We start from the raw sequence: 56,306 nt of genomic DNA on the forward strand, positions 1-56,306 counted from the left end.
AGTCCCGCGCGTTTGCGTTGGGTGGACAGCACATGCGGCTGTCCTCGAGGTCGTTGGGCCACGCCGCAGGCTGACCCTGCAGCGCACGGCCGCATGCGCGCGCTAGCTTCACCTCGCTTGGCGTGATCCTGGCCTATCGTGCCGCATCGATTCGGCCAGGAGCCCTCCATGCATCTGCTCATCACCGGCGGCACCGGCTTCATTGGCCAGGCCCTGTGCCCGGCATTGCTGCAGGCCGGCCATCAGGTCAGCGTGCTGACCCGCGACCCGCACCGCGCCAAGCGCATCCTGCCCGGCACGGCCGCCGTGCATACGCTGGATGGAGTGCAGGCCGATGCGGTCATCAACCTGGCTGGCGAGCCGCTGGCCGCCGGCCGCTGGACCGATGCCCGCAAGCAGCGCTTCCGCCAATCGCGCCTGGGCATCACGCGCCAATTGCATGACTGGATTGCGCAGCAGCCGGCCGCACAACGCCCCTCGGTGCTGATTTCCGGCTCGGCCGTGGGCTACTACGGCGAACGTGGCGATACGGCGTTGACCGAGGCCGAGCCCGCCGGCGATGACTTCTCTGCCCTGCTGTGCCGCGACTGGGAAGCCGAAGCCAACACCATCGCCGCACTCGGCCCGCGGGTGAGCTGGGTGCGCACCGGGATCGTGCTGGATCGCGATGGCGGCGCACTGGCCCGCATGCTGCCGGCATTTCGATTCGGCGGCGGTGGGCCGTTCGGCGATGGCCGGCACTGGATGAGCTGGATCCACCGCGCCGATATGGCTGCGCTCCTGCTGTGGCTGCTGCAGCACGGCCAACCCGGCGCCTACAACGCCACCGCGCCCAATCCGGTGACCAATGCCGACTTCGCGCGCACGCTGGCGAAGGTGCTGCACCGCCCCGCCCTGCTGGCGCTGCCGGCCGGCGTGCTGCGGCTGGGCTTCGGCGAGATGGCCGACCTGCTGCTGATCAGCCAGCGCGTGCTGCCGCAACGCGCGCTCGATGCCGGCTTCCGCTTCCAGTACCTGCACCTGGACGCTGCGCTGCGCGCCATTCTGCAGCGCTGAGCGGCGGCCAGGGCCTGACCAGACGGGATCGAACGGCATGCATGGCCTGGCCTGCATGCGGTTTGGCCATGCCCTAATATTTGCCCAAACTTCATCACCGACAGTGCTGCGGATCTCGGACTGGCCCTGCGCACGGCAGAACACCTATGCATCTGCTCCTCGTCGAAGACGACACCATGCTGGCCAGCGCCATCTGCGAGGGTGTGCGTCAGCAGTCATGGACCATCGATCATGTCGGTCATGCCAATGCCGCCAAGACGGTGCTGGTGGACCACCGCTACAGTGCGGTATTGCTGGATATCGGCCTGCCGGGCGAGTCCGGGCTGAGCGTGATCCGTTTCATGCGCAGCCACTACGATGCCACCCCGGTGATCGCGCTGACCGCGCGTGGCCAGCTCACCGACCGCATCCGCGGCCTGGATGCCGGCGCCGACGATTATCTGGTCAAGCCGTTTCAGTTCGACGAGCTGATGGCACGGCTGCGCGCGGTCACCCGGCGCAGCCAGGGCCGCGTGGTGCCCCTGCTCAGCCACGGCGACGTCTGCATGGATCCGGGCAGCCGCAAGGTCACCAAGGACGGTAAATGGGTGGCGCTGAGCGCACACGAATATCGCCTGCTGCTGGCGTTGATGGAACGTGCCGGACGCGTGGTCACCAAGGATCAGCTGGAAGAAGGCGTCTATGGCGGCCCGTCCGAAGGCGGCAGCAACATGATCGCGGTGTATGTGCACCAGTTGCGGCGCAAGCTGGGCGATGCGCTGATCTCCACCGTCTACGGCCAGGGCTACATGGTCGGAAAGACCCCGGAATGAAGTCGCTGCAGGCACGCATGCTGGCGGCGCTGGCCGCGATCGTTCTGCTGAGCTGGTCCACCTCGCTATGGATCCTGGTCGCACTGGTCACCCAGGGTCAGCACAGCGTGTTCGAACAGGAACTCAACCTGCTCGGCGATCGACTGATCGCCACCTTGCCCGACGCGCTCCAGCACCGCTTCGATACGCAGACAGAGGCGCCCGGCGCGGCAGCCACGTCGACCCCGATCGGCAACCCATCCTCGCGCATGAGCGTCAAGCAGACCCTGATTGCCGTGGTACTCAACACCGTGCAATTGGGCATCCTGGGGCTATTGATGTGGTGGGCCGTGCGGACCTCGCTGGGGCCGCTACGCGCCCTGTCCGGCGCCATCGCGCAACGTACCGGCCTGGATACCGAGCCGGTGCCGCTGGCACAGGCGCCCGACGAAGTCCGCCCGTTGATCGCCTCGTTCAACACCTTGCTGGCGCGGGTGGAACAAGCCGTCCAGGCCGAGCGCGATTTCGTCGCCGATGCCGCGCACGAACTGCGCACCCCGCTCTCGGCACTGCATGCCTACGCCGAGGTCGCATTGCGCGCGTCCACACCGGAGGCCAAGGACGCCGCGCTGGGTCAACTGCTGGAAACCGCGCGGCGCAGCAACCGGCTGGCCGAACAATTGCTGGATCTGGCGCGACTGGATGCCGGCATCAGTTCAGCCGCCTATCATCAAGTCGAAATGGGCGAGCTGATCTCGCATGTGCTGGACGAATTCAGCGTGCAGGCCGACGCACGCCAGCTGCAGTTACAGGTTGAGGCATCGCCCTGCCTGCTGCGTTGCGATGTGGATGCAGTGGGCATTCTGATCCGCAACCTGGTCGACAACGCCATCCGCTATGGCCGCCTGCATGGCAAGGTGGAAGTGAGCTGCGGCTATTGTGTGCGCGCTGACGTACTGCACCCGTTCCTGCAGGTCAGCGATGACGGCCCCGGCGTGCCCGAAAGCGCGCAGGCTTCTATTTTCGAGCGGTTTTATCGCGTGCCCGGCAGCGCGGTACAGGGCAGTGGCATCGGATTGTCGCTGGTCGCCGGCATTGCGCGCCTGCACGGAGCAACGATCGAAGCCGGCGACGGCAACGATGGACGCGGCCTCTGCGTGCGCGTGGTGTTTGCCGGCAACCGCCCTGCCGGCGCGGCCTGAAGCCGCCTGCGCTGCAGCGCGAGAGCACTACGATATGCGGCCAACCAAACGACGGCGCAACCACAGGCTGGCGCGGCGAGTGCGCGGTGCGCGATGGACCAGCAGGGGTACGTGAAATGCGCGACTGCGCACGCACACACCCAGCGCCCAGCGCGCAGCGCGAGACGGCCCATCTGACGCGTACATCGCGGCTCCCGAGCGCCGTCCACACCACCTGCTCGCTACATTTTGGTGGTCGCTCTAATGCCGACACCATTGCGTGCTGCAAAGAAATGTCGCGCTTTCGCCAAGCGGTGCGTTCGTCGCGTTGATCCAATAAGTTCCCAAAATCGCTTGCCTACAGTGCACTCACCGCACGCATCAAGGATGCCTGGTGATGCCTCATTCGATCCGTTTCACGCAACACTTCCCCACCGCGCCGTCGCTGCCGGTCGGGCAGTGCGCTGCCAACGACCCCGTCGCTGCGCATCCGCTGCCACGGCCTCTCGCGCCGGAATTTCGCTGCGGCTCTGCCGGCACGCGCAACCGCGACATCTGGTGCGCGTTGCCGGATATCCGCAGCGCGCGCGCTGCCCGCCGCCTGCAGCACCTGGCCAGGCGCGGCGTGTTGTTCACTGCCGCAACGGCCGTTCTGGCCTTGGCCGCTGCCAGCGTTCTACTGCACTGAACATCAGGTCACGCCAGCGCGCTGGAACTGCGCCCACTCGCCTTCTTCCACCAGGTAGTTCTCCATGTCGACTTCTTTCTTCGTTCGATACTGCGCACTCGCCGTCGTCAGCGTCAGCCTGATCGGCTGCGCCAGCACCCGCCCCACGCCCTATCGCCAACTGCCATCTTCGAGCTACCTGCGCCCGCACGATGGCAGCCGCGGCGGCCGCATGCCGTACGCGTATCACGGCCAGGTCGATTGGTCGCGGTATCGCACCGCATTGGTCGAGCCGGTGCGCATTTACCGCGGCGCGGACGCGCAATTCGAAGGGGTACCCGAGCAGGACAAACGCATGCTCGCCGATCTCATGCAACGCGAGTTCGGCGACGCGATTGGCCAGCGCTGGCAGCCCACCACCGCCATCGGGCCCGACACCTTGCGTGTGCGGCTCACCTTGACCGGCGCCAAACCCAGCAAGCGGGTGCTCGGCACCTTCATGAAGGTCGATATCGGAGGCGGCGCCTACAATGCCGTGCAGGCCGCGCGTGGCAAGGAGGGCGCATTCTCCGGCTCGGTCAGCTATGCGGTGGAAATCTTCGACGCGTCAAGCGATCGCCTGCTGGCGGCCTATGTCGAAAAGCAGTACCCCAACGCAATGAACATCAAGGCCAGCCTTGGTGCTTATGACGCGGCCAAGGCAGGGATCGGCCTGGGTGCGCAACAGTTGGTCGATGGCATGCGCTAGGCCCTGCTCCTTTTATTGCATGCGCGATGCCTGTGCGTATCGGAGTGCGCGCACGCGATACGTTCGGGCAATCCTCTCGCGCAGTGCAGGGTTATCAGGGTGTTGGCTGCAGACGGGGAGCGCTGGCCAAAGCCGCTGCAACAAAAACGCCGACGCTGTGGAACAGCGCCGGCGTCTTCACCATTGCCCAGGGTCGGTGACACCTATCGCGTGCGTTGCACGCCTTCCAGGCTACCTGGCGACCCGCACATCGCACCCTGCGCCGCAGCGTGACAACCTCAGCGCGTGACGCGCTTTGCCGCTTTCTTGCCCACTGCCTTGCGCGCGGCGGTGGTCTTTGCCACGGCACGCGTGGCCGGGGTCTTGGTCACCTTGGCGGCTTTCTTCAGCGCGGTCTTGGTCACGGCCTTCTTGAGCGGGGCCTTCTTCACCGCGGCCTGCCTGGTCGCGGTTTGCTTGGCGACCGGCGCCTTCTTTGTTGCAGGCTTGACCAACGTCTTCGTCGCTGCCGCCGGCTTGGCCCCTACCTTCTTCGCTGCCTTCTTCGCCGCCGTGCGTGCGTTCACCGTTGCGACGGCGGTCTTGCGTGCGGCGCTCTTGGCAGCCGTCTTGGCACTCAATGCGGCCGCTTCGGCCTTGGCATTGGCCTTGGCGGTTTCCAGCTTGCGCCTGGTAGTGGCCTTGGTGTCGGTAATCTTCTTCCTGGCCGCGGCACTGGTGCTGCTCAACTTCTGCTTGGCGGCCTGCGTGGTCGAGGTCAACGTTTGCTTGGCCGCGTCCTTGGTGGCGGTGAGCTTCTGCTTGGCGGCTTCCCTGGTGGCGACCAGCTTGTCCTTGGCAGCGTCCTTGGTGGCCGCCAGCGAGCGCTTGGTCTTGGCCACGCTGCGTTTCACTGCGGTGGCCGCAGTGCCGGCGTTCTTGGCCACGTTCTTTTCGACCTTGACCACCGCCTTGCGCGCTTTGGCCACCTGCGTCTTGACCTCTTCCACCGCCGTGCCTGCGGCCTCCTGCACGCTGGCGACCGCCTCGCTGGCGGTGCTGGCGATGGTCTCGGTCAATTCGGTGGCGGTGCTTTTTACGCTATCGACGGCGTCGGACAGGGTTGCCGTTACGCCATTGCCGTTGCTCATAGACCCTCCTTAAGGGCGTCAGTGCGGGAAACTCAGGCGATGCGCGACCGCACGCAACATGCTGAACAGGCATCGGATCAAGCGGACGCTACGCCCGGCCCGTCGGGCTGTCAACGCAATCAGGGCAAGGGATGTGCGGCACTTTCACCGGCAGTTAAATTGCGCGCAGGCACTCTCGTTCAGCTTGATTTACGCAGTCAGACGCCCTATTCCTCATCCACCGCGTAACCCGGAATCCGTTCCATGCGACCGCTGCCTACCCTGCTGACTCTTTCGCTGGCCGCTGCCTTCGGCGGATTTGCCGCCACCGGCATCAACGCCTGGCTGGACAATCGCGCCGAAGCCACGCCCCCCAGCAATGCCGCCTTTACCCTGCCGACGGCCGCCGCGTTGCCGGCTGCGGTGGCCGGCCAGCCAGTGCCATCGCTGGCGCCGATGCTGCAGCAGGCCATGCCCGCGGTGGTGAGCGTGAACACCAAACAAGTGGTGCGCGTCCGCAACCCGTTCTTCAATGACCCGATCCTGCGCCGGCTGTTTCCGCAGGTGCCGCAGGACCGCATCAACGAATCGCTGGGTTCGGGCGTGATCATCGATGCGCAAAAAGGGTACGTACTGACCAATCACCACGTCATCGAAAACGCCGACGACGTGCAGGTGACGCTCGGCGACGGACGCACGGTCAAGGCCGAGTTCATCGGCTCCGATGCCGATACCGATATTGCGCTGATCCGCATCAAGGCCGACAACCTCACCGATATCAAACTGGCCGACAGCAACGCGCTACGCGTGGGCGATTTCGTGGTGGCCATCGGCAACCCGTTCGGCTTCACCCAGACCGTCACCTCCGGCATCGTCTCGGCGGTGGGACGCAGCGGAATTCGCGGCTTGGGCTATCAGAATTTCATCCAGACCGACGCCTCGATCAACCCCGGCAACTCCGGCGGCGCGCTGGTCAACCTGCAAGGCCAGTTGGTGGGCATCAATACCGCCAGCTTCAATCCACAGGGCAGCATGGCCGGCAATATCGGCCTTGGGCTGGCGATTCCGTCCAACCTGGCGCGCAATGTCGTCGAGCAATTGGTGACCAAGGGCGTGGTGGTGCGCGGCACGCTCGGCCTGGAAACCCAGAACCTCACCCAGCAGATGTTGCAGGGCCTGGGCGTGGATTCGTTGCGCGGTGCCTTGGTGACACGGGTGTTGCCGGGCTCCGCAGCGGCGGCGGCAGGCGTGCAACCGGGCGATGTCGTGGTAGCGGCCAACGACCAGCGCGTGGACAGCGCCGAGGCGCTCCACAATTACGAAGGCCTGCAGGCGGTTGGCAGTGCGGTCACCCTGGACATCCGTCGCGATGGCAAGCCGCTCAAGCTCAAGGCCACGCTGAAAGAGCAGGACCGCGCCGTCACCGGCGACATGCTGGACCCGCGCCTGACCGGCGCGACCTTCGTCGATCTCCCCGAATCGCTGCGTCAGTCAGGCATCACCGGGGTGATGGTGAGCGAGGTCAAACGCGGCGGTCGCGCTGCCGCCAACGGCCTGGTCGCCGGCGATGTGATCGTGGCCAGCAGCGTGGGCGAGTTCGCCGACCTTGCCAGCTGGCGGGCCAATTTCCAGCGTAAACCGCAGCAGCTTGTCGTGCGCATCCTGCGTGGCAACGCGCAGTACGACGCGCTGATGCGTTGACGCGATGTGTACCGGGCGTTGCTTCCACTAACGCCTCCTACACCCCCCCGATGCTATTGCTACTGCTCGACCGCACGTGAGTGGCGGCTGCCATCAATGACCGAAGGAGATATCGCATGAGCCCCACCAATACCGATCAGCTGAAGGAAAACCTGAGCGAAGCCGGCACCCACCTGAAGTCGGCAGCGAGCGCCGCTGGCGAAGCAGTCAGGGGCGCCACCAGCGCCGCTGGCGATGAGCTCAAGCTCGGTCGCGCCAACGTCAAGGCCGAGCTGTCCGACACCGCGCTGGCCGGCATGGCCGCTGCCGAGTTCGGCGGTGCCGCTGCCAAGGAGCAGATGGATGTCCTGGTTGCCAAGGGCAACGATCTGCTGGAAAGCGCCACCGATCTGATCCGCGAGCGTCCGCTGGCTGCCTTCGGCGTTGCCTTCGCCGCTGGCTGGGTCATCGCCAAGCTGGCACGCAGCAACGACAACTAAGTCGTGAGCGATCAGGCCTCTCCCGCTGCCGGAACCGACGCGCCAGACGCAAGCGCGCAGACGCCAGGACTGGACGAAAGCGTACGTGCGGTCGGCGCAGCCGGCCGTGCAGCGCTGGGCTCGGCCAAGGACACCAGCCGCGCCTTGCGCCGGCTGGTGTCGGCCGATCTGCAACTGGCACGCAGCGCATTCGGGCGTGGCCTGGCCTGGGCCTGCGTGGCCGTGGTGTTCGGCGCCTCGTCGTGGTTGCTGCTGGCCGGTGCCATCATCGCCCTGCTGCAACGTGCCGGGTTGTCGTGGTTCCAGGCGATGTTTTTCACTGCGTTGGCGAGTCTGTTGGTGACCGGCATCGCGGCATGGCGCGTGTTTTTCTACTTCGACCACACCGGCATGAATGCAACGCGCCGTCAGCTCATCAAACTGGGAATTTTCGACGACCCGAGCAAGGACGATGACGCGGCAACCTCTGCCAGTGGAGCACGCCCATGAAGTTTGGAACCTTGCGTCAACGCGTCGAACGTGCCGAGTTTCTGGTCGAAGGACGCGCGCAAGAAACGCGCCTGCACTGGAGCGAACTCCGCCGGACCTGGCGTGCCGGGTGGTCGCCTCTGCGGATCGTGACGGTGGGCTTCGGGCTCGGCTTTGTCACCGGCCGCAACGAACCGCAGGCGGCATTGGGCAGCATCGCCAGCAAGCTTGGCGGTATTCCCAAGCTTCTGCAGATGATCAGTACCATCTCTGCGCTGTTCACTGCGCACCGTGCGCAGGAGGCCTCCGAGCAGGCCGAACGTGCGGCAGACAATGCCGAGGAAGTTGCAGCCGACCCGCCAGTGACCGTGGTGCAGGTCCCGGCCGATCGCGCCGCCTGAGCGCGGACGGTATTCACGGCGGCTAGCGCTTTGCCAGGCCGCCGTCGAGAGTAGCGGATTGCCTGTGCAAGGCATCGACATACCAGTGCCGCTTTGAAGAGGTGCGACCGCCGCGTGGTCCTGGCGCTGCATTCTGATCCCGGCGCTGCATGCAGTCCGCGCGTGCTGTGCTGGGTGACTGCTGGAAAGACCGCTGCACGACGGGCCCGCAATGCTGGCATCCGCGCTGTCTATTTCCGCTGGATAACTGCTCGCTGCGAAGGCTGACGGATATCAGCGCTGAAATGCGGGAATCGTGCGACGAATGGTCCTTTCCTCGCCCAGAGCGCTGACGCCTGACCACCAATTCCGCACGGCATGCGTGCTGTCGCAGTCAGTAGCATGCGGCAGGATCCTGCGGTCACTGGCAATCCCACTTCGACAACCGACTCTACGCCCCGCGACCTGCACAGGGGCGCTGCTGCCGAGTCCGCCAGACTAGCGTTGGTTCGCTGACATCCTGCCCACAGGCTCTGTGCGCGCCGTTGACGCATTGCGCCGATAATGGCGCACCGCTGGCAGCACGCCAGTCTGCTGCCAGGGCGCGCATGTCTCTTCCCGTCGACTCACCGGATGCCGTTACCGCGGCAGATTCGCTTCCGCCCGCACCGGCGCCCCGCCCGCGCGCGCCGGCCTCGCTGGTGGTGCTGGCCACGCTCGCCGTTGGTTACACCCTCTGGGCAGCGCAGACGATCATCCTGCCGATCATGCTGGCCGCGTTTTTCGCGCTGATCGGCAACCCCATCCTGCGGGGTCTGCGCAAGCTGTACATCCCGCGGTTTCTCGGCGCCTTGCTCATCCTGTGCCTAGGCCTGGCCGGCACCGTCACGTTGGCCACGCAATTGGCCGGCCCTGCCGCCGAATGGGTGCAACAGGCACCACGGCAGATGCGCCAGATTGCGCGCGATGTGCGCGATCTCACCAAGCCGGTGATGCAAGCCAACCAGGCAGCGGAAAACTTTGCACGCGCGGCCGGTGGCGAAGGCCAGCGCGGCGTGCAGATCGTTCGCACGCAGATGGACGACCCTTACAAGGCGCTGGTCCGCACGCCCAAGCTGGCGGCTTCGGTGCTGGCGGTGGTGCTGCTGACGTTCTTCTTCATGGTGTATGGCGAAAGCCTGCAACGGCATGCGATCGCCTTGCTACCGAACCGGCAGCAGCAACGGTTCACCACCGAGATCATGCTGGACATCGAGCGCGAGGTCTCGCGCTACGTGCTCACCATCAGCGTGATCAACACCCTGGTCGGGCTGGTATTTGCCGGCATTTTGTCTGTGCTGCAGATTCCGCTGCCCGAAGCGATCCTGTGGGGAACGGTGGTCGCATTGCTGAATTTCGCACCGTATGTCGGCCCGTTGATCGGCGTGATGCTGATGCTGCTGATGGGTTTTGTGGAATTTCGCACCACCTTGTCCTCGCTGCTGCCGGCGATCCTGTACCTGGCCCTGCACACGATCGAAGGCCAGGTGGTGACGCCGATCGTGCTGGGCCGACGCATGGCGATCTCGCCGCTGATGCTGATCCTGGCGCTGATGCTGTTCGGCTGGCTGTGGGGCATGGTCGGCCTGCTGCTGGCGGTGCCGTTGCTGGTCTGCATCAAGATGGTGCTGAGCCGGGTGGACGGGATGCAGCGCTGGGCGCGGTTGCTTGAGTAGCCGCGAATGGGGAATCGGGAGTTGGGAATCGCAAGCGCAGAGGCGCTGCTCTACCCATTCTCGATTCCCGACTCTCCATTCCCGGCATTACAATCGTGCGATGAGCTTCCACATCCGCGCCATCACCCTCGACCTCGACGATACGTTGTGGCCCTTTGCGCCGATCGGGGCGCGGATCGATCAGGTGCTGTACGACTGGATGCGCGAGCACAGCCCGGTGACTGCCGAGCGCTTTCCGGTGGAGGCGATGCGCCAGTTGCGTGAGCGCAGCTTTGCCGACAACCCGCACCTGCATCACGACCTCAGCGCGCTGCGCCGATTGACGTTGGAAATGGCGTTGCGCGAGAGCGGCGGCGATCTGGCGTTGCTGGAGCCGGCCTACGAGGTGTTCTATGCGGCGCGTAACCAGGTGGAATGCTACCCGGATGCGCTCGACGCGCTGGCGCGCATTGCCGCCCATGTGCCGGTGGCCGCGCTCAGCAACGGCAATGCCGATTTGCAGCGCATCGGGCTGATGCACCACTTTGCGTTTCAACTGGGCTCGCGCGAACACGGCAGCGCAAAGCCCGACCCGAGCATCTTCCTGGCCGCCTGTGCCCGGCTCGAGGTGCCGCCTTCGGAAGTGCTGCATGTGGGTGACCACGTGCGCATGGACGTGCTGGGCGCGCTGGATGCCGGCCTGCGCGCCTGCTGGATCAATCGCGAGGGCGCGGTGTGGTCGCATCCCACCCAGCAGCCGGATCTGGAATTCGACAGCATGACCGGGCTGGCCGATTGGCTGGACGCGCAGCAGCCGCACCCAGGCCCGATGAACGCCGGCATCACCCTTCCCGCCTGAGCCACTCTGCGCGGCGCACGGCGCTGCACTCGAGGATTTCCATGTCGCACCTCACCGGTTTCACCGATCCCCATGCCGCAGCCTTGCCGCTGTATGTGCTCGACCGCGAGAACTTTACGCGCTGGTGCGCGGAGCAGCCCACCGGTGTGCTGTCGTGGGCGCAGGCACAGCGTTTCGATGCCGCGCCGGGCAGCGTGCTGTTGTTGCCGGGCGACAACGGGCTGGCCGGCGCGGTCCTGGGGATCGGCGACCGGGCCGATGCCTACGCCTACGCGCATGCGCCGATGGCCCTACCGCCGGCCAGCCGCTGGACGCTGGCCAACCCGCTGAGCGATGCCGAGCAGGCATTGCTGCATCTGGGCTGGGGATTGGGCGCTTATCGCTTTTCACGTTATCGCAAGGTGCCGCGCGCGCCGGCCGAACTGGCTGCAACGCCCTCGGCACAGACGCATGCACTGATCGAGGCGTGCCTGCGCGTGCGCGACTGGGTCAACACGCCCACCGAAGACATGGGCCCGCAGCATCTGGAAGAGGCCACACGCACGCTCGGACAGGCGCATGGCGCACAGGTCGATGCGATCGTCGGCGACGCGTTGCTGGCGCAGAACTTCCCCACCATCCATGCCGTGGGGCGCGCCTCGCATCGCGCGCCGCGACTGATCCAGTTGCAGTGGGGTGACACGGCGCATCCGCATCTGGTGCTGGTCGGCAAAGGTGTGTGCTTTGACACCGGCGGGCTGGATCTGAAGCCGGCCGATGGCATGCGCAACATGAAAAAGGACATGGGCGGCGCGGCGCATGCGTTGGCGCTGGCCGGTCTGGTAATGGCGCAGCAGTTGCCGGTGCGGCTGACGCTGCTGATTGCGGCAGTGGAGAACGCGGTGGGCCCGGATGCATTCCGCCCTGGTGAAGTGATCACCACCCGCGCCGGCGTGACGGTGGAAGTGGACAACACCGATGCCGAAGGCCGCCTGGTGCTGTGCGATGCGCTGAGCTATGCCACCGAGCAGCACCCGGATCTGATCCTGGATTTCGCCACGCTTACCGGCGCGGCACGCATCGCGCTGGGCCCGGACCTGCCGGCGCTCTTTGCCAACGACGATGCGCTGGCGCAGGCCTGGATCAGTGCCGGCGAACAGACCCGCGACCCGGTGTGGCGCATGCCGCTATGGCGCCCATACCTGCGTTATCTCAACAGCCATGTGGCCGACATGGCCAACGCCGGCTCGCGCATGGCCGGCGCCGTCACCGCCGCGCTGTATCTGGAACGCTTCGTGGCACCCGGCCGGCCGTGGGCGCATCTGGACGTCTACGCCTGGAATGACAGCGACCGTCCCGGCCGCCCCGCCGGCGGCGAAGCGCTGGCGCTGCGCTCGGCGTTCGCGATGCTGCAGCAACGCTACGGCGGCTGAGCGCGGGCAGCGCTGCAATCAGGCTGAGGCCGGCACAACACTGGCGCTGCGCTGGTCAGCCCTGGCGACGCAACAATGGCGCGATCGTGCGCATGCGTGTCTGCGTCGCGGGGCCGACCAGCGCGAATGCGGTGTCGCCTTCGGCCCAGTACTGCGCCAACAGCCGGCCATCGCGGCGCTCGCCGGTCGGCATCGGGCCGCTGCGTGGACGCAGATACAGGCCAATGCGTGCGCCGTCGGCATCGCTGTAGACCAGCATTGCGGCCGCGCCTTCCGGTGTGGACAGCAATTGCCCACCGCGCAACGTATACCCCTGCGCACGCAGATCCGGCACCACGCCTGCGTTGCCGAAATGCGTGCGCAACCACGGTTCCAACTCGGCGCGGCGCTGCACGTCCAACCCAACGCCCCGATGCGCGTCGGCATCGGCGAACAGGCGGTAGGCGGCCACTGCATCGGCCATCGGCACGCGTTGGCTGGCGATCCGGCTCGCATGCAGCTGCCAGCCCAGCCCGGTACCCAGGCCAAGTGCCAGCACGCAACTGGCGGCCACGGCAAACGCGGCACGACGGCGCTGTTGCAGGCCACGGCGAATCGCCGCAGGCGTGAAGGCTACGGCGCCAGTCTCCGCCATCAGGCCGGCGTGTGCGGCACGCAGCGCTTCGGCATCGCGCTTCCAGCCCGCCACGCGCGCGGCCTGGGCGGGATGTGCCTGCAGCCAGGCTGCCACTGCTGCATGTTGCTCCGGCGTCAGGCGGCCATCGACGTAGGCGTGCAGCGCGTGTTCGTCGGGCGGTATGGTGGTCATTTCAGGATCCTCAATGCAGGTGCGTGATTCACCTGGCCTTCGTTCACGGCACGCAGGCGTTCGCGCGCACGCGACAGGCGCGACATCACGGTGCCGATCGGGATGCCGAGGGTATCGGCCACTTCGCGATAACTGAAACCGTCCACGCTGACCAAGAGCAACAACGCGCGTTGTTCGGCCGGCAATGATGCAAGGCTGGCCAGCATGGCACGGCCGTCGTGCACCTGCTCAGCGGACGCGGATTGGCTGGGCTGCTGCGGCGCGAACAGGCCCACGACCCGCTGCCAGCGCGCGGCACGCCGCTGCCCATCCAGAAACTGCCGGTACAGGATGGCGAACAGCCAGGGCTGCAGGGCTTCGGCGGTATGCCGGGTGTGCCACCGCCGCAGCGCGCGCTCCAGTGTGGCTTGCACCAGATCGTCGGCGCTGGCGGGCTCGCCGCTCAGCGAGCGCGCAAAGCGGCGCAGTGCCGGCAGCACGGCGCGCAGTTGGTCATCGTCCAGAGCATCCATTGGCGGGCGTGGTGGTGGCATCACACGGTAGACGCACTGGAGCGTGGATTATTCCCCCGATCGGTGCGTGCCACCGTCGTTGGTGGACGAGGGAATAACGCGGCTCGCATGTCGTCTCACTCGTATCAACCACTCACAGTATCGACCACCGGAGCCAGCCATGACGTTGCCACCTCCCTCGCCCCCGCGCGCGCGCCGTCCCGTGCTGCCATTGTTGGGGATTGCCGCCATTGCCGGCGGCGTTGCGCTTGCGTTTGCCTGGACAGCCGGCTGGATCGGTGGCGACCGGCTCACTGCCGCGCGCATGACCGACACCATCGAATCCAGCGGGCCGCCGCATCCGGGCTTTCGCCGCGCGCATACCAAGGGGGTGTGCGTGAGCGGGCAATTCCAGTCCAGCGGCAAGGCCACCTGGCTGTCGTCGGCACGCATCTTCAGCCAGCCCAGCACGCCGGTGCTGGGGCGCATGTCCATCGGCGGCGGCGACCCGCACGGGCCGGACGGGCAGGCGCGCGTACGCAGCATGGCGCTGCTGTTGCGCAGCGACGATGGGCAGGAATGGCGCACGGCGATGAACAGCTTCCCGTTCTTCGTGGTCGCCACGCCGGCCGGCTTTCAGGCGCTCAACGTGGCCTCCAAGCCAGACCCGGCCACCGGCAAGCCGGACCCCGAAAAACTGGCGGCGTTCGGCAAGCAGTATCCGGAAGCGGCCAAGTTCCAGCAGTGGGCCAAGACTGCGCCGTGGTCGGACAGCTGGGCCAATACGCAATACAACGGCGTCAATGCGTTCCGCGCGATTGCCGCCGACGGACGCGAACGCTACATCCGCTGGTCGATGCGCCCGCATACGCCATTCAAGGAACTGAGCGCCGCGCAACGCAAGCAGGCCGATGGCGATTTTCTCGCCACCGACCTGGACGCGCGGCTGGCGCACGGGCCGCTGCGTTGGGACATGGTGCTGACCATCGCCGAGCCCGGCGATGCGGTGGACGACCCGTCGCAACCGTGGCCGGAACGCCGCAAGCAGATCGTGGCCGGCACGCTCTCGATCGAGCGTGCGCAGCCGCAGGCCACCGGCCCGTGTCGCGATCTCAATTACGACCCGTTGATTTTGCCCAAGGGCCTTGCCGCATCGAATGACCCGATTCTGGCAGCGCGCTCGTCGGTGTATTCGCAATCGTTCAACCGCCGCGAGCGCGAGATCGCCAACGGCACGGGCAGCGCCGCCACCGGCCAGGGAGCACGCCAATGAGCCGCCGTACCCACTTCAATCTGCCAGCGCGCGTGCTGCACTGGCTGATGGCCGCGATGATCCTGACCATGCTGTTCGTCGGCGTGGGCATGGTGGCCTCGGTGACGCAGCGGCCGTGGTTGATCGATCTGCATCGCCCGCTGGGCATCGCGATCCTGATCCTGGCGGTGCTGCGCCTGATCAACCGCCTGCGCCATCGCCCGCCGCCGCTGCCGGCTGATCTGCCGGCATGGCAAAGGGCTGCCGCGATTGCCTCGCATTGGCTGCTGTATGCATTGATGCTGGGCATGCCGTTGATCGGCTGGGCGATGCTGTCGGCCGGCGCCTACCCGATCGTGCTGTGGCCAGGCGCGAACCTGCCGGCGATCGCACCGCACGATCCTGCACTGTATGCCTGGCTGCGCAGCGCGCATGGCTGGCTGGCGTATCTGTTATTTGCCACCGTGCTGGGGCATCTGAGCGCGGCGTTGTTTCACGCCTGGATACGCCGCGACGGGGTGTTTTCCAGCATGGCGCGTGGAGAGCGGTCTGCGCGGTGATGGGGTCGCGGTTGATGGTGGGCTGACGCGGCTCGGCAGATGATCGGCACACAGTGGCAGCATGCAGTTCCTTCTCCCTGGGACATCGTCTGCCCTTCATGGGGAAGGAGGTGCCCCGCAGGGGCGGACGAGAATGCGGGTGCAGCCGATTGAAGTAGGCCCACGCGGCTGGCCTCGCCCGTCGCCTTACCCACCCCTCTCCCGCCGGGAAGAGGGGCTGGTGCCTAACGCTGGCGTTTTGTTTTGGCCGCTGGCGCCGATGATTCGATGCCCTTGCCGGTGGCCGCCCAATAGATCCCACCGTACAAGTGTTCCAGATAGCGTGGGTCGTTGTAGGCTTCGGCCAGATGGCCCAGCGCAGTGGCGAACACGCGGCCACCTTCGAAGTGGTGGTACCACGCCACCGGGTGCTGTTGGCCCATGCCCTTGGCGACCTGCCCTGGCCAGATCAAGGTGGGGTCATAACTGCGTTCGTCGACGGTAAGTAGCGTGACCAAGTCGTCGCTGTAGGGCGGATCGTATTCGTACCATTCGTCGCTCCATACCCAGCGCTTGGGCAGGCCGGCAGTGGCCGGGAAATTGGCGTCGGCCACATCCACCATCGCCGTTTGCATGTACGGATGGGTGCGGAACGAGCGGCCGATCATGTGGTCGTACCACTCCCATTCACCGCGCTTGATCGCAAAGGCCTTGTGCACCGCGACCACGCCGCCGCCGTTACGCACGTATTTTTGGAAGTTGGCCCGCTGCGCCGGGTCGAGATCGGTGGCCGGCGTATTGAGCAACACGATGGCCGCGTATTGCGACAGGTCGCCATCGAACGCCTTGGCATTCCACGCCCACACCATCTGGACATAATGCTTGCGCGCCATCGCTTCGAATTGCGGCTTGGCCACGGGGATATAGTCGTGGTGATACTGGTTGGGAATGGCAGCCACCAATATCTTGAATTGCTCGGCGGACGCATTGAAGGCGCATATCCATAGCAGGCCCGACAGCCACAGAGATTTCATGCATCGCTCGCCGTGTTTTTCGATGCTGTGCAGTGTACCTGGGTGCAAATCGCATGCCTTCGCACGCGTTTGGAATAGCTGCGGATTGGCGGATGAAGCAACCGATGCACCGTCGTCGATGGCGGCTTTGTAGTGCGTTCGCGTCGATTAGGCGCGGCGCACCTGCATGCAATCCCGCACCCCGAAAACGTCAGCTTCCCGCGCAAACCATCGACTGGCTGCACTACAACCAGCCCTTCTGCCGCGCCAGGCGGTAGGCTTCGATGCGATTGGCCACGCCCAGTTTGCCGATGCATTCGGACAGGTAATTGCGCACCGTGCCGTGCGAGAGCTGCAACTGCTGGGCGATCTCGCTGGCGGAGCGGCCTTCGCCGGCCAGCCGCAGCACAGTCCGTTCGCGTTCGCTCAAGGGGTCTGCTTCCACCCACGCATCGAGGGCCAGCTGCGGGTCGATCACCCGCCCGCCGCGGTGCACCTGCCGCAACGCATCGACCAGCTGTTCGGCCGGCGCATCCTTGAGCAGATACCCGGCCACGCCGGCATCCAGGGCACGGCGCAAAAATCCCGGACGCGCGAACGTGGTGACGATCATGACCCGTACCGGCAACGCCTGGCGCTGGATCCGCTGCGCCAGTTCCAGCCCGGTCAGGCCAGGCATCTCGATATCGGTGACCAGCACGTCCGGCTGCAGGCGCTGCAGTTCGCGCCACGCGCTTTCGCCATCGCCGGCGCTGCCGACCACCGCAATATCGTCCTCCAGTCCGAGCAAGGCCACCAGCGCGCCACGCAGCAAGGCTTGGTCTTCCGCCAACAACACCCGGATCATCGGTCGCGCTCGCATGCATGCAACGGTTGCGCACGATAACAGCGCCGACGCATGCCGTGCACTTGGCAGCGCAACCAGGGCGCGTTAGAGCGGCTGCGGCATCACCGGCGGCGTTGCGGGGACAACCGCAGGCCGCGGCAACGGCACACTGGCGCGCAATCGCATGCCGCGCGGCAAGGCCTGCACATCCAGCGCGCCACCCAGGCCGTGCAGGCGTGCGCGCATGCCGTCCAGGCCGTTGCCCGGCACGATCACGCCGCCGCGGCCGTCGTCGGTGATCTCCAGCACGGCCTGATCGCCGTGCGCGCGCAGTTGCACACGCACGCGTCTTGCCTGCGCGTGGCGCTGCACATTGGTGGCCGCCTCGCGCACCACCAGCGCAAGCGCGGTTTCGTGCTCGGGCGGCAAGGCCAGCGGCTCCAGCTGTTGCTCCAGCGCAATGCCGTCCAGGTCCAGCAGCACCCGCGCCGATGCCAGTTCGGCAACCAGGCCGGCAGCACGGATGCCGGTGACCGCGCGCCGTACCTGCGCCAACGCATCGCGCGAGACCTGCGCCACCGCGTCGATCTCGTTGCGTGCGGCCTGCGGGTCGCGCTCGATCAGGCGCGCAGCCAGATCGGATTTGAGCGCCACCAGCGACAAGGTATGGCCAAGCAGATCGTGCAGGTCGCGGCCGATGCGCTCGCGTTCGGCAGTGGCCGCCAGACGACGAACTTCGTCCTGCGACAAGCGCAGCAACGCGTCCTTGCGTTCGTTGATGCTGTACACCGCGCCCACGGCGGCCATGCCCAGTACCGTCACCGGCATCCACACCAGCGCCTGCATGCTCAACCCGAGCCAGTGCGCCCAGCTCAGGTACAACGCGTTCATCAGCAGCAACATCGCAAAGTGCCGCCACAACCCAGGCCGCGTGGAGGGACGCAAGCTCAGGCAGGCAAAGATGAAGTAGCTGATGCCCGACGAATACACCGGCAACAAGGCAGCACTCATCACCGCCATCGCCCAGGCGTAGCGATACAAGGTGCCGCGTGGCGCCAGCAACATGCGTGCGTACAGCAGCAGGAAAACCGGATACGAAAGCAGCGTGCACAACAGCCAGGTCCTGTCGTAGCCCCGCGCAGAAAACACCGGCACCACGAATACCCAGGCCGACCACAGCAAGTGCACGCTGTCCATCCACGGCGATTGGCCCTGCGCGAGCCGCGCGGCAACCTGCGAACTGGCGGCGGGGCGAAGCCATGCGGGAAACCGGAGGCGCATCAGCAAAGGTCCGTGTGGATGAGCGGATTCTGCCACTGCCGGGCCCGCCTGCGTGCGGCTGCGTGCGGCTGCGTGCAGGACGATACGGGTGAGCGGCCTCATGCATGCTCCCGGTGCTTGCTGCGATGCGATCGCCCACCGGGGTTGCGATTGGCCTGCGCAAGCGCAAGCCAGATACGTGCAGTCTGCAAATGCGAAGGAAAGCATGCCGTTAGCGGATTGCCGGAGGAGCCGCCAGCATGGCCTGCCGCAGCGCTGGTGCACCAGTTGCCGGTGTCATGGCGTGCAGATGACAGCTGTCACTGGTGAGCGCGCCGTGCTGACTGCATGCTGCGCACCAGCTGGCGGTGGCATCGGCGCATCGACCGTTTGTCGCCGCACCGCAGTTGGTGACTTCCGGCAGCTTGCGGCATCGCCTGTAGACCGTCACATTTCGCGCAGCCTTCCGTCCTGGTCATCGATGAACACTTCCGCCGATCTGCTCAAGCAACTCCGCATCGACCGCCAGCGCCCTGCCACGCCGCCGCCCGCCCGCCGTACCGGCTGGATCCTCGCCGCAGTGATCCTCGTCATCGTGCTGGCCGCCGCCGCGTGGTGGTTCACGCGCCGCCCGGTGGTGCAGGTGCAGACCGCGCCGGTGGTGGCGATCAGCGCCGGCAGCAGCAGCGCATCGGTGCTGGACGCCTCCGGCTATGTGGTGGCACGACGCATGGCCACGGTGTCGGCGCAAGTCACCGGCAAGGTGCGCGAGGTGATGATCGAAGAAGGCATGCGCGTCGAACAGGGCCAGGTGATGGCCACACTCGACCCGCTCGATGCCGATGCGCAGCGCAGCTTGTCGGCCTCGCAGTTGTCGGCCGCACGCAGCCAGGTCGACAACATGCAGGCGCAACTGGCAGTAGCCAACGCCGACGCCACGCGCCTGCAGTCGTTGGTGGGTGCGCAGCTGGTGTCGCGCTCGCAATACGACCAGGCCATTGCGCAGCGCGATGCCTTGCGCGCCCAGCTGCAGAACGCGCAGCGCAATGTGCAGGTCGCCTCCGACCAACTGGCCATTGCCGGTATCCGCTCTGACTTCAACGTGGTGCGCGCGCCGTTTGCCGGCGTGGTGACGGCCAAGGCAGCGCAGCCGGGCGAAATCGTCTCGCCGTTGTCGGCCGGCGGCGGATTCACCCGTACCGGTATCGGCACCATCGTGGACATGGAATCGCTGGAAATCGAGGTGGAAGTGGGCGAGTCCTACATCGGCCGCGTGCAACCCAAGATGCCGGTGGAAGCAGTGCTCAACGCCTACCCGGAATGGAAGATTCCAGGCGAGGTCATCGCCATCATCCCCACCGCCGACCGCGGCAAGGCCACGGTGAAAGTGCGCGTGGCGCTCAAGGTCAAGGACCCGCGCATCGTGCCGGAGATGGGTGTCCGGGTCAGCTTTCTGGAGCAGGCCAAACCGCAGCAAGCAGCCAAGCCGCAGGGCGTGCGCGTCCCGGCCGCCGCACTGGTGGAGCGCGACACGCGCACGGTCGCGTTCGTGGTCGGCGAGCACAACACCGTCAGCGCGCATGCCGTCGCCACCGGCATGGTGATGGGCGAAGACAGGCAGGTGCTCTCCGGCCTGGCCGCAGGCGACAGTGTGGTACTGAATCCGCCGCAAACCTTGAAGGATGGCGACAAGGTGACCGAAGCAGCGCCGGACGCTGCCGAATAACGCACAACCAACACAGCGCAGGCGGTCACCACTCAGGGGAATACGGAAAGCGCGTTTGATGGAAACGGCAGCGACGTAAGCGCCTGCGTCGCGCTGCGAGGGAACGCCGGTGAAATCCAGTAACGCGGTATCGGCTGTGCTTGCGCATCTGCAGTTGCGATGTTCGTCGATATCTCAGCCGCTGTCGTCGCAGGCACGTTTCAGGCATCGGCAGCGTGCGCCGCACAGGTGTCGCCACAGCAACCGATGCCTTTGCCTGCACTCGCCCCATCGCTTCATCGCATTTCAGCTCATCGTGTTACTGCAGTGCCGCACCACATCCGCAGTCGCTCTGCGCACTGCTGTCACCTCTTCCATCGCACCGCCAGGAGTTGCCATGTCCGCTCTCGTCAGTTTGCGCAACATCACCAAGACCTACCAACGCGGCCCCGAGCAGGTGCAGGTGCTGCACGGCATCGATCTGGACATTGCCAGCGGCGACTTCGTCGCACTGATGGGGCCGTCTGGCTCCGGCAAGACCACCTTGCTGAACCTGATCGGCGGGCTGGACAGCCCCAGCGGCGGCGAGATCGAGATCGAAGGCGAGCGCATCGATCGCATGAGCGGCGAGCAGCTGGCGACCTGGCGCAGTCACCACGTCGGTTTCGTGTTCCAGTTCTACAACCTGATGCCGATGCTCACCGCGCAGAAGAACGTGGAGCTGCCGTTGCTGCTCACCTCGCTCAATGCCGCCCAACGCAAGCGCAATGCCGAGATCGCATTGACCCTGGTCGGCCTGCAGGAGCGTCGCAACCACAAGCCCAGCGAATTGTCCGGCGGCCAGCAGCAACGCGTGGCGATCGCGCGCGCGATCGTCTCCGATCCCACCTTCCTGATTTGCGACGAACCCACCGGCGATCTGGACCGCCACAATGCCGAAGAAATCCTGCGCCTGCTGCAGGAGCTCAATCGCGAACACGGCAAGACCATCGTGATGGTCACCCACGACCCCAAGGCCGCCGAATATGCCACCCACACCATCCATCTGGACAAGGGCGAGCTGGCCGATGCGCCGCTTGCACTGTAAGGGAGCGCTGCCATGAAGTATCTCTCGCTGGTATGGGCGCAGTTGTTCCGCAGCAAGACCCGCACCTTGCTGACCTTGCTCTCGGTGGTCGCGGCGTTTTTATTGTTCGGCATGCTCGATTCGGTGCGCGTGGCCTTTACCTCCGGCGGCAGCGTCAGCGGCGTGGACCGGCTGGTGGTGGCATCGCGCTTGTCGATCACCCAATCGCTGCCGATCAATCTGGAAAACCAGATCCGCAGCGTGCCGGGCGTGCGCGATGTGACCTCGGCAATGTGGTTCGGCGGCATCTACCGCGACCCGAAGAACTTTTTCCCGAATTTTTCGGTGGCGCCCAATTTCTTCGATGTGTACAGCGAATACCAGTTGCCCAAGGACCAGCTCAAGGCGTTCCAGACCACACGCACCGGCGCGATCGTTGGCGAAAGCCTGGCCAAGGAAAATGGCTGGAAGATCGGCGACACCATTCCGCTGCAGGCCACCATCTTTCCGCGCGGCGGCAGCAACGACTGGCCGCTGCAACTGGTCGGCATCTTCCGCATGAAAGACCGCACCGTGGCCGCCAACCAGGAACGCCAGTTGATGATGAACTGGAAGTACTTCGACGAGTCCAACGACTACATCAAAAGCAGGGTAAGTTGGTACACGGTGACGCTGCGCAACGCCGACCAGGCATCGCGCGTGGCGCAGGCCGTCGATGCGTTATCGGCCAACTCCGACCATGAAACCAAGTCGCAGACCGAATCGGCATTTCAGCAAGCCTTCGTCAAGCAGTTTGCCGATATCGGCTTGATCGTCACCTCGATCATGGCCGCGGTGTTTTTCACCTTGCTGCTGCTGACCGGCAACACCATGGCACAGGCCGTGCGCGAGCGGATTCCGGAGCTGGCCACGCTCAAGACGCTGGGCTTTCAGGACCGCACCGTGCTGAGCCTGGTGATGGTGGAGTCGATGTTGCTGATCGGCCTGGGCGGGCTGATCGGCATGGGGCTGGCGGCGCTGGTGATCCCGGCGGTTGCAGCGCGCAGCGGCGGCCTGATGCCGACCCAGACCGTGCCGCTGCAGACCTGGCTTGTCGCGGTCGGGCTGATGGCCGGCATCGGCATCGTGGTGGGTGTGCTGCCGGCATTACGCGCGCAGCGCTTGAAGATCGTCGATGCACTCGCCGGCCGCTGACAGGAGCATGCACATGCAACGCAAATGGAAAGATCGTGGGGTCAACGCGCTGTCGGTCGTGCTGCTGGCAATCGGGCTGGCGGCCTGGATCGCACTGCCGTGGATGGTGCTGCTGCCGATCGGTGGATTGCTGGCGGTGTGGCTGGTGGCCACACGCAGCGGCAGGCTCTCGCTGGCGGCCGCACGCATCGGCATCGCCACGCTGCCGCAGCGCTGGGGGTCCAGCTCGGTGATCGTGGTCGGCATTGCCGGCGTGGTCGGCGTGCTGGTGGCGATGCTGGCAATGGGCCAGGGCTTTCAAGCCACGCTCAACAGCACCGGCGACGACACCACCGCGATCGTCCTGCGCGGCGGTTCGCAGGCGGAAACCAACTCGGTGATTACCCGCGACCTGGTGCCGCTGATCGGCAGCCTTCCCGGCATTGCCGCCGATGCCAATGGCCGCCCGATGCTGTCGCCGGAATTGTCGCAAGTGGTGAACATCGCCTCCCGCGCCGACGGCACCGACGTCAACGCACAACTGCGTGGCGTGGGCGAACAGGCCTGGGCCGTGCATGACAAGGTCAAGATCGTGCAGGGCCGCCGCTTCAACACCGGCCTGCGCGAAATGGTGGTGGGCAAGGGCGCGTTGAACCAGTTCCGCGGACTGGAGCTGGGCAAGACCCTCACGCTTGGCAGCCAGCAGTGGACGGTGGTGGGCGTGTTCGCCTCCGGCGATGCGCACGATTCGGAGTTGTGGACCGACGCGCAGACGCTGGCCACCACCTACAACCGCAGTGCCTATCAGTCGATCAGCGTGCGCACCAACGGCAAGGCAGGCTTCAGCGCGTTCAAGACCGCCATGGCTGCCGATCCGCGGCTCAAGCTGGATGTGGAAACCACCCGCGCCTACTACGGCAAACAGGGCGGCGGCCTGAACAAGCTGATCAACATCCTGGGCACGGTGATCGGGGCGATCATGGCAGTGGGCGCGGTATTCGGCGCGCTCAACACCATGTATGCGGCGGTGGCCACGCGCGCGCGCGAGATCGCCACCATGCGTGCGATCGGCTTTCGCGGCACGCCGGTGATCATGGCGCTGATGCTGGAAACCATGCTGCTGGCATTGCTGGGCGGGCTGCTGGGCGGCGCGATCGCCTGGGCGGTGTTCAACGGCTACACCGTCTCCACGCTGGGCAGTAACTTCAGCCAGGTGGTCTTCCAGTTCAAGGTCTCGCCAGAGCTGCTCTGGAGCGGGCTGAAGTGGGCGCTGGGCATCGGCCTGGTGGGCGGACTGTTTCCCGCGCTGCGTGCGGCGCGTCTGCCGATTACCACGGCGCTGCGTGAGGTGTAGGCGGGCCTTGGTCCGCCGGGAATCGGCAATGGTGACAGCCGCGGCGAAGCACGCGGCGGCGGCTGAACGTATTGCAGGCTGTCATGGTTCTGTCACCGCAATGCGGTAGATGCGCCGGCCGGGCAGGCCGTAGCCTGCTCGGCCGTTTGCTGCATCGATCGATCGCCATGACGCGCCTGCTTCTGCTGGTCTGCGCCTGCCTGTGGCTGGCCGGCTGCTCCTCTTCTTCGACCTCGCTCAGCGAGCGCCTGGTTGCGCCCGGTGGCACCTCGCCGCTGCTGGACGAAGAACGCATTGCCGCCACCATCGCCACGGTGCCCAATCGCAGCGGGCATGTGGTGACGCGCGATGGCGTGCCGATCTTCTGGCGCGCGATCGACCCCGGCCAGTACGCCATGCACTATCGCTACACGGGGCAGCGCAGTGACCCGGCGCATGCGCTGGATGTGGATTTCAGTTTCAAGGCACCGACTGCCAAACCGCCGGCGCCGCGCGGCACGGTGGTGCTGCTGCACGGCTGGATGATGGATGGCGACTCGCTGCTGCCCTGGTCGCTGCAGCTTGCGCAGGCCGGCTACCGCGTGGTCACCATCGATCTGCGCAACCATGGTCATTCCGGCGGCGGGCCGTCCGGCTACGGCACGCGCGAGTCCGACGACGTCATCGATGTGCTCGACGCCCTGCAACCACGCGGCGAAATCCGCGGGCCGCTGTATCTGTTCGGCATTTCCTACGGCGCGGCCACCGCGCTGTTTACGGCCGACAAACTCGGCCCGCGCGTAACCGGCGTGGTGGCGATGGAATCCTTCGCCAATGCCGGGCGCGGCATCCGCGACATGGTGCCGCACCTGCTCGCCAGCCAGCCGCACGGGTGGCGTGGGCGGGCGGTGGCGGCGTATGCACGCTGGCGCTATGCCGACCAGAATATCGACGCGGTGATTGCAGCGGCCGACACCCAGCTCAAGCTGGACCTGGACCGTGTCGATGTCGCGCACGCCCTGGCCGACACGCGCAGCTGCGTGCTGCTGTTGCACGGCGATGCCGATCAGCACATTCCGGTGGCGCATGGCCGCGCACTGGCCCTGGCCAGCGCGCGTGCGCATTACCTCGAACTGCCGGGCGAAAACCATTTGAGCCTGCCGCTACGGCTGGACGTGCTCGGCGGGCCGATCGACCAATGGCTGGCACAGGTGCACCAAGACCCCAGCCATTGCCCTGCACCGCAGGCGCTGCCCGCGTCCACGCTGGCCGTAACCAACCCCCTGGCGATGCCGCAGAGTTGAGCACGGCAATCGCGCACGCTGACGCGAAGCGATCGCACTGATGAATGCCACACGCACAGCGTGCAGGGTGGCTGACTTAGCGCGTCAGCACCGGCTGCCGCGACCGCACCACGCTGTCGCCGACAAACAACAGCAAACCCACCCAGATCGCGGCAAAGCCCATCGCGCGCCCCTGATCGAACGGCTCGTGGAAGAACCACACGCCCAGCAGCAACTGCAGGCTCGGCGCGATGTATTGCAGGATGCCCACCAACGACAGCGGAATGCGCCGCACACCGTAGGCGAAACCGATCAACGGCAGCGCCGTCACCACGCCACCGAAGATCAGCATCGCGTCGGTCCGCAGGCTCCAGCCGCTCAGGAACGCGCCGCCGTGGCCCTGCTCGCCCCACGCCGCCAGCAGCAACGCCGGCACGAACAGGTACACGCTTTCCACGCCCAGCCCGGCCACCGGATCCACCGCCACCAATTTGCGCAGCAGCCCGTAAATACCGAAGGACACCGCCAGCCCCAACGCAATCCACGGCGGCGCGCCGGCATCGATGGTCAGCCACAGCACGCCCGCTGCCGCGCAGGCCACCGCCACCCACTGGATGCGACGCAGGCGCTCTTTCAACACCAGCACGCCCAGCAAGACGCTCAGCAGCGGGTTGATGAAGTATCCCAGGCTGGCCTCGATCACATGCCCGGCGTTGATCGCCCAGATGTACAGGCCCCAATTGAACGCGATCGCCACGCTGCTGCCGGCCAGCATGCCCAGCGCGCGGGGCTGCGCCGCGATGCTGCGCCACCAGCCCAGGCCCGAGCTCGCCAGCAGCCAGGCCACCACCAGCACCGTGCTCCACACGATGCGGTGGGCGATGATCTGCAGCGACGGCACCGCCTTGAGCAGATGCCAGTACACCGGCACCAGCCCCCACAGCACGAAGGTGGAGGCGGTGATCAACAACCCGCGGCGTGCTTCCTGGGACGACACCGCGCTCATCGCCGCGCCTTGGCAAAGGTGACCACCAGCACGCCGGCCAGGATCACCGCCATCGCACCGATGTCCTGCGCGCTGAAGCGCTCATGGCCGAGCCAGGCACCCAGGCTGACCGCAATCACCGGGTTGACGTAGGCGTAGCTACCGGCGAGCGCAGGCCGCACGTGATGCAGCAGCCACACGTAGGCGGTAAACGCCACGATCGAGCCGAACCCGCACAGGTACGCCACCGCCAGCAGTCCTTGCGGGCTCGGCCACACCTGCGGGCGCTCGCCGATCAGCAGGCCGGTACTGACCAGCAGCACGCCGCCGCACACCATCTGCCCGGCAGCGGTCATGAACGGCGAAGGCAGATCGCGCCCGCGCGACCACACCGACCCGAATGCCCAGCCGATCGGTGCGATCAGCAGCAACACCAGGCCAACCGGCGTCGCGGTCAGGCTGCTGCCGGCGTTGAGCCACACCACGCCCACAAAGCCAATCACGATGCCCAGCCATTCGCCGCCGCTGGCATGCTGCCCGCGCAATGCGCCGAACAAGGCCATCCACAACGGCACCGACGCCACCGCCGTGGCGGCCAGCCCGGACGACACGCTGCGCTCGGCCAGCACCACCATGCCGTTGCCGAGCAGCAGCAACGCCGCACCCATCAGCGCCACGTTCTTCCACTGCGCGCGCGTTGGCGCCGCCACGCCGCGCCAGCGCAGCACGCTGTAGAGCACGCTACCGGCGACGATGAAACGTGCCCCGGACACCATCGTCAGCGGCTGCGCGCCACCTTCCAGCGCAAAGCGGATCGCCAGATAGGTCGAGCCCCACACCACGTAGACCAGCAACAAGGCGAGAACGACTAACCCGCTGCGCGCAGGCGCGGCAGCATCGTGAGAGGAAGACATCGGAACAGTGCCAGGCAGTGCAGCGGAACCTTCGATTCTAGAGCACATGCCAAAGCCCACGCCGCACCCCGGTCGCGCTATGGTGCACTTCCCACCGCATCCGAGCGTGCAGATGCAGCACCCTCTTCGCTGGCTGGCCCTGGCCGCCTTGTTCGCAACGTCCGCCACGGCATCGGCGCGTGCCCCCGAGCCGTGGGAACTCAGCGGCCGCAAGCTGATCGACGCCGGACTGGACGGATCGCTTGCGCCAGAAATCACCGCGCCGGAGCAACGCGAGTTCAAGGTGCTTGTTTCAGCCAGCCGCGCCGGTGCGTATCTGCTCGGCGTCGCCAGCGCCAGCTATCGCACCGGCTGGTGCATGCCGGCGGGCAGCACCGGCTCGCCCGATCTGCAGGCGGTCATCGCCGATATCGGCGCGCTGCCCGATACACGCCAGGCCCAGGCCGCACCCGACTTGATCGTCCAGGCGCTGGCAAAGCGCTATCCGTGCAGCGGCGGCGACAAAAGCACGCGTGCCGGCGGCGGCAACTCACCCAACGCCGCCAAGCCGTAGGCACGCCTATACGCAGTCGTTCAATGCCATGGCGTTGATCACAACGCCAGCCTGTGTACCGAGCAACGACAAACGTCCCGAGCGGCCGTCTGATGAGCGTGGACGGCGCGCGGGATCCGCACACGCACAAGCAAATGCAGGCCACCGGGCAGCGGCTGCGTTCGCTTGGCGTCGCGCTCAGTCATCCGATGCGCATGGACAGCGTGCAGGACCCCGAATGTACGAGCGCACATGCCGCATCGAATCCAGCTGCGCCCGTCTGGCGATCAGCGCAGTCGTCTTGGTCGCTGCGCTTGTCCTCGCTCGAGGGCACGGCGCCCTCTCGCTCCTGCGCGCTTACTTGCGCACCGCATCGCTCTTGGCACGGATCGCCTTGAATTCCGAGCCATCCTGCCAGCTCGGCCACTGCCGGCCATTGGCCAGCGCCACGCCCACGTCGTACACCAGCGTGGTATCGGCGGCATGGCCGCTGGCATCCCATTGCGGGGTCCAGCGATCGCACGGCTGGTGGTAGCAATCGGCGAAATACTTGTCGCGCAGTGCCTTGCCTGCCGCGACGCCGCCGTCGAGCATGTCCAGGCCGGGGCCGGCGGTGATCGCCGGCACACCCATGCGCGCGAACGCGAAATGATCGGCGCGGTAGAAGAAGCCTGCTTCCAGATTCGGATCCGGCGAATAGCTGCGACCACGCGCCTTGGCGGCGGTTTCCAGATCGCCTTCCAGCGACACCCGCCCACGTCCCCACGAGGCGATGTCGCGGGTCGGGCCATCGGGGCTGAACATTTCCATGTTGAGCACGGCCACGGTCTTGTCCAACGGCGCCAGCGGATGCGCGGCGTAGTAATTGGCGCCGAGCAGGCCTTTTTCTTCGGCAGTCAACGCAATGAAGTACAACGAGCGCTGCGGCTTGGGGCCGGCTGCGAACACGCGCGCCAGTTCCAGCACGCTGGCCACGCCGGTGGCGTTGTCCACGGCGCCGCGTCGAATCGTATCGCCACCGGCATCGGCCTTGCCGATCCCGAATGCATCCCAGTGCGCGGAGAAGATCACCGTCTCATCCGGATGCCGGCTGCCGGTGAGTTTGGCCACCACGTTATGCGTCACCACACGCTCGCGCTTGAGCTTGAAATTCACCGACAACGCCGCATCGCCCAGTGCCACGGGCGCGAAGTCGCGCTGCTGCGCACGTGCCTTGGCCTGTTCGAAATCCAGGCCGGCCTGCTTGAACAACGACACCGCCAATGCACGCTGCATCCAGCCGCGCACCGGCACGTGCTGCGCACGGGCATCGGCATCGCTGCGCTCGATGTCGAACAACGGCGACATGCCCGAGCTCTGCACCGTGGCCCAGCCATACGCCGCCGGCGCCGTCTCGTGCACGATCAATACCCCGGCCGCACCGCGCCGCGCCGCCTCTTCGTACTTGTAGGTCCATCGGCCGTAATAGGTCACGGCCTTGCCGTCGAATGCGCCCGGCTGCGGCGATTCGAAATCGGCATCGTTGATCAGCACCACCGCAATCTTGCCGCGCAGGTCCACGCCCTTGTAGTCGTCCCATTGGCGCTCTGGCGCACTGATGCCGTAGCCGACGAAGACCAGTGGCGCGTTCTTCAACGCGACCGCCTGCTGCGGACGCAGGCTTTGCAGGGTCACATCGTTGCCATTGACCAGCGCCTGGGTCGTGCCCCCGACGCGCAGGCTTGCGCGCACCGGGCCATCCACCTGCGCGCGCACCAGCGGCACGGCCTGGGTCCAGCTGCCCTGCTCGCCGCCTGGCTCCAGGCCGGCCGCCTTGAATTGCTCCACCAGGTAATCGACCGTGCGCTGCTCACCGGCGCTGGCCGGCGCGCGCCCTTCGAATTCGTCCGACGCCAGCAAGCGCACGTGACGCGACAATGCCTCGGCATCGATGCCGCCGCCCGGCAGATCGTTGGCGGCCTGCGCCACACCTCCTACAAACAGGCAGGCAGACAACAGCAGGATGCGCATCGGATTCACGGTGAGGCCTTGCAACGGTAGATGACACATAGTTTACAAGCGTGCGACCAACACCGGAGCGCAATGACACGAGAATGCAGTCGATCGCATGCATGGCCAAGCGCGGATGATCTCCGGTGTGGCTGCAAGGCGCTTGCCCGCGCGCCATCAAGATGGTCGATGTGCACTGCTTTCAACAACACCACCAGCCAACGTTCTGGTGCGGTGTCCTCACCGATTGCGGGACCGTTGGCGGCATGGAGGCTGCCATCGAGCCCCCATGGACGGGTTCACGGCGTATCCCGCGAGCGGTGAGGGCAACCGCGCACCCGACTGATCCGGCCTTAGCTGCCCCAGAACGACGCGACCACGCACTACAGCGTTCGAGAGGGTGTGTCACCCCTCAACCAGCGCTAACGCATGCGCGCTGCACGATCCAGCCAACAGCCCAGCCCTTGCGCGTTGAGCTCGATGTCCGTTGCCAGCAGTTGCTCCACGGCGGCATCGTCCAACCGACATCCATGTTGGCGTGCGCGTTCCAGATACAATTCGGTCAATGCCGCCACCATGCAGCGATGCCGGTCCGGACGCTGCGCGCAGCCCAGCGCAATGTCGGTCATCGCATGAATCTGCTCGCCCAGCGCCCGCGCCAACGGTTCTGGCGAGGTGACACGGCCGTAATGGGTCAGATACATCGCCTCTGGTGCGGCGTCCATCAGGCGCGCGATCGACTGCAGCATGGCCTCGGGTTCGAATTGCACCGGTGAGGACGTCGGCACGATGAAAGCGCCACGCGCACTGTCCAACTGACGATACGACAGGCCGAAGGTGTCGCCGGTGAACCAGCTGCGGCTGCGCGCATCCCACACGCACAGATGATGGCGCGCATGTCCAGGCGTCTCGACGGTGCGCAGCGCGCGCTTGCCCAGCATCACGGTATGACCCTCGCCGGCCGCGACCACGCGCTCGGCCGGCACCGGCTCGATAACGCCGTAATGGCGCGCCATGTCCGCCTCGCCATACACCGCGGTGGCGCCGGCAATCAGCCGCGCAGGGTCGATCAGGTGCGGCGCACCGCGCGGATGCACCAGCACCTGCGCATTGGGCAAATGCCGCAACAAGGCTCCTGCACCGCCAGCATGATCCAGATGCACATGGGTCAGGATCAACCACTCCACCTGCGCTGGCGCCAACCCGGCCGCCTGCACCGCGGCCAGCATCTGCGGGACCGACAGCGAGGTACCGCAATCGATCAAGGCGGCCTGCTGCGCTTGGACCACCAGATACGCCGCATCGAATTGCACGCCGCCAAAGCCGGTATCGATGGTGTGGATGTTGAACTCGGCTGTCGCTGTCATTCGCACCCCGCGGCGGCTGTCGAAACTGCAGTGTAGGCCCAAGCCTGGCGTCGCGGTCGCGCATGTCGCCACAGGCACGACCTACGCAACCACAACAACCCACCTCGACGCCTGTTGCGCCGCGCAGCTCACGCCTCGCGCAAGGCATCCATCGCGGCAACAATCACGTCGGCATCCACCTGCGCATGCACGCCCGGCAGCTGCAGATCGCTGGCTTGGGTAGCCTGCTTCAACCGTGCGATCACCTGTCCGGCATCGCGTGGCGAAGCGAAGCCATCGCTCTGCAGCAGCAATGCACCCGCGCCATCGTTCAACTTGAAATAGAACTGCCCATCGCTTTCACGATATTGCTTGAACACCGGCAGTGCGACCTTTTCGCTGGCCTGCACCGCCGCGGTGGCGGCCTGGCTGGACAGATCGCGCAAGCCCACCGCATCGCGCAGCTCGGCCAGCAGGGGAGTGGCATAGCGCGCGCGCAGACGTGCACCACCGGCGCGCAGGATCGCTTCGATCTTGGCTGGCTCTGCCATCAACGCCTCGTAGCGCGTACGCAGCGGCGCAATTTCTTGATCGATCCGCTCGAACAACTGCTGCTTGGCATCACCCCAGCCGATGCCGTCGGCAAACGCCTGCGCAAAGGCGGCAGATTCCTGCGGTGTGGCAAACGCCTGGTACAGCTGAAACAACGCCGACCCCTGCGTGTCCTTGGCTTCGCCCGGCGCGCGCGAATCGGTCAGGATGGAAAACACCAGCTTGCGCAATTCCTCGCGCGGCGCAAACAGTGGAATGGTGTTGCTATAGCTCTTGCTCATCTTGCGGCCATCCAGGCCTGGCAAGGTGGACACCTGCTCGTCGATCACCGCTTCGGGCAAGGTGAAAAAGTCGCGCCCGTAGACATGATTGAAACGCTGCGCGAAATCGCGCGCCATTTCGATGTGCTGGATCTGGTCGCGTCCCACCGGCACCTTGTGCGCATTGAAGATCAGGATATCGGCCGCCATCAGCACCGGATACATGAACAAGCCTGCGGTGACGCCGGCATCCTCGTCCTCGCCATCGGCGCGGTTCTTGTCCACCGCCGCCTTGTAGGCATGCGCGCGATTGAGGATGCCCTTGCCGGCCACGCAGGTCAGCAACCACATCAACTCGGTGGTCTCGGGCACATCGGACTGCCGGTAGAACCACACCTTGTCCGGGTCCAGGCCGCAGGCCAGCCAGGTGGCGGCGATTTCCAGTGTCGAACGCTGCGTGCGCGCCGGGTCCTGCGCCTTGATCAGGCTGTGCAGATCGGCCAGGAAATAGAAGCTCTCCGTATCGGCACCTGCACTGGCCTGAATGGCCGGGCGGATTGCACCGACATAATTGCCCAGGTGCGGGGTGCCGGAGGTGGTGATGCCGGTAAGGACACGGGTGGTCATCTACGTCATGCCAGGGTGGGGTAGCCCCCAAGTTTAGCGGTTCCGCACTTTTGCCACCGCCGCAGGCGCCGGGGAGTTGGCTCCACGCTCGAACGCAGAACGGGCCGCACCGGGCGGCCCGTCGTCTGCAAGCTGCTCGCCTCAACGGCGGCAGACCGGCGCACCCTCAGGTGTCGTCGCGCAACGACTTTTCGAACGCGCGCACTTCGGTCTGGGCGCGATCGCGGTCCCAGCCATAGCGCTCCTGGAGCTTGCCCTGCAGATATTCGGCATTGCCTTCGGCAACCTTGAAATCGTCGTCGGTAAGATCGCCCCACTTCGCCTGGGCCTTGCCCTTCAACTGGGTCCACTTGCCGGAAATGATGTCACTGTTCATGCGATGACTCCGCTGATGCGGTCGCGATTGACCGTGGCGCCAGCCTGCCCACGCGGGCGTTGGTCCGGGATCAAAAGGTGTCAAACCGCCGATCACCGCACTGAACCGTTGCCTACTCCCGCCGCTGGTCGCACTGCATGTTGCATGCGTCGACAGAAGCCGCCTTGTACGTAAAGCACGCACAAAAAACGGGCCTTGCGGCCCGTTTTTTTGCATGCGGCGTCGGATTACTTACGCGCTGCGTCTTCCACCTTCTCGCCAGCGCCCTGCACGTCCTTGCCGGCGCCTGCGACGGTGTTGCAACCCGCCAGCATTCCCACCGACAACATCGACAGCACCAGCAGCACAATTGCACGCTTCATAACACACTCCTCAGGGGTAAAGCGGCGCGTTGCCGCAGATCGATCAATTCAACAGGGCCACGCGATGTGACGGATCAGCACTTACCGTCGCTGCATTTTTCGGCCGTTTTCTCGACCTTGTCGCCCGCACCCTGCATGTCCTTGCCGGCGCCGGCCACGGTGTTGCAGCCCGTCATCACGCCGGCCGAAAACAGGGCCAGCACCATCAGTGTCAGCAGTCGCTTCATCGCTTGTCCTCGTTCTATCACGGTGCCAGCGCACCTGGCTTGGCGCCAAATCTGACTGCGCGGCCGTGGATTTGATGTGAACGCGTCCCGGTGCGCTCGGTACGGATCAATCCCGCATCAGCGTCGACTTGCCGAACAGGCTCTCGACCAGATCCACCGCCAGTTCGGCGGTCGCATTGCGGTTGTCCAGCACCGGGTTGAGTTCGACGATATCCAACGAGCCCATGCGCCCGGTGTCGGCAATCATTTCCATCACCAGTTGCGCCTCGCGGTAGTTGGGGCCACCGGGCACCGTGGTGCCCACGCCCGGCGCGATGCTGGGGTCGAGGAAGTCCACATCGAAACTCACGTGCAGGTGCGTATCGGCGCTCATGCCCTGCAACGCCGCTTCCATGGTGCGCTTCATACCGGCTTCGTCGATGTAGCGCATGTCGTACACATCGATGCGGTGCTGCTTGATCAGCCGCTTTTCCTCCGGGTCCACCGAGCGGATGCCGATCTGCCGCACCTGCTCGGGCAACAACGCCGGCGCACTGCCGCCCAGGTGGGTCAGCGACTCGGGCCCCAGCCCGCACAGGCAGGCCACCGGCATGCCGTGCACGTTGCCCGAAGGAGTCACCTCGCTGGTGTTGAAATCCGAATGCGCATCCAGCCACAGCACCCGCAACGGCCTGCCCTGCTCGCGGCAGTACTTGGCCACCGCCGTGATCGAGCCGATACCCAGGCAATGGTCGCCACCGAGCATGATCGGCATGCGCCCGGCACGCAGTTCGGCGTAGCTGGCGTCCATCAGCGCCTGGTTCCACGCCACCACTTCGTCCAGATGCCGGTAGCCGGCCTGCGGCGCCTGCCAGGGATTGCGCGGACCATCCAGATTGCCCAGATCGCGCACCTCCACGCCGCGGCCGACCAGCGCCTCCTGCAGGCCGGCGATGCGTAGCGCCTCCGGCCCCATGCGCGCGCCGCGGTGGCCCGCGCCGATGTCGGTGGGAACGCCAATCAAGGAAACCGGCACGTACTGCGTTGCCATGCATTGCTCCAGTATCGATAAAGCCGTGCAGTCTAGTTGCCCGCCCGCACAGTGACGCGCGGCAGCGCAGCACGCATGTCGCCTGTACTGAACAGTGCGAGCAAACGCGAGGTTTAGATCTGCCTCGTCGCGCCGCTATCGTGACGTACCAAGGCACTTTGTGGCGCACCGGACTTTGCCGATTCTGCCTGTCTGACCGCCCAGTTAAGCACCACGGGCGAGCGTGACAGCCTGCTCGGATCCGGGTGGTATGGTGCGCCGCCCGGCGCGGCACACCACGCACGTACGCGCCCGGGCCATCACGCAACAGGGGGATTTTCATGCCGCACAACGCCGTCAACCAGGTCGTCAAGGCTGCCGTAGGCGAAGTCCCGCGGGCGTTGCATTTCTACGATCTGCAGCGCATCGGTCACGAGTTTGCGCAGACCATCGAACGTGAGCCGGGCATCCGCCTGTTGATGCTTTCCACGGCCGACGGGCGCGCCATCACCGAGCGTTCCAGCCTGGACGTGGACAGTCGCCGGCTTGCCGCGATGGCCAATTCGTTCCTGACCCTGGGCGAGACCCTGGCGCGCGAATCCAGCCTGAAAGAGGCCGATTACGCCACCGTCAGCACGCGTGCCGGGCAGCTGGTGCTGATCCGCATCCGCGCCGACAAGCCGCTGACGCTCACCGCAGTGGGCAGTGGCGACATCAATGCCGCTGCGCTGTTGTTCAATGCGCGCGATTGCGCCGGCCGCCTCGCCACCGTGTTGACCCCGCCGCAAGGCTGAGCACCTGGCACTGTTCGTGCATGCCGCAAGGCACCCATTCCTCATCGTTTCCAAGGACCACACGTGTCAAAACTCAATCTGGAACACCTGCATTCGCTGGCCGGCTTCGTCGGCGCGGCGCTGGTCGATAGCGACAGCGGCATGGCGCTGGGCATGACCGGCGGTGCCGAGCTCAACCTGGAATTGGCGGCGGCCGGCAACACCGAAGTGGTGCGCGCCAAGCGCCGCATCGCCGAACAGCTCGGCCTGAACGACACCATCGAAGACATCCTGATCACGCTTGCACGCCAGTACCACCTGCTGCGCCCGCTGGAAAGCAACAGCACGCTGTTCCTGTACGTGGTGCTGGACCGTGCCAAGGCCAACCTGGCCATGGCCCGTCACGAGCTCAAGGCGTTCGAAAAGACCCTCGATTTCGGTTGATGCCGACAGCGCGGTGCCAGCGCATCGCCTGATCCAGCCTGCCGGTGCAGACCGGCAGGCATCTCGTAATCCAATGCGCCGCTACGGCGCCAGCTCATGACCACACCCATCAACGCCATGCGGGTCGCCACGGCCGGCCTGGACCTGCTGCACACCACACGCCTGAAACTGGCGTGCTCGCTGCTGCTCGCCGACCGCATCGACGTGCAGTTGGGCCAATGGCCGCAGCACGCGGCCGATGTGGTGGTACTGGGCCTGGACAGCGCCGATGGCTTGGCCGCCTGGCAGGCATTGCAGGGTCAACCGGTGCGGGTGCTGGTGGTGTCGCGCACGCCCGTGGCTGGCGCTTGGATCAAGCACGGCGCCACCGTGCGCGAACTCAACGAACACATGCGCCTGCTGTTGTCCTCGCCGCACGCTACCCCGGTCGCGGAGCCGGCATTGCTGCTGCGGCACTGCCGTGGCGAATTCGGTGCCGGCGCAGCGACGCTGCAGCATGCGCAGTTGCAGGTGCGTGTGGACCCGGGCAATGGCTGCGTGCAGTTGCCCGCTGGCGTGGCGCTGGCGCAGGTCATCGCCGCGCTGGACCGCTCGGGCTGGCACGTCGTGCCCGACCTTGCCGCGACCGCGTTGCCCCAACGCATTTCCTTCGAAGCGCTGTTTTTCGCCCTGCCCGAGCATCTGCGCCAGGCGCTGCCGGCAGTGGAACCCGGCCATGCGCTGCAATTGCGCCAGTGGCCGGAATTGACTGCAGAGACCAGCTCGCCAGCCCAGTTGCTGGCCATCGCCCACCTGCATGCACGGCCCTGGCGCCCGCAGGCGCTGGCCAATGCTTGCAAGCTGCCGCTGCAAACGGTGGAATGCCTGTTCGCCGCTGCACTTGCCAGCGGCCTTGCCCAGACTGCGGAGATTCCCGTGCCTGCAACGCAGCGCCGCCCAGATGGCGGCAACACGCGGTTCTTTTCCTGGGTCGCACGTCGGTTCGGCCTTTCCCTCTTCCAGGCGCAGTCATGAGTCTTCCAGCCAACAAGCTGGTGTTCGTCGGCGGCATGGGCGCCGGCAAGACCACCGCAGTGCGCTCCATCTCCGATGTGGAGCCGGTCAGCACCGAAATGCCGCTCAGCCAGGACGCCTACGGCGACAAGACCTACACCACCGTCGCGCTGGACTACAGCTCGATCGAGCTGGAAGACGGCGAGCTGCTGCATGTCTACGGTGTGCCAGGCCAGAAATACCTGGATTTCATGTGGCCGCTGGTGTGCGACGGTGCGCTGGGTGTGATCGTGCTGACCAACGCACGCGATCCGCAGATGCTCACAGCCACGCTGGAGTTGTTGCGCGAGTTTTCGCAGATCGCACCCGAGGCCAGCCTGGCGGTGGGCATCACCATGACCGATGAAGTCGAGGATTTCCTGGTGCCGCCGTTTCGCGAGGCCTTGGTGGCCGAAGGCTTCCGCGTACCGGTCATGCGCGTGGATGCGCGCTCGGCCACCCAGATCACCTTCCTGGTGAAGTCGCTGCTGTCCTATCGCTACACCTCGGCGACCAGCTGATCGAAAGCGCGCCTGGCGCCGGCGCCGGGTACGGCCAGCAAGACAAGGAATCTGGTCACGACGGTGCCTGAGCGGGCGTCACGCGGGGGATGCCGCCTCTAGGGTGGCGGCGACGCGTCCGTCTTCCTTGAAGCCAAAAACACGACTCAGTCGCGAGACGCGTGTGCAGTGTGTCTGACTTGTTCAGTATGGCCCGCAGCCAGAAGCCAGGATATCGGGACATTTCCGACATCGCGCAGGACATACCGGCGATAAGTCTTTGGCAATATCCGCCACAGCGCACGTCAACTCATTCTGTTTCCTCCCGTCGCGCGCCGCCGGGCGCGTCACCGCAACGCTGTCGCTGCATCGTCGCGTATGCCATGTGCTCCTGCGGCTGAGTTGCCAGGCGCGTGTCGCGCAGACTGCACGCTCTTCATCGCCCTGCTGCCGGTTAGGTTCATCGCCACGATCAGCTAAAGTAGCGCGATGACAATCGAACTGAAGCCCGGCGGCTTGCTGATCGCCATCGAAGGCATCGACGGCGCCGGCAAGACCACGCTCGCCCGCCGCCTGGCCACCACCCTGGACGCGGCCGGCGCGCGTGTCGTGCTGAGCAAGGAGCCCACCAACGGCCCATGGGGCACCCAGTTGCGCCAGTCCGCCGCCACCGGCCGCCTGAGTGCAGAGGAAGAAGCCGAGCTGCTCATCCGCGACCGCCACGAACACGTGGACACTTTGATCGCGCCCGCGCTGGCACGCGGCGACATCGTCATCCTGGACCGCTACTTTCCCTCGATGGTGGCCTACCAGGGCGCGGCCGGTCTGCCGCTGGACGAACTCCTGGAGCGCAACGCCTTCGCGCCGCGCCCGGACGTGCTGCTGCTGCTCGACCTGCCCCCACCCACCGGCCTGGCCCGGATCCGCGCCCGTGGCGATGCGCCCAACCACTTCGAAACCCAGGACAACCTGGAACGCTGCCGCACGATTTTTGCCGCGCTGGACTTGCCCGGCAAACACGTGGTGGACGCCAGCGCCGATGCCGACAGCGTGCTGCGCCAGGCCCACGCCATCATCGTGGCTGCATTGGCCGACCGACTGAGCGGCGATGCACACACAGACACCGGCAAGGCCGCGCTGGAACTGCTCTCGGCCGGCCGCCCGGCCTGAGTGCTGCACCTCGCATGGCGCGATCAACATCGCGCCATGCGCGTGCCATGGTGCCAGCCACCTGAAGTGGCGACCAAACGGAGCCGGCAGCAGCCAGCTGTGTGGATCGCGCGCTCGGAACCGGAGCGCGCCGCATACGCCCGCTCACACAACGCTGAGCACGCTACCGTTCGTTGGGACAGATGGCGGCAGGCAACGCGCCATCGTGCTTGGCAACCGGTTGATGCAAAGATCCACACCGCATCGCGTGCTCCAACAGCAGCAACGTCGAGCGTGATTGCCACGCATGCGTGGATCGAAGATGGTGCCGACACCCGGATTCGAACTGGGGACCTACCGCTTACAAGGCGGTTGCTCTACCAACTGAGCTATGCCGGCGAAGGCAGGCGCGTTGCGCGCCGGTGCGCATTCTAGCGCAGCGCGGCGCAATCTAGCGAACGCTGACGGGCGGCACCGGCAGCCCCTTGCAGGGCGTTGGTGGCCGCACTGGTGCGGACATCGATCCACCACCGCGATTGCCCGTTGCCGCTGGGCACCAATTGCGCCGGGAATCCTGCGCCGACCAGGCTGGCCTGGCGCCGCTCGGCGCGCTCGCGGCTCTGGTACTGGCCCAGCGCCACGGTGTTGTCCTCGCCCTGCGCGATCACGTAGTAGTCGCCTATCCCGGCCGCGGCAATGCGCTTGACCAGGGCCTGCGCGGCCGCGCGATCGCCCACGTTGGGCAACATCACCCGAAACGTGCTGATGCCGGCGTCCTTGTCCTCGCGCACGCTGGCGCGGCTGGCCTGCCCACGCACGCGCGCCAGCGCGGCCTCGGCATCGGCGCGTGCCGCAAAAGGTCCCAGGCTGGCGCAGCGCTCCGCGGCAGGCGGGGATGGGGCGGGCGATGGTTGTGCCGCCGTCGCGGCGACGCCTTTGGCCGGTTTCGCCGCGGCATTCGCCGCTGCCGACGTCTCAGCTGCACCGCGCGGCGCTTGCGCTGCGGCAGTGGTGGCCGATGTCGGCGCTGCAGACGTTGGCGCGGCGGGACCGGCAACTGCCGGCGTGGTCGGCGTGGGTACCGATGCAGGCCCGGATGCTGTCGATGGCGATGGCGCCGGTGCTGTCGACGCACTCTCTGCCGCAGACCCCGACCCCGTGCGCGCTGCAGCCGGCAGCCCAGGCCCGCCAGCACCGGTCACCGTCGGCAGTAGTTCCAGCCGCGCCACACCGGTCGGCTGCAGCGGCGCCGGCGGTGGTGCCGGTGGCGGCTGCAAGGCCCACCACAACGCCACCCCGGCATTGAGGACGATCAAGACGACGATGAGCGCGCGGACATACATGCGCCGATTCTACGGGGACGCCGCAGCGGTCGCCCACGTCGCCAGACCGTCCAGCACCAGGGCCGCGCGGAACGAGGCATCGGGCAGCAGCGGCAGCAACGGCGGCGCGCCACCGCCATGCACCAGCAGCCGCACCGGAACGCCCAGGTTGCGTTGGGCGTGCTGCAGGCTGCGCTCGATCAGCGCCACCGCCGCGCCATCGCAGCCGGAGGTCAAGGCATCGTCGGTGTCGATGGCCAGCTCGACGTAATCGCCGCCGCTGGCCGGCAGTTGCACCGCGCGCGCATGCAGCGCTTCGCGCATGGTGGTCGGCGAGGCGGCGATGCGGCCGCCGTGATGCAGGCCATCGGCGCCGAGCACGTCGATGGTCAGTGCGGTGCCCACGCCGGCCACCAGCACCGGCGCATCGCCCCGCGCACCCAGCAACGCCAGAAAGCGGTCCACGCCGAAGCGGCTCGGGTCGGCATAAGCAATCCGGACGCCGGCGCATTCGGCGGTGGTCCGCACGATGCGCACCTGCGTAAAGCGCTCCTGCAGGCAGGCGATCATGCGTTGCGTCAATGCCGGCGCGGCCACGCTGGCAACATACGCAATACGCCCGGACGGCAGCGCCGCCAGCGCCGCCGCGTCCATCGCCTCGGCGCCATGCGCCCACGCCTGCACCTGGCCGGCACGGTTGCCGTGCAGTGGCGCGTACTTGAAGCGCGAATTTCCCAGGTCGAACAACCACTCGCTCATGCAGGTCTCACGCTCACTTCTCCGGAGTGGAACAGGCGCACTGTCTCGCCCAGTTGCACCCGCAACGCGCCGTCGGCCGCCAGGCCGAGCGCGACGCCACGATGGTGGGTGCCGGCTTCCTCGACTTGCACCGTACGCCCGTGCAAGACATCCAGGTCTGCATAACGCCCCAGGAACGGCGCCAGCCCCTGCGCCTCGAACAGGTCCAGTGCCGGCAGCAACCCGGACAGCACCGCTGCCGTCACCTGGTCGCGCGACACCGGGCCGCCGGCCAGGGTATCCAGGTCGATCCAGGGCTGGTCGATGCTGGCCGCTGCGGTCGCAGGCATGTGCACGTTCAAGCCCAGCCCGATCACTGCACGCGCGTTGCCGGCCATCTCGCCGCCGCCTTCGATCAACAGGCCGCCCAGCTTGCGCTGCCGCGCCAGCAGATCGTTGGGCCACTTCAGCCCGACATCGGCAAACCCGCAACCACGCAAAGCTTCGGCCACTGCGACCCCCACGGCCAAGCTCAGGCCTGCGAGTTGGCCCAGCCCGCCATTGAAACGGCGCGACGCCGACAGATAAATGTGCGCGCCCAGCGGCGAGGTCCATTGACGCCCGCGCCGGCCACGGCCGCCGGTCTGACGCTCGGCCAGCAGCACCGCCACGCCCTGTTCGGGCGCCGGCTGCGCCAGCAAGGTGGTGTTGGTGGATTCCAGCGTCCAGGCCACATCCAGCGCCGCCAGCCCAGCTGCCGCACCGGGGGCCATGCCGGCGCGAATACGCGCCGCGTCCAGCAGATCCAAGGGCGTGGCCAAGCGATAGCCGTCACCGGCCCGTCCTTCGATGTCGACGCCGGCCGCACGCAGATTCTGGATGCGCTTCCACACCGCCGCGCGGGTCAGCCCGGCATCGCGCGCCAACGCATCGCCGGACAACCGGCCACCGGCGAGTTTGACCAGCAACGCACGGTCATCCACGGCTGCGGCGGGCGATGCGGCGTGACGTGGCGACGGCGCGGGCTGCAGCACCCGGAAGAAATGCCTGCGCGACGCGGCCGGCGCGCCGCCGAGGCAACGCGTGTGATGCAGCATCGACGCGCCAGACCAAGCGTGCGGTGGGCTCGGTGACCGGCCGCACCGGGCGTGCGCCCTGCGGCTGACCGGCGCGCGCGCCCGACCAATCTCCCGCAGCGCCGGCGCCGCACTGCCGGCCGCCGGCGCCTTTCATCTCACAGTGCATTGCGCGCAAAGTCCCCGAATCCATCCGCCAAAGTATGCGCCAAGCCCTCCCGGGCGCCCAGCGCGGCTTGCGTGAGGGAGTGAAAAGCGCGTTATGATCGGCGACTCACGCCGCTTGCCCTGGATGTGGACGATGCGCCGAATCACGGTTTGCCTGCTCCTGTTGTTGGCTCCGCTTGCCGCCCTGGCATCGGACCAGCTGATCGACGGCGATCATGACAGCTGCATCAGCACCAACTCGGCCGCGCGCGGCAGGACACCGGCGCCCGAAGCCGCACCGGCACGCAACAGCCCGCACAAGGCCACGCCGTCCACCGGCGGCGGCGGTGGCAGCGATGGCGATTCGTTGTTCCCGCGCATGCGCACGATGCCGCGCTGGCACAGTTTCCTGCCGGGCATGTTCCGCTGATCCAGTGGTTGATGCGCTGGCTGCGCCGGCCGCCTCCAGACATTGCTGATGCGCTGTGGCAGCGGCTGTGCGGCAGTTGCGCCTGGGTCGCCGCGCTCGATCCACTCCGCCAGCAACGCCTGCGCGCATTGACCGCGCAGTTCCTGCAGCAAAAGACCATTTCGCCTGTCGACGGGCTGCAGCTGCAACCGAACGATCAACTCGTGCTGGCCGCGACCTGCTGCCTGCCGCTGCTGGAAATCGGCGCCGCCGGTTGGCGCGGCTGGTCGCAGCTGATCGTGTACCCGGATGCGTTTCGCGTGCAGCGCACCCACATGGATGCGGCCGGGGTGATGCATGCCTGGGACGACACCCTGATCGGCGAAGCCTGGGAGCAAGGTCCGTTGATCGTCAGCTGGGCCGATGTGCAAGCCGACCTGGACGACCCGCAGGCAGGCTTCAACGTGATCGTGCATGAGATGGCGCACAAGCTCGATGCACTGGATGGCGCGCTCGACGGCACACCGCCCCTGCCGCGCGATGCGCAACGCGCCTGGGCGCGCGATTTCCAGCATGCCTACGATCTGTTTTGCCAACGCGTCGATGCGGGTCAGGACACCGAGATCGATCCGTATGCCGCCGAAGCCCCGGAGGAATTCTTCGCAGTGGTCAGCGAATATCATTTCTCCGCACCGCGCGTGCTTTTGCGCACGATGCCGCAGGTCGCCTTGCACCTGGAACGGTTTTACGGGCGCTCACCGTTTGCAGATTCAATGCAACGTTGATGTGCCGCGTCGCGGAGCGGCGTGCGGTATCGCACTTGGCAGGAGCAACCTGCAGCCGTCGCCCGAAGCAGACGCCGCGGGATCGACACAAGCCGGCTGTCGATACCACGCACGGTGCGATCGCTCGCCATGCACACTCACACCAATCCAAGATCGCGTGGCTTGGCACCTGGGAATACCCGTTCCAACTGCGCTGGCGACAGCCCCCACAGACGGCCGAGCATTCCGCCGAACAGGCTGCGGTAGTTGTTGAGCACCGGGTAATCGCGGTTTTGCAGCAGCTGCGCCTGTTCGACCGCCACCTGCTCGCCAGCGATGCGGCCGCCGCGCACGCCACCGCCCAGCACCCAGTACGTTGTGCCATGGCCATGATCGGTGCCCTTGCTGCCATTCTCGCGGAAGGTGCGGCCGAATTCGGAGATGACCACCACCACGGTATCGTTCCAGGCCGGGCCCAACGCATCGGCATAGGCAGCCAGCCCTTCGCCGAGATTGCGCAGGTTGTTGGCCAGGCCACCTTCCACACTGCCCTGGTTGGCATGCGTGTCCCAGCCACCGACATCGACGAACCCCAGGCGATAGCGCTCGCGCATCAAGGTCGCCATGCGCCGGGTTTCATCGGCAAACGTGCGTGCACTGGCGGCGCCACGACCGGCTTGCTCCATCTCTTCGCGCAACTGCGCGGTGACCTGCTGACGCAATGCAAGACCATCGCGCGCAGCGGCGGCCAGCGGCGTGCTGTCGTACATCTGCGACAGGATCTGCGCCTGCCGTGCATCCAGCCCGCCTTTGCCGATACTCCGCAACGACACGTTGGGTAAATCGCCACCGCCCTGGAACGTCAGCGGCAACGAATCGGTGAACGCGATGGCCGGCACGCCACTGAGCACGCCAGACAGGCGCGCCATGAACCCGGAGCGGTAATCGCGGTGCTTGCCGGCCTGGCCGGATTCGATATCGTCCTGGGTTTCGAAGTGGCTGCGCGATAGATCGTCGGTGCCGGCAAACGGCACGAAGGCCACTTGCTTGCGTTCCCACAGTGGCAGCAGCGTCTGGCCTACCACCGGGTTGAGACCCCACTGCGCATCCAGCGCCAGGGCACTGTTTGGATTGGCGGCATCTGGCCGCGCAATCGCCAGGCTCGGCCGCGACTGGTAATAAAAATCGCTGCCATGCGGCACCAGCAGATTATTGCTGTCGTAGCCGCCACGTAAAAACACCACCAGCATGCGTGCGCTATCGCGTGGCGCAGCGAACAGACGGCCGGCCCACGGCATGCTTGCAGCGGCGGCAGAGGCAAGCAGAAATTGACGTCGTTGCATGGTGTACTCCCGCGGCATTGAGCGCCTGGCATTCGTTGGATCGCTGGATCGGTTGTTGTTGCATCTGCGAACGTGACGCGTGGGCCTTGAATCGCCAGATCCGACTCGGCGCCATGGCCTTAGCGATAATTGAAGTCTGGCGACGACAGCAAGAACCCATTCCATTCGGCAGGCGAGCGCGCCTGCTCCAGCGCCTGCCGTGTGGCGGCCGACAGCGATGGCGCCAACCAGCGGTACGACGGGCGCGTATCGATCTGCACCGGCGCAGGAATCGGCGTCTGGTCGTCGCCCTCCAGACGAAACAACTGCTTCGGTGCGCCGCCGATCGAACGCGCCACCTCGAACCTGCGTGCCAGCTGCCCGGAACTGGTCCAGGCCTGCGACTGCAGCGACCAACCATCGGGCGTGATGCGACCAAACAACGGCTCACCCAGCTGCTGCACCCAACTGGCCATTGGCGCGGCATTGATCACCGGTTGACCCTCGTACGCCACCCGCATCGCCGACACCACGAACCGGTTCGGGTCCTTGAACTTGCGCGGTTGCGCCTGCGCAAACTCCGGCGACGCCAGCATGGTCTGCATGACCTTGGCGATATCGCCATCGCTGTGCTGGAAGGTATTGGCCATGCGCGTCACCAGCGCCGCAGGCGGGGCGTCGCTGACGAAGTACTCGGCCAGACGCTGCGAAATGAAATGCGCACAGGCCGGCTGGCGCACCAACACCTGCACGGCGTGTTCGATCTCATCCAGCCCACCGCCGGCAATGCGCTGGCCAAGCAGCATCTTGTCGCCGGGTTGGTGACGCGCCGGATTGAATTCGAACAGACCCTTGCGCACGACCTGCGCCTGCCCTGGCGCTGCAGGCGGCAACGGCGGCGCGCCATTGGCCTTGATCGGCACCAGGCCCGCGCCGGTGAGGATCAGCGCCAGTTGCTGCACATCCTGCTGGCCGTAGCCGCCGTGCACGCCCAGCGTATGCAGTTCCATCAACTCGCGTGCGTAGTTTTCGTTGACCTTGCCCTTGGCGTTCTTGGCGTTGTCCAGGTATTCCAGCATCGCCGGGCTTTCCAGCGTGGCCATCACCAGGTCGGCGAACTTGCCGGTGGCATTGGGGCGGATCGCGTTTTCCATGTAGTCGGCCGCCATCCACTTCACCCGGGCCTTGTCGGCATACACGCTGAAATGATTGAGCCAGAACCACACCAGTTGCTCGCGCAGTTGATCCGGCGCGTACACCGCGCGCAACAGTTGCGCCTGCCGCGCCTGCACCAGCATCTGACCACCGCGCGCCTGCCACTCCTTGCGCAAGGCAACCTTCTCATCGCCATCGGGCATGGATTGCAGGCGGACCTTGTCGGCTTCGTACTGGGTCAGTAACGCCACCAGCGGGGTATGCAATGCGTCGAAGCGCTGCAGCTGCGCGCCTACCGGCGCGGGCAACGCAGCGTCGTCGCTGGGCTGCAACAACAACGCACCATAGCGCTTGGGGCCCAGCCGTGTCAGCTGCGTCGCGCTGCTGGCATCAACCCCATAGGTGGCCCGCTGCAGCCAGCGCATCTGCGATGGGGTCAGCGGCGTTTCGGCAGCCGTGCAGGTGAGCGCGTACAGGCTGCCGATCAACAGCGGCAGCACACGCCATCCTCGCGTGCGCCGCACGTGCGCGACGCGCGCATCCACGCCTACGGCCTGGCCAACTTGCTCGAACATGCAGCCCCTCCATCGCAACGGCTTGCCCGCCCAGTATGGGTAAGCCAACGCGTGAGGCGTTAAACGGTTGTCGGAACGCCAGCGCACATTGGCCACGGGTTCATCGGCCCTGCGGCGGTCACAATCCCGGCGGCAGGGTCACATCGAAGCGGGCACCGCCCAGTTCCTGCGAGCGCACCACCTGCAGCTCGCCGCGATAGCCCTTGATCAGGTCCTGCACGATCGACATGCCGATGCCATGCCCTTGCACACGCTCGTCGCCACGCACACCGCGCTGCAGAATCTTGGCCACGTCTTCCGGCGCGATGCCGGGGCCATCGTCTTCCACCGACAGAATCAGCCCGGCACGACGGCTACCGGTGGTGGGTCCCGGTTTTGCGGTCAGCAGCACCCGGCTGCGCGCCCACTTGAAGCCGTTTTCCAGCAAATTTCCAAGCAGTTCCTGCAAATCGCCCGGCTCGCCGTGAAACCGTGCTTCGGGCGAAATATCGAATTCGCACAACACGCCTTTGACCGAATACACCTTCTCGAGGCCACGCACGATTTCTTCGGCGGTCGGTTCGATGGGCAATGGTGCCGCGAACAATTTGTGCCCGCTGGACGCCGCACGCGCCAGCTGGTACGACACCAAATCGTTCATGCGGCGCAGCTGCACATCCATCTCTTCGTGCAGGTCGCGCTCGGACGCCCCGCTATCGAGTTGTGTGCGCAAGACGGCGATGGGCGTCTTGAGGCTATGCGCAAGATCGGCCAGCGTGTTGCGCTGACGTTCCAGGTTGTCGCGTTCGCTTTCGATGAAGGCATTGATGCTGTCGGTCAGCGGCTCCAGTTCGCGTGGATGCTGCTCGCTCATGCGCTGGATCTCGCCGCGCTGCACCTTGGTCAACTCGTTGATGACCCGCCGCAGCGGACGCAGGCTCCATTGCAGAATGAAGGCTTGCAGTACCAGCAACACCACACCGGCGCTGCCAAGGTAGAACCACACTGCACCGCGGAACACGCGCAGCTGCGCACCCATCGAGCGCGCGTCCTCCATCACGTAGATGGTGTACGGAATCTCGCCGCCGTGCTCGCGTTCGACATAGCTCACGCCCAGCCCGTAGCGATACAGCTGGCCCAGGCTGCCGTCGATCTGGGTCATTTCCAGCGGGCCGATGAATTCTTCCTGGCGCGGCTCGAGCATGCGGCCGTGCGGAATGTTCGGGCCTTCTGCCGACATCGAGGTCCAGCTTTCGTCCGGGCGTACAACTTCAACATAGAGCCCGCCGCCAGGCACATCGAAGCGCGGGTCGGGCGGTTGCCCGCCGATGTACAGCGACCCGTCGCGCACGAAATCGATATTGGCCGCATACGCGGAGGCGTAGTTCTTCAGCCGCTCACGCAGGTTCTTTTCGGCGGTGTCGGCAAACGCCACGTCCAGCGCGTAACCCGCCAGCGCCAGGAAGGCCACCAGGCTGAGGCTGGCGGCCAGCAGCTGGCGGGCCTGCAATGAGCGCGGCCGCCAGCGTCTATACCACTTGGAGCGGCCCGGCACTTGGTCTTCCTGCTCGCTGACGCGCTGACTCAGCCTTCGGTACGCGGAATGGCGAAGCGATAACCGCGGCCACGCACGGTTTCGATCGGCTTGAGTTCGCCATCGGGGTCGAGCTTCTTGCGCAGGCGACCGATGAATACTTCCAGCACGTTCGAATCACGGTCGAAGTCCTGCTGGTAGATGTGCTCGGTGAGATCGGCCTTGGAGACCAGTTCGCCGGCATGCATCATCAGGTACTCGAGCACCTTGTACTCGTAGCTGGTCAGATCGACGTTGGCGCCGTTGACGCTCACCGTCTGTGCCGCCAGGTCCAGCGCGACCGGGCCACATTCCAGCGTGGGCTTGCTCCAGCCAGCAGCACGCCGCAGCAGCGCGTTGACGCGCGCCAGCAACTCTTCGACATGGAACGGCTTGACCAGATAATCGTCGGCACCCTGCTTGAGGCCTTCGACCTTGTCCTGCCAGCTCGAGCGCGCGGTCAGGATCAGCACCGGAAACTTCTTGCCTTCATCGCGCAGGGCCTTGATCAGCTCCATCCCTGACATCTTGGGCAAGCCAAGATCGATGATGCCGACGTCGAATGGCACCTCGCGGCCCATGTAGAGACCTTCTTCGCCGTCCTGTGCAGCGTCGACCGCAAAGCCTTCGCGCTTCAGACGCGCCGCAAGGGTTTCGCGCAGCGGAGCTTCGTCTTCGACCAAAAGGATACGCATGCACTCTCCCTAGTTACGTTGTCGGCCAGCGGCCGGGGAATTTATAAGACTGAACGCAGAACTATCTACGTTCAGTGGTTATCGTCGCGTGGTGGCGCGTCGGGCGGCGGCAAGTTACGCGCAGGCGCAGCCTGCGTCTGCTCCGGCTCATACACGGTGTGCACGCGCCCATCTTTCATGTACTTGACCCGATTGAGATTGCCGCCATCGAACGGCACACGCTCGGCACCCAGGATCTGTCCACCGGTAGACCGCTGCACATGCCGAATGGTGTCCGACAGCGTGCGGCTATTGCCGCGTGCCGAGGGCGGCATCGCCTCGCGTCCGCTCTGCACCATCGGATAGCCCTGGCCCCAGGCCGACGGCGCGGCCATGGCAACCCAGAGGGCAACCAGAGCGACTTGGCGAGCGCGGCAGTGCATTTGGGTCACAAACAAATCCTAGCGGGTTGTTCAGAAACATTCAAAATTCGTGAAATCGACCACGCATACCTGAGGGTCGAGCGTCGGAATCGAGCCAAATTCTTGATTTTTCGGGGTGAATCCGATCTGAACTTTTTAGCTTCACGTTAACGGCATTCAGTGAAATGAATGCCGATCAGAGTGGCCGACACGGCGAGCACGCGGTATTACGGACGCGCCTGCTGCGGCAGCCACCGAAACGCTCGGAGATCCAGGCAGCCCGTTCAGGAATGCTAGCGGTGGGCCAACGTCAGGCAACCACGCGCCAGGACCGCGTATCGGTGCGCTCCAGGGCCTGCTCGACCAGTTCCCAACCGGCGCCCGGGCGATGGGCGCCCTCGCTCAGGACCTGCCGGAACGCCCTGCCTCCAGGCTGACCATGAAACAGACCGAGGACGTGCCGGGTCATGTGTTTCAAGGCCAGACCCTGTGCCAGCTGGGATTCCACGTACGGCTGATAGGCGCGCAGCAAGGACTCGCGCGATTGCTCGGGCCGCTGGTTCAAGGCTGCATCCAGACAATGCAGGACGTACGGGTCATGGTAGGCGGCGCGGCCGAGCATGACGCCGTCGGCGTGCTGCAGATGCGCCATGGCCGTGTCCACGGCCACGATGCCACCGTTGAGCACGACCGGCAGACCGGGCCGCTCCTGCTTGAGCCGGTAAGCCCAGTCGTACCGCAGCGGCGGCACTTCGCGGTTTTCCTTCGGCGACAAGCCCTTGAGCCAGGCGTTCCGGGCATGCACCACCACCATGGCCGCGCCGGCTGCGACCACCTGGTCGACAAAGCGGGCAAACAGCGTGTAGTCGTCATCGTCGTCCACGCCCAGGCGGCACTTGACGGTGATCGGCACGTGGGTGGCCGCGCACATGGCCGCGACGCACTCGGCCACCAGCGCCGGCTCGCGCATCAGGCAGGCGCCGAAACGCCCGGCCTGCACACGGTCGGAGGGGCAACCGCAGTTGAGATTGATCTCATCAAAGCCCCACTCCTGCGCAATCGCCGCCGCCTGCGCGAGCAAGGCGGGATCGCTGCCGCCCAGCTGCAGCGCCAGCGGATGTTCCACCGCATCGAAGCCGATCAAGCGGGCGCGATCGCCGTGGATCACCGCGTTGGCGTGCACCATCTCGGTGTACAGGCGCGCGGACGGCGCCAACAGGCGGTGGAAGACCCGGCAATGGCGGTCGGTCCAATCCATCATCGGAGCGACGGACAGGCGCAGGGAGGCGGCGTAGCGATCGGCGGAAGCGGTCATCGACGAAGTGGCCGCAGCGAGCAGCCATTAGAATGCGAAGCAGGATCAACAGCTTACACGGGCGTCGATGAATCTGCGGCGGTGCGGAGTGGGCGGCTGGAGCGGCTGCTTTGGGACTTAGCTGCAGGATCGCCTACTCGTTGCGCCACGGGATCGCCCCCTATCAGCTGGCCGGCGACGAGCATGACGCGCGATTGCGAGTGGCGCTGGTGACGCGCTTGGGCGGCCAGCACCACGGGTGCGTTTTACTGTCGGAAACGGCAACAGCGCCGAAGATCGCGTTGACGCTGTTTTAGTTTCCCTCGCTCGCCAAGTGCGGGCGGTAACGGAGGCAGCGCTGCAGGATGCGCGGTGCCTGTCTGCGTTCGCCTCTGCGGCGAACGCCTTGCATCGTCAGTGACGAGCGGAGCTTTCCAGGTCCGGTGCCGCGGTGACCGCTGCGCCCGGACGAACCCGGAACTTACGGGTTACGGACACCGACACGCTCTTCGGCGCTCAGCGGCTTGCCCAGTGCATGGTAGGAGGCAACCAGCGTGATCAGGGCAGTGCCCATGACCGTGTAGAAGCTCCACGACTTGGCCAGCACATGCACCTGGCCGAACACCAGCGCAACCACGGCAGCGGCAGTGCACAGCACCATGGCCAGCAGCGACATCAGGAAGGGAATGGAGGGATCGAGCTTCATGGTCCGGGGGTTCCAAGGTGCGATGCGATAGCTGCAGCATCGGCGTTCCCGGCGCTTTCTTGAACTGTTTTCTGCGATTTTTTCCAGGCGATTTAAAGCAAGTCAGCAAGTACTCAGTTTTCTGTCAAAGCCTTGGCGCACAAGGGTTTTCGCGTCAGAAAAATCCTGACGCAATGGCGAAGATTTCACCGCCACTGTCAGAGATCCAGCGCGGCCGTGGCGGAAAACCGACGGCGCTGCAAGGTGCAGTTTGGGGGTACCAGACAGCGGTTCTGAGTGCTGCAATGGATGCGGCGATCCCGATCGACGCCGTCGACATGGCAGGTGCAGCAAGAGCTGGAGGATATGCAGCGACCGGGGGGCGCGGCGTGCACCCACAAGCGTGGCGTCTTCGCGAGAGCCGGGGCGTTGCGACAAGAGCGCGTGTGACTACAACCTGCTGCACGGCCGTTGGCCACGAGCAGCCGCCCGTTGCTTCTAGTGAGTGAAGCGCAACCACGGACGCATCGCGGCCGATGCGGCACGCTGTCAGGGGCGCGCCTGGCAGGCAAGACTGGCGCGCTCAGCGCGCCGGCACGGTGGCAAATTCGCCGCGTTGTAGCTTGGTCACATCGTTGCCCTGCCCGTCCTTGAGGCTGAGATCCGCGCCCTTGGCGGCGAGGTCCTTTAGCACGTCGGTGCGCTGGAACAACGCGGCATACATCGCAGCGGTCTGGCCGGCGTTGTTGCGCTGGTCCGGCGCGCAATCGGCCTGCATCAGGCGCTTGGCGATGCCCAGCTCGCCCTTGAAGATGGCGCCCATCAGTGCGGTGTTGCCGCGCTTGTCCTGCGCACAGGGATCGGCGCCGGCGCTCAGCAATTGCTCCACCGCCGGCCGCTGGCCGTGGTATGCGGCCAGGATCAGGGCCGTATAGCCCTTCTCGTCACGGGTATTGAGGTCGTAATGCGAACGGATGAATTCGGCCAGCATCTCCTGGCGGCCCTCACGCGCGGCGTCGAAGAAATACTCGCGCAGTTGCAGCTTGATCTGCTCAGGCGTGGCAGTGGCAGTGGCAGTTGCGCTGGCAGCGGATGCAGATGCAGATGCAGATGCAGATGCAGGCGACGCAGCGTTGGCAATCGCAGACACGCTGCCAAGCATCAGAAACAACAGGGTGCGCATAGGGATCTCCCGAAATCAAGACGACACCGCGGCGCAGGCCGCGATGTCGTCGGGCGGATCAGTCCTGCAGGCGGGAGGCCAGCTGCTTGACCCGCGCCAAATCGCCCTTGGCCACGCGGGTGACGCCGGTACCGTACTCGGGGTCGGCCTTGTACAGGAACGACAGCATCAGGTGCTTGCTTTCGGTGTCGGTGGTGGCCAACGACTCGCCGAAGCTCTGCACCAGATCGGCACGGTCCTTCTTGCTGTAGGAGCGATACAACTCGCCGGCCTGCTTGAAGTTCTGCTCGCGGGTGATCTTGGCCTGCTGGGTGGTGCCCGACAGCGGCAGCTCGCTGTAGCGCGCAGCGGTGTCCTGCGGACGCGGCTCCAGGCGGCTCGGCTCGTAGTTCACGCCACTGGTGGTCTGGCCGATGTTGCCCTGCCCATCCTGATTGCCGTTGTTGACCGCTACACGCGGGCGATTGACCGGCAGGCTCAGCCCATTGGCACCGATGCGATACAGCTGGGTGTCGGCGTAGGAAAAGATACGGCCCTGCAACAGGCGGTCTTCCGAAGGTTCGATACCCGGCACCAGATTGGCCGGCGCCATGGCCACCTGCTCGGTTTCCTGGAAGAAATTATCGACGTTCTTGTTCAACACCATCTGGCCGACCTTCTGCTCCGGCACGTCCGGCCAGATCTTGGTGGCGTCAAGCGGGTCGAAATCGAACTTGGCCAGGTCTTCCGGCTTGAGCACCTGCACGTACAAATCCCATTTCGGGTAATCACCCTTCTTGATCGCAGCGACCAGATCGTTGGTCAGGTGGCTGTAGTCCTTGGCCTGCACCGCGGCGACCTGCTTGGGATCGAGGTTCTTGATGCCCTGCAGCGTCTTCCAATGGAACTTGACGTAGTGCACTTCACCCTGCGCGTTGACCAGCTTGTAGGCGTGTACGCCATTGCCGTCCATGAAGCGATAGCCGGCCGGAGTGCCCTCGTTGGAGTACAGCAGGGTCAGCGTGCGCGTGGCTTCTGGCACGTGCGAGAAGAAATCGAAGCGACGCGAATCGTCATCCAGATTGGTGCGCGGGTCCGGCTTGAACGCGTGCACCATGTCGGGGAACTTGATCGCATCGCGAATGAAGAAGGTGGGGAAGTTGTTGCCGACCAGATCCCAATTGCCTTCGCTGGTATAGAACTTGGTAGCGAAACCATGCGGGTCGCGCAGCGTCTCCGGCGAATGGTTGCCATGGACTACCGAAGAAAAGCGCACGAACACCGGAGTTTTTTCGCCGGCGCTGAAGACCTTGGCCTTGGTCAGGCTGGAGAGATCGGCAGTGGCGGTGAACTCGCCTTTGACGCCAGTGCCGCGCGCATGCACCACGCGCTCGGGAATGCGTTCGCGATCGAAACGCTGCAGCTTCTGAATCAGCTGCACGTCCTGCAGCAGCGTCGGGCCGGTGGCACCGGCTGTCTGCGAATTCTGGTTATCGCCGACCTTGGCGCCATTGTCGCGGGTCAGAACGGATTGGGCGAAGACCGGCGGAGCGATCAACGTCGGGGCTAGCAGGGCTAGCACCATGAGGTGTCCAGGGCGCATGGCGTCAGCTCGTTTGAGGAGGCTGAATCATCGCTAGCAGGCCGGAGCGTGAGAAGTCGTTAGTTATGATCGCTTCGATAGGGGAAGATGATGATGACTGCGTTGCGTGATATGCATCGCCAAACTCGCGAGCGGTACATAGCAAATAACCGCATTATCGAACGCTACGTGCGTCATTGCGTTTTTTTGCGCGACCTGAGTTTCAATCGCGCGCAGCCAATGTTGCGTTGCAGGATCGTGCGCAGTGTGGATGACGCGAGTGGCCCAGTCCTGCATCGCGCGATGCAGGACTGGGCCACGTCTGCAGCGCCGATTATGCAGAGCCGCGGCACGAGATCCTCCAACGCTGCAGCTACACCATCGCGCGTATGCCGATGCGGTACGACTGGCCATGCTCCCTGTGTAGCTGCACAGCGCGGCGCTGGCTTGCATCGCGCAACATCCGAACCGGCGCGCTACATCCGTATCGGCTGCGCCATCACCGTCGCACGCGAGATTGCGCGATGCGATGATGATGGCACTGGCATCGCCAGGCGATCTTCAACGCCCGATCACCCGCTTGAACGGCGGCAAGGCATCGATGATGCGTTTACCGTAGCGACGGGTGAGCAGGCGCGAGTCGAGGATGATCACGCGGCCATGGTCGCTGGAGCTGCGGATCAGGCGGCCGGCGAATTGGGTGAGCGTGCGCAACGCATGCGGGATGGCGATCAGGTTGAAGGCGTTGTGCCCGCGGCTTTCCAGCCATTCGCTCAAGGTGGAGGTTTGCGGATCGGTGGGCACGGCGAACGGCACCTGGGTGATGACCACGGTGGTGCAGGCTTCACCGGGCAGGTCCAGGCCTTCGCCGAAGGAATTGAGGCCGAACAATACCGAGCCTTCGCCGGCACCGATGCGGCGCAAATGTTCGGTGATCAGTTGCGACTTGTTGCCTTCGCCCTGCACCAGCACGCGATTGCGCTGCGCCAACGGCATCAGGTCGGCCACCTTTTCCATCTTCCAGCGCGAAGTGAACAACACGATGCTGCCCTTGGCGTTCCAATCTAGTTCGCGCACCAGATACTTGGCCACTTCCTTGGGATGGCCTTCGCGGTCGTCGGGAGTGACCGGAAAATTGGGGACGATCAATTCGGCCTGGTTGGGCAGGTCGAACGGCGAGGCCAGCGATGCCATTTCGGCGTGATCGGGCAAGCCATTGTCGATGGCGAAGGATTGGAAATCGCCGCCACCGGTCAGCGTGGCCGAGGTCATCACCACCGAATCCACCTCGTTCCAGATCATCGTGCGCAGCACCTGCGCGGCCGACACCGGCGAGCAATGGCAGATCAGGTCGCCATCGCGCGAGAGGGTGATCCAGCGCGCCATCGGCGGCTGACCTTCCTTGTCTTCGCGGCGCCAGCCACTCCACAGATTGTGTTGCTGCTCGGCCATCTCCAGCGCCAGGCCGAGACTGCGCTGCAGACGTTCGCGCGCGGAATCGTCCTGTTTTCCCTTGGCAATGGCGCTGTGTGCGGCATGCACCCAGTTGAACAGTGCGCGGGTTTCTTCGCCAAGCTCTTCGATGGCCGGGCCCCACTGCGGCGGCAACTTGCCATTGGCCGCGCGCCACAGCGGATCGCGCTCGCCGGGCTCGGGCTTCCACACGCGTTCGACCTCGGCGTGGAAGGCCTTGAGCAGTTTGGACACGCGCGCAGCCACCTCGATGGCTTCGTTGGGCAGCAAGTTGCCCAGCTTGTCCTTGTCCACTGCGCGATAAGCGGCCGCGATGAGGATCTGCAGGCGCCCGGTGCGCCTGGCCATCTCGTCCAGCGGCAGGTTGGCTGCGCCCTGGTCGATCGCCACGCCGGCGATGTGGTGGCCTTCGTCGAGTACCAGCAGCATGTCCGCTGGCGGGGCGATCAGCGGCTGGCCGTTTTCGGCATCGCCCAGCGACAGCGACGACAGCAGCAAGGCGTGGTTGGTGACCACGATCTGCGCCTCGCGTACATCGGTGCGCGCCTTGAGTACCGGACATTGCGCCGCGTAGCTGCAGCGGCGCCCCGCACAGCCGGAGGCCGGCGTGGTGATGCGCATGCGCAGCGGCACGGAGATCTGTTCCGGCGCATCGTCCAGATCGCCATTCCAGGTGCGGGCGGCGTAGGCCTTGGCCAACCGTTTGGCCAGATCCGCATCGACGGGGCTGAGCGGGCGGTCGTACAGCGCCTGCTCGTCTTCGAACATGGCGTTCTGACTGGTGTCGCCTTCCAGTTCGGCGGCATTGCGGGTGCACAGATAGCGGGTACGGCCCTTGGCCAGCGCCACGGTCGCTTCCAGTCCGGTGGCCTTGAGGAAGGCCGGGATGTCGCGTTCCACCAGCTGCGATTGCAGCGCCACGGTGCCGGTGCTGATGACCAGTTTTTTCTTGGTCGCCAGTGCGATCGGCACGCCGGCGGTGAGATAGCCCAGGCTCTTGCCCACCCCGGTGGGCGCCTCGGCGATGCCGATGCCGCCGGACGTGGCCAGGGCACGGGAGACCAGGCCGATCATCTGGCTCTGTGCGCGCCGCGTGGCAAAGCCCGGCGTATTGGCCTGCAGCTTGGCGTAAGCGTCGCGGATGCTGGCCTTGATCGGGTCGGTCAGGCTGCGCTGGGTGGAAACGGGCGCCGACGGCGCGGCCGGTGGGGCAACTTCACTCATCGCGCTATTTTCGCACGGACCGGCGCAGTGACTGCGACCGGCGCGCCGCAGGGCTGAACAGGTTGCCTGCCTGCGGCGGCCACCCGGCCACTCCCACGCTGGTGCGACTGCTACGCGGCCGAGGGCATGGTTCGATTCTCCGATCGTGGCCTGCCAGCACCGGCCGCCTGCAGGCACTCGCCGCCGGCGCGACCCGGAAGGCGGCGCAGTGAATGCCGATGCACGAAACGCCGCTGTCTTTAACGCGTCGGCAGGATCGGTGCGCGCTCAGTTCCGCTGCCGGCGTGCCGGCCACGCATGGCGCGCCCACACCAGGCCGATGGCCGCCATGGCCACGCCCATCAACAGCATGCCGGCGC

General features: G+C 65.8%; 56 protein-coding genes and 1 tRNA gene (1 of these 57 running past the window's edge). 27 read left to right on the forward strand and 30 right to left on the reverse strand.

Annotated features, from left to right (window positions below; genetic code table 11):
• Positions 1–168: 168 nt before the first annotated feature.
• The 5 genes from HLH45_RS02730 to HLH45_RS02750 all read left to right on the forward strand — a co-directional run bounded on the left by HLH45_RS02730 (position 169) and on the right by HLH45_RS02750 (position 4,443).
• Positions 169–1,056, forward strand: coding sequence for a TIGR01777 family oxidoreductase (locus HLH45_RS02730; protein WP_008574803.1), 888 nt, complete (start codon positions 169–171; stop codon positions 1,054–1,056).
• Positions 1,057–1,202: 146 nt separating this feature from the next.
• Positions 1,203–1,868, forward strand: coding sequence for a response regulator transcription factor (locus HLH45_RS02735; protein WP_008574802.1), 666 nt, complete (start codon positions 1,203–1,205; stop codon positions 1,866–1,868).
• Positions 1,865–3,049, forward strand: coding sequence for an ATP-binding protein (locus HLH45_RS02740; RefSeq protein ID WP_008574800.1), 1,185 nt, complete (start codon positions 1,865–1,867; stop codon positions 3,047–3,049). Before HLH45_RS02735 ends, HLH45_RS02740 begins: the two co-directional genes overlap by 4 nt.
• Positions 3,050–3,425: 376 nt before the next feature.
• Positions 3,426–3,716, forward strand: coding sequence for a hypothetical protein (locus tag HLH45_RS02745; protein ID WP_008574798.1), 291 nt, complete (start codon positions 3,426–3,428; stop codon positions 3,714–3,716).
• A 64-nt stretch (positions 3,717–3,780) separates the two neighbouring features.
• Positions 3,781–4,443, forward strand: a complete 663-nt coding sequence (locus HLH45_RS02750; protein WP_008574796.1) for a DUF3313 domain-containing protein — start codon at positions 3,781–3,783, stop codon at positions 4,441–4,443.
• A 278-nt stretch (positions 4,444–4,721) separates the two neighbouring features.
• Here HLH45_RS02750 and HLH45_RS02755 read toward each other — a convergent pair whose 3' ends face one another.
• Positions 4,722–5,573, reverse strand: coding sequence for a histidine biosynthesis protein HisIE (locus HLH45_RS02755; protein WP_008574794.1), 852 nt, complete (start codon positions 5,571–5,573; stop codon positions 4,722–4,724).
• Positions 5,574–5,816: 243 nt separating this feature from the next.
• On the opposite strand from HLH45_RS02755, the gene HLH45_RS02760 reads away from it, so the two are divergent.
• From HLH45_RS02760 to HLH45_RS02790, 7 genes are all read left to right on the forward strand, one after another.
• A complete protein-coding gene (locus HLH45_RS02760) occupies positions 5,817–7,253 on the forward strand; it encodes a Do family serine endopeptidase (RefSeq protein WP_005914355.1) in 1,437 nt (478 codons plus the stop codon).
• 116 nt (positions 7,254–7,369) lie between these two features.
• The gene (locus tag HLH45_RS02765; RefSeq protein ID WP_008574792.1) at positions 7,370–7,732 is read left to right on the forward strand and encodes a hypothetical protein; all 363 of its coding nucleotides are present in this window, start codon (positions 7,370–7,372) and stop codon (positions 7,730–7,732) included.
• Between the two features lie 3 nt (positions 7,733–7,735).
• Positions 7,736–8,221 (forward strand): phage holin family protein, encoded by a 486-nt coding sequence (locus HLH45_RS02770; RefSeq protein ID WP_008574791.1) that lies wholly within the window; start codon positions 7,736–7,738, stop codon positions 8,219–8,221.
• Positions 8,218–8,601, forward strand: coding sequence for a hypothetical protein (locus HLH45_RS02775; protein WP_008574790.1), 384 nt, complete (start codon positions 8,218–8,220; stop codon positions 8,599–8,601). Before HLH45_RS02770 ends, HLH45_RS02775 begins: the two co-directional genes overlap by 4 nt.
• A 587-nt stretch (positions 8,602–9,188) precedes the next feature.
• Positions 9,189–10,295 carry an AI-2E family transporter gene (locus HLH45_RS02780; RefSeq protein WP_029820624.1) on the forward strand — a complete coding sequence of 369 codons (1,107 nt, stop codon included), beginning with the start codon at positions 9,189–9,191 and terminating at the stop codon, positions 10,293–10,295.
• Between the two features lie 100 nt (positions 10,296–10,395).
• Complete coding sequence (locus HLH45_RS02785; protein ID WP_008574788.1) at positions 10,396–11,133, forward strand: HAD family hydrolase; 738 nt, start codon at positions 10,396–10,398, stop codon at positions 11,131–11,133.
• 41 nt (positions 11,134–11,174) lie between these two features.
• Positions 11,175–12,545: a leucyl aminopeptidase family protein gene (locus tag HLH45_RS02790; RefSeq protein ID WP_008574787.1), complete on the forward strand. Its 1,371-nt coding sequence runs from the start codon at positions 11,175–11,177 to the stop codon at positions 12,543–12,545.
• Positions 12,546–12,600: 55 nt separating this feature from the next.
• On the opposite strand, the gene HLH45_RS02795 is transcribed toward HLH45_RS02790, so the two are convergent.
• Both HLH45_RS02795 and HLH45_RS02800 read right to left on the reverse strand, forming a co-directional pair.
• Entirely contained in the window at positions 12,601–13,353 is a 753-nt protein-coding gene (locus HLH45_RS02795) for an anti-sigma factor family protein (protein WP_008574786.1), read from the reverse strand.
• Entirely contained in the window at positions 13,350–13,865 is a 516-nt protein-coding gene (locus HLH45_RS02800; protein ID WP_008574784.1) for an RNA polymerase sigma factor, read from the reverse strand. Before HLH45_RS02800 ends, HLH45_RS02795 begins: the two co-directional genes overlap by 4 nt.
• A gap of 160 nt (positions 13,866–14,025) precedes the next feature.
• Between HLH45_RS02800 and HLH45_RS02805 the strand changes: the two genes are divergently transcribed.
• Positions 14,026–15,117, forward strand: a complete 1,092-nt coding sequence (locus HLH45_RS02805; protein ID WP_011348897.1) for a catalase family peroxidase — start codon at positions 14,026–14,028, stop codon at positions 15,115–15,117.
• Positions 15,114–15,656: a cytochrome b gene (locus tag HLH45_RS02810; RefSeq protein WP_008574781.1), complete on the forward strand. Its 543-nt coding sequence runs from the start codon at positions 15,114–15,116 to the stop codon at positions 15,654–15,656. Before HLH45_RS02805 ends, HLH45_RS02810 begins: the two co-directional genes overlap by 4 nt.
• 224 nt (positions 15,657–15,880) lie before the next feature.
• On the opposite strand, the gene HLH45_RS02815 is transcribed toward HLH45_RS02810, so the two are convergent.
• The 3 genes from HLH45_RS02815 to HLH45_RS02825 all read right to left on the reverse strand — a co-directional run bounded on the left by HLH45_RS02815 (position 15,881) and on the right by HLH45_RS02825 (position 18,755).
• Entirely contained in the window at positions 15,881–16,669 is a 789-nt protein-coding gene (locus HLH45_RS02815) for a ThuA domain-containing protein (RefSeq protein WP_008574780.1), read from the reverse strand.
• A 223-nt stretch (positions 16,670–16,892) separates the two neighbouring features.
• Entirely contained in the window at positions 16,893–17,495 is a 603-nt protein-coding gene (locus HLH45_RS02820; RefSeq protein ID WP_008574779.1) for a response regulator transcription factor, read from the reverse strand.
• Positions 17,496–17,579: 84 nt separating this feature from the next.
• Entirely contained in the window at positions 17,580–18,755 is a 1,176-nt protein-coding gene (locus tag HLH45_RS02825) for a sensor histidine kinase (protein ID WP_033478900.1), read from the reverse strand.
• 460 nt (positions 18,756–19,215) lie between these two features.
• On the opposite strand from HLH45_RS02825, the gene HLH45_RS02830 reads away from it, so the two are divergent.
• The 5 genes from HLH45_RS02830 (at position 19,216) to HLH45_RS02850 (ending at position 25,315) form a co-directional block, all read left to right on the forward strand.
• Entirely contained in the window at positions 19,216–20,460 is a 1,245-nt protein-coding gene (locus HLH45_RS02830) for an efflux RND transporter periplasmic adaptor subunit (protein ID WP_008574774.1), read from the forward strand.
• Positions 20,461–20,836: 376 nt separating this feature from the next.
• Positions 20,837–21,526: an ABC transporter ATP-binding protein gene (locus HLH45_RS02835; protein WP_033478895.1), complete on the forward strand. Its 690-nt coding sequence runs from the start codon at positions 20,837–20,839 to the stop codon at positions 21,524–21,526.
• A 12-nt stretch (positions 21,527–21,538) separates the two neighbouring features.
• The gene (locus tag HLH45_RS02840; protein WP_008574771.1) at positions 21,539–22,699 is read left to right on the forward strand and encodes an ABC transporter permease; all 1,161 of its coding nucleotides are present in this window, start codon (positions 21,539–21,541) and stop codon (positions 22,697–22,699) included.
• A gap of 7 nt (positions 22,700–22,706) precedes the next feature.
• Entirely contained in the window at positions 22,707–24,032 is a 1,326-nt protein-coding gene (locus HLH45_RS02845) for an ABC transporter permease (protein WP_008574770.1), read from the forward strand.
• A 167-nt stretch (positions 24,033–24,199) separates the two neighbouring features.
• Complete coding sequence (locus HLH45_RS02850; RefSeq protein ID WP_008574769.1) at positions 24,200–25,315, forward strand: alpha/beta hydrolase family protein; 1,116 nt, start codon at positions 24,200–24,202, stop codon at positions 25,313–25,315.
• Positions 25,316–25,391: 76 nt separating this feature from the next.
• On the opposite strand, the gene rarD is transcribed toward HLH45_RS02850, so the two are convergent.
• Both rarD and yedA read right to left on the reverse strand, forming a co-directional pair.
• Positions 25,392–26,300: an EamA family transporter RarD gene (gene rarD, locus HLH45_RS02855; protein ID WP_008574767.1), complete on the reverse strand. Its 909-nt coding sequence runs from the start codon at positions 26,298–26,300 to the stop codon at positions 25,392–25,394.
• Positions 26,297–27,241, reverse strand: coding sequence for a drug/metabolite exporter YedA (yedA, locus tag HLH45_RS02860; protein ID WP_029820633.1), 945 nt, complete (start codon positions 27,239–27,241; stop codon positions 26,297–26,299). Before yedA ends, rarD begins: the two co-directional genes overlap by 4 nt.
• Before the next feature lie 31 nt (positions 27,242–27,272).
• Here yedA and HLH45_RS02865 point away from each other — a divergent pair, with 31 nt between their 5' ends.
• Positions 27,273–27,746 (forward strand): Rap1a/Tai family immunity protein, encoded by a 474-nt coding sequence (locus HLH45_RS02865; protein WP_046932093.1) that lies wholly within the window; start codon positions 27,273–27,275, stop codon positions 27,744–27,746.
• A gap of 336 nt (positions 27,747–28,082) precedes the next feature.
• On the opposite strand, the gene HLH45_RS02870 is transcribed toward HLH45_RS02865, so the two are convergent.
• From HLH45_RS02870 to rocF, 7 genes are all read right to left on the reverse strand, one after another.
• On the reverse strand, positions 28,083–29,735 hold the full coding sequence (locus HLH45_RS02870; protein WP_405054842.1) for a M28 family metallopeptidase: 1,653 nt from the start codon (positions 29,733–29,735) through the stop codon (positions 28,083–28,085).
• 401 nt (positions 29,736–30,136) lie between these two features.
• Positions 30,137–31,081: an MBL fold metallo-hydrolase gene (locus tag HLH45_RS02875; protein ID WP_008576427.1), complete on the reverse strand. Its 945-nt coding sequence runs from the start codon at positions 31,079–31,081 to the stop codon at positions 30,137–30,139.
• Positions 31,082–31,209: 128 nt separating this feature from the next.
• Positions 31,210–32,499, reverse strand: a complete 1,290-nt coding sequence (locus tag HLH45_RS02880) for a tryptophan--tRNA ligase (RefSeq protein ID WP_008576429.1) — start codon at positions 32,497–32,499, stop codon at positions 31,210–31,212.
• 166 nt (positions 32,500–32,665) lie between these two features.
• A complete protein-coding gene (locus HLH45_RS02885; protein ID WP_003486601.1) occupies positions 32,666–32,875 on the reverse strand; it encodes a CsbD family protein in 210 nt (69 codons plus the stop codon).
• A 227-nt stretch (positions 32,876–33,102) separates the two neighbouring features.
• Positions 33,103–33,237, reverse strand: a complete 135-nt coding sequence (locus tag HLH45_RS02890; RefSeq protein ID WP_005914328.1) for an entericidin A/B family lipoprotein — start codon at positions 33,235–33,237, stop codon at positions 33,103–33,105.
• A gap of 74 nt (positions 33,238–33,311) precedes the next feature.
• A complete protein-coding gene (locus HLH45_RS02895; protein ID WP_008576433.1) occupies positions 33,312–33,464 on the reverse strand; it encodes an entericidin A/B family lipoprotein in 153 nt (50 codons plus the stop codon).
• 106 nt (positions 33,465–33,570) lie between these two features.
• Positions 33,571–34,494: an arginase gene (gene rocF / locus HLH45_RS02900; RefSeq protein ID WP_008576436.1), complete on the reverse strand. Its 924-nt coding sequence runs from the start codon at positions 34,492–34,494 to the stop codon at positions 33,571–33,573.
• Between the two features lie 320 nt (positions 34,495–34,814).
• On the opposite strand from rocF, the gene HLH45_RS02905 reads away from it, so the two are divergent.
• The 5 genes from HLH45_RS02905 to tmk all read left to right on the forward strand — a co-directional run bounded on the left by HLH45_RS02905 (position 34,815) and on the right by tmk (position 38,392).
• Positions 34,815–35,267, forward strand: coding sequence for a roadblock/LC7 domain-containing protein (locus HLH45_RS02905; RefSeq protein WP_008576438.1), 453 nt, complete (start codon positions 34,815–34,817; stop codon positions 35,265–35,267).
• 63 nt (positions 35,268–35,330) lie between these two features.
• Positions 35,331–35,690: a roadblock/LC7 domain-containing protein gene (locus HLH45_RS02910; protein WP_003486613.1), complete on the forward strand. Its 360-nt coding sequence runs from the start codon at positions 35,331–35,333 to the stop codon at positions 35,688–35,690.
• A gap of 96 nt (positions 35,691–35,786) precedes the next feature.
• Positions 35,787–36,704 carry a hypothetical protein gene (locus tag HLH45_RS02915; RefSeq protein WP_008576439.1) on the forward strand — a complete coding sequence of 306 codons (918 nt, stop codon included), beginning with the start codon at positions 35,787–35,789 and terminating at the stop codon, positions 36,702–36,704.
• Positions 36,701–37,243 carry a GTP-binding protein gene (locus tag HLH45_RS02920; protein WP_003486615.1) on the forward strand — a complete coding sequence of 181 codons (543 nt, stop codon included), beginning with the start codon at positions 36,701–36,703 and terminating at the stop codon, positions 37,241–37,243. Before HLH45_RS02915 ends, HLH45_RS02920 begins: the two co-directional genes overlap by 4 nt.
• Positions 37,244–37,711: 468 nt before the next feature.
• On the forward strand, positions 37,712–38,392 hold the full coding sequence (gene tmk / locus HLH45_RS02925) for a dTMP kinase (protein ID WP_008576441.1): 681 nt from the start codon (positions 37,712–37,714) through the stop codon (positions 38,390–38,392).
• Between the two features lie 302 nt (positions 38,393–38,694).
• On the opposite strand, the gene HLH45_RS02930 is transcribed toward tmk, so the two are convergent.
• The 4 genes from HLH45_RS02930 to birA form a co-directional block, all read right to left on the reverse strand.
• Positions 38,695–38,770: transfer RNA gene (locus HLH45_RS02930), tRNA-Thr, on the reverse strand.
• A 32-nt stretch (positions 38,771–38,802) separates the two neighbouring features.
• Complete coding sequence (locus HLH45_RS02935; protein ID WP_074053317.1) at positions 38,803–39,714, reverse strand: SPOR domain-containing protein; 912 nt, start codon at positions 39,712–39,714, stop codon at positions 38,803–38,805.
• A gap of 9 nt (positions 39,715–39,723) precedes the next feature.
• Positions 39,724–40,452: a type III pantothenate kinase gene (locus tag HLH45_RS02940; RefSeq protein WP_008576444.1), complete on the reverse strand. Its 729-nt coding sequence runs from the start codon at positions 40,450–40,452 to the stop codon at positions 39,724–39,726.
• Positions 40,449–41,465, reverse strand: coding sequence for a bifunctional biotin--[acetyl-CoA-carboxylase] ligase/biotin operon repressor BirA (birA, locus tag HLH45_RS02945; RefSeq protein WP_171309859.1), 1,017 nt, complete (start codon positions 41,463–41,465; stop codon positions 40,449–40,451). The genes HLH45_RS02940 and birA overlap by 4 nt, the downstream gene beginning before the upstream one ends.
• 304 nt (positions 41,466–41,769) lie before the next feature.
• On the opposite strand from birA, the gene HLH45_RS02950 reads away from it, so the two are divergent.
• A complete protein-coding gene (locus HLH45_RS02950; RefSeq protein ID WP_008576447.1) occupies positions 41,770–42,084 on the forward strand; it encodes a hypothetical protein in 315 nt (104 codons plus the stop codon).
• Between the two features lie 8 nt (positions 42,085–42,092).
• The gene (locus tag HLH45_RS02955; RefSeq protein WP_029820641.1) at positions 42,093–42,848 is read left to right on the forward strand and encodes a M90 family metallopeptidase; all 756 of its coding nucleotides are present in this window, start codon (positions 42,093–42,095) and stop codon (positions 42,846–42,848) included.
• 137 nt (positions 42,849–42,985) lie between these two features.
• Here the strand turns inward: HLH45_RS02955 and HLH45_RS02960 are convergent, their stop codons facing one another.
• The 11 genes from HLH45_RS02960 to HLH45_RS03010 form a co-directional block, all read right to left on the reverse strand.
• Complete coding sequence (locus tag HLH45_RS02960) at positions 42,986–44,170, reverse strand: DUF1501 domain-containing protein (protein WP_029820642.1); 1,185 nt, start codon at positions 44,168–44,170, stop codon at positions 42,986–42,988.
• 119 nt (positions 44,171–44,289) lie between these two features.
• A complete protein-coding gene (locus HLH45_RS02965; RefSeq protein ID WP_008576454.1) occupies positions 44,290–45,879 on the reverse strand; it encodes a DUF1800 domain-containing protein in 1,590 nt (529 codons plus the stop codon).
• 118 nt (positions 45,880–45,997) lie between these two features.
• Positions 45,998–47,368: an ATP-binding protein gene (locus HLH45_RS02970; protein ID WP_008576455.1), complete on the reverse strand. Its 1,371-nt coding sequence runs from the start codon at positions 47,366–47,368 to the stop codon at positions 45,998–46,000.
• Positions 47,369–47,442: 74 nt separating this feature from the next.
• The gene (locus HLH45_RS02975; RefSeq protein WP_002808458.1) at positions 47,443–48,126 is read right to left on the reverse strand and encodes a response regulator transcription factor; all 684 of its coding nucleotides are present in this window, start codon (positions 48,124–48,126) and stop codon (positions 47,443–47,445) included.
• 71 nt (positions 48,127–48,197) lie between these two features.
• Positions 48,198–48,563, reverse strand: coding sequence for a hypothetical protein (locus tag HLH45_RS02980; protein WP_029820643.1), 366 nt, complete (start codon positions 48,561–48,563; stop codon positions 48,198–48,200).
• 274 nt (positions 48,564–48,837) lie between these two features.
• Positions 48,838–49,842 (reverse strand): tRNA dihydrouridine(20/20a) synthase DusA, encoded by a 1,005-nt coding sequence (dusA, locus tag HLH45_RS02985; protein WP_008576458.1) that lies wholly within the window; start codon positions 49,840–49,842, stop codon positions 48,838–48,840.
• 460 nt (positions 49,843–50,302) lie between these two features.
• Entirely contained in the window at positions 50,303–50,527 is a 225-nt protein-coding gene (locus HLH45_RS02990; protein ID WP_008576462.1) for a hypothetical protein, read from the reverse strand.
• Positions 50,528–51,089: 562 nt separating this feature from the next.
• Positions 51,090–51,689 (reverse strand): ankyrin repeat domain-containing protein, encoded by a 600-nt coding sequence (locus HLH45_RS02995; protein ID WP_071118145.1) that lies wholly within the window; start codon positions 51,687–51,689, stop codon positions 51,090–51,092.
• 58 nt (positions 51,690–51,747) lie between these two features.
• Complete coding sequence (katB, locus tag HLH45_RS03000) at positions 51,748–53,253, reverse strand: catalase KatB (RefSeq protein ID WP_171309831.1); 1,506 nt, start codon at positions 53,251–53,253, stop codon at positions 51,748–51,750.
• Between the two features lie 558 nt (positions 53,254–53,811).
• Positions 53,812–55,947: an ATP-dependent DNA helicase DinG gene (dinG, locus tag HLH45_RS03005; protein ID WP_008576467.1), complete on the reverse strand. Its 2,136-nt coding sequence runs from the start codon at positions 55,945–55,947 to the stop codon at positions 53,812–53,814.
• 267 nt (positions 55,948–56,214) lie between these two features.
• A protein-coding gene (locus tag HLH45_RS03010; RefSeq protein WP_008576468.1) for a hypothetical protein crosses the window boundary here: on the reverse strand, positions 56,215–56,306 show its end. 145 nt of this gene lie beyond the right edge of the window; the window shows 92 of its 237 coding nt (coding positions 146–237); its start codon lies off the right edge, out of view; the stop codon is at positions 56,215–56,217.

Source organism: Xanthomonas euvesicatoria, assembly GCF_013112235.1.
In the GTDB taxonomy this organism is placed as follows: Bacteria; Pseudomonadota; Gammaproteobacteria; order Xanthomonadales; family Xanthomonadaceae; genus Xanthomonas; species Xanthomonas euvesicatoria.

Excerpts from the sequence above, each read along its gene's own strand:
- HLH45_RS02730 (WP_008574803.1), top strand. The coding sequence starts at position 169 with ATGCATCTGCTCATCACCGGCGGCACCGGCTTCATTGGCCAGGCCCTG.
- HLH45_RS02735 (WP_008574802.1), top strand. The coding sequence starts at position 1,203 with ATGCATCTGCTCCTCGTCGAAGACGACACCATGCTGGCCAGCGCCATC.
- HLH45_RS02740 (WP_008574800.1), top strand. The coding sequence starts at position 1,865 with ATGAAGTCGCTGCAGGCACGCATGCTGGCGGCGCTGGCCGCGATCGTT.
- HLH45_RS02745 (WP_008574798.1), top strand. The coding sequence starts at position 3,426 with ATGCCTCATTCGATCCGTTTCACGCAACACTTCCCCACCGCGCCGTCG.
- HLH45_RS02750 (WP_008574796.1), top strand. The coding sequence starts at position 3,781 with ATGTCGACTTCTTTCTTCGTTCGATACTGCGCACTCGCCGTCGTCAGC.
- HLH45_RS02755 (WP_008574794.1), bottom strand. The coding sequence starts at position 5,573 with ATGAGCAACGGCAATGGCGTAACGGCAACCCTGTCCGACGCCGTCGAT.
- HLH45_RS02760 (WP_005914355.1), top strand. The coding sequence starts at position 5,817 with ATGCGACCGCTGCCTACCCTGCTGACTCTTTCGCTGGCCGCTGCCTTC.
- HLH45_RS02765 (WP_008574792.1), top strand. The coding sequence starts at position 7,370 with ATGAGCCCCACCAATACCGATCAGCTGAAGGAAAACCTGAGCGAAGCC.
- HLH45_RS02775 (WP_008574790.1), top strand. The coding sequence starts at position 8,218 with ATGAAGTTTGGAACCTTGCGTCAACGCGTCGAACGTGCCGAGTTTCTG.
- HLH45_RS02780 (WP_029820624.1), top strand. The coding sequence starts at position 9,189 with ATGTCTCTTCCCGTCGACTCACCGGATGCCGTTACCGCGGCAGATTCG.
- HLH45_RS02785 (WP_008574788.1), top strand. The coding sequence starts at position 10,396 with ATGAGCTTCCACATCCGCGCCATCACCCTCGACCTCGACGATACGTTG.
- HLH45_RS02790 (WP_008574787.1), top strand. The coding sequence starts at position 11,175 with ATGTCGCACCTCACCGGTTTCACCGATCCCCATGCCGCAGCCTTGCCG.
- HLH45_RS02795 (WP_008574786.1), bottom strand. The coding sequence starts at position 13,353 with ATGACCACCATACCGCCCGACGAACACGCGCTGCACGCCTACGTCGAT.
- HLH45_RS02800 (WP_008574784.1), bottom strand. The coding sequence starts at position 13,865 with ATGGATGCTCTGGACGATGACCAACTGCGCGCCGTGCTGCCGGCACTG.
- HLH45_RS02805 (WP_011348897.1), top strand. The coding sequence starts at position 14,026 with ATGACGTTGCCACCTCCCTCGCCCCCGCGCGCGCGCCGTCCCGTGCTG.
- HLH45_RS02810 (WP_008574781.1), top strand. The coding sequence starts at position 15,114 with ATGAGCCGCCGTACCCACTTCAATCTGCCAGCGCGCGTGCTGCACTGG.
- HLH45_RS02815 (WP_008574780.1), bottom strand. The coding sequence starts at position 16,669 with ATGAAATCTCTGTGGCTGTCGGGCCTGCTATGGATATGCGCCTTCAAT.
- HLH45_RS02820 (WP_008574779.1), bottom strand. The coding sequence starts at position 17,495 with ATGATCCGGGTGTTGTTGGCGGAAGACCAAGCCTTGCTGCGTGGCGCG.
- HLH45_RS02825 (WP_033478900.1), bottom strand. The coding sequence starts at position 18,755 with ATGCGCCTCCGGTTTCCCGCATGGCTTCGCCCCGCCGCCAGTTCGCAG.
- HLH45_RS02830 (WP_008574774.1), top strand. The coding sequence starts at position 19,216 with ATGAACACTTCCGCCGATCTGCTCAAGCAACTCCGCATCGACCGCCAG.
- HLH45_RS02835 (WP_033478895.1), top strand. The coding sequence starts at position 20,837 with ATGTCCGCTCTCGTCAGTTTGCGCAACATCACCAAGACCTACCAACGC.
- HLH45_RS02840 (WP_008574771.1), top strand. The coding sequence starts at position 21,539 with ATGAAGTATCTCTCGCTGGTATGGGCGCAGTTGTTCCGCAGCAAGACC.
- HLH45_RS02845 (WP_008574770.1), top strand. The coding sequence starts at position 22,707 with ATGCACATGCAACGCAAATGGAAAGATCGTGGGGTCAACGCGCTGTCG.
- HLH45_RS02850 (WP_008574769.1), top strand. The coding sequence starts at position 24,200 with ATGACGCGCCTGCTTCTGCTGGTCTGCGCCTGCCTGTGGCTGGCCGGC.
- rarD (WP_008574767.1), bottom strand. The coding sequence starts at position 26,300 with ATGAGCGCGGTGTCGTCCCAGGAAGCACGCCGCGGGTTGTTGATCACC.
- yedA (WP_029820633.1), bottom strand. The coding sequence starts at position 27,241 with ATGTGCTCTAGAATCGAAGGTTCCGCTGCACTGCCTGGCACTGTTCCG.
- HLH45_RS02865 (WP_046932093.1), top strand. The coding sequence starts at position 27,273 with ATGGTGCACTTCCCACCGCATCCGAGCGTGCAGATGCAGCACCCTCTT.
- HLH45_RS02870 (WP_405054842.1), bottom strand. The coding sequence starts at position 29,735 with ATGCGCATCCTGCTGTTGTCTGCCTGCCTGTTTGTAGGAGGTGTGGCG.
- HLH45_RS02875 (WP_008576427.1), bottom strand. The coding sequence starts at position 31,081 with ATGACAGCGACAGCCGAGTTCAACATCCACACCATCGATACCGGCTTT.
- HLH45_RS02880 (WP_008576429.1), bottom strand. The coding sequence starts at position 32,499 with ATGACCACCCGTGTCCTTACCGGCATCACCACCTCCGGCACCCCGCAC.
- HLH45_RS02885 (WP_003486601.1), bottom strand. The coding sequence starts at position 32,875 with ATGAACAGTGACATCATTTCCGGCAAGTGGACCCAGTTGAAGGGCAAG.
- HLH45_RS02890 (WP_005914328.1), bottom strand. The coding sequence starts at position 33,237 with ATGAAGCGTGCAATTGTGCTGCTGGTGCTGTCGATGTTGTCGGTGGGA.
- HLH45_RS02895 (WP_008576433.1), bottom strand. The coding sequence starts at position 33,464 with ATGAAGCGACTGCTGACACTGATGGTGCTGGCCCTGTTTTCGGCCGGC.
- rocF (WP_008576436.1), bottom strand. The coding sequence starts at position 34,494 with ATGGCAACGCAGTACGTGCCGGTTTCCTTGATTGGCGTTCCCACCGAC.
- HLH45_RS02905 (WP_008576438.1), top strand. The coding sequence starts at position 34,815 with ATGCCGCACAACGCCGTCAACCAGGTCGTCAAGGCTGCCGTAGGCGAA.
- HLH45_RS02915 (WP_008576439.1), top strand. The coding sequence starts at position 35,787 with ATGACCACACCCATCAACGCCATGCGGGTCGCCACGGCCGGCCTGGAC.
- HLH45_RS02920 (WP_003486615.1), top strand. The coding sequence starts at position 36,701 with ATGAGTCTTCCAGCCAACAAGCTGGTGTTCGTCGGCGGCATGGGCGCC.
- tmk (WP_008576441.1), top strand. The coding sequence starts at position 37,712 with ATGACAATCGAACTGAAGCCCGGCGGCTTGCTGATCGCCATCGAAGGC.
- HLH45_RS02935 (WP_074053317.1), bottom strand. The coding sequence starts at position 39,714 with ATGTATGTCCGCGCGCTCATCGTCGTCTTGATCGTCCTCAATGCCGGG.
- HLH45_RS02940 (WP_008576444.1), bottom strand. The coding sequence starts at position 40,452 with ATGAGCGAGTGGTTGTTCGACCTGGGAAATTCGCGCTTCAAGTACGCG.
- HLH45_RS02950 (WP_008576447.1), top strand. The coding sequence starts at position 41,770 with ATGATCGGCGACTCACGCCGCTTGCCCTGGATGTGGACGATGCGCCGA.
- HLH45_RS02960 (WP_029820642.1), bottom strand. The coding sequence starts at position 44,170 with ATGCAACGACGTCAATTTCTGCTTGCCTCTGCCGCCGCTGCAAGCATG.
- HLH45_RS02965 (WP_008576454.1), bottom strand. The coding sequence starts at position 45,879 with ATGTTCGAGCAAGTTGGCCAGGCCGTAGGCGTGGATGCGCGCGTCGCG.
- HLH45_RS02975 (WP_002808458.1), bottom strand. The coding sequence starts at position 48,126 with ATGCGTATCCTTTTGGTCGAAGACGAAGCTCCGCTGCGCGAAACCCTT.
- dusA (WP_008576458.1), bottom strand. The coding sequence starts at position 49,842 with ATGACCGCTTCCGCCGATCGCTACGCCGCCTCCCTGCGCCTGTCCGTC.
- HLH45_RS02990 (WP_008576462.1), bottom strand. The coding sequence starts at position 50,527 with ATGAAGCTCGATCCCTCCATTCCCTTCCTGATGTCGCTGCTGGCCATG.
- HLH45_RS02995 (WP_071118145.1), bottom strand. The coding sequence starts at position 51,689 with ATGCGCACCCTGTTGTTTCTGATGCTTGGCAGCGTGTCTGCGATTGCC.
- katB (WP_171309831.1), bottom strand. The coding sequence starts at position 53,253 with ATGGTGCTAGCCCTGCTAGCCCCGACGTTGATCGCTCCGCCGGTCTTC.
- dinG (WP_008576467.1), bottom strand. The coding sequence starts at position 55,947 with ATGAGTGAAGTTGCCCCACCGGCCGCGCCGTCGGCGCCCGTTTCCACC.